This is a genomic window from Pseudomonas sp. MIS38 (genome assembly GCF_019891575.1).
GTDB classification, from domain to species: domain Bacteria; phylum Pseudomonadota; class Gammaproteobacteria; order Pseudomonadales; family Pseudomonadaceae; genus Aquipseudomonas; species Aquipseudomonas putida_A.
The window spans coordinates 56,186-111,910 of the sequence record NZ_JAFLXF010000019.1; the positions used below are offsets into that span (position 1 = coordinate 56,186).

The window sequence follows — 55,725 nt, forward strand, 5'->3', positions numbered from 1 at the left end:
CTCCCGCGCCCGCCGCACCTGCACCAACAACGCCGGCGCAAAGTGCAGCAAGACCATCCGCGCCAGGTGGTGAGTCAGGATGAACACCACATTCAGACCACCGGCGAAGGCGACAATCGCAATCGTCTCGATCGCCCCCGGCATGTACGCCAGCCACAGCGACAGCGGATCACTGCCCAGCCAGCGCGCCGCCACTTCGGCAAATGCCGCCGCCACCACGATCATCATCCCCACCGACACCAACGCCGTCCGCCCGTGCCGCCCCAGCTCCGCAAGGCCGAGTCCCTGAAAGCGCGAGCCGATCCGCACGCCGAGAATCAGCGCCGCCAGGTTCAGGCTCCAGTCCGGCATGTGAAAGCCGTGCAGCCATCCCGATTTCACAAACACGGCAGTGAGCAGAATCGCCGTCAACATGAATGGCGCAGGCACGCCGATCACCAAAAGCAGTCGCCCGATGACGATGCTCAAGCCGATCAGCGCCAGCACGGTCAACGCCATACCCGTGCTCAACGGAGCGCTTTCAACCACCGCCACCGATGCCTGCCCGGGAATCAAAAAGCTCACCAGCACCGTGATCAACAGCAAGCGCATCAGGTGCACGATGATGACTTTGCTCGAAGCCTTTTCCGACTCCAGCAAATCGAACACCGCCGCCAATGCACCGGGGTACACCGCCAACAGCGCATCGGTACGGTTCCAGCCAGCGCCGCGGGTCAGCCACCATCCGGCGAGGGCGATCTGTACCGTCAGGCATAGAAGCAGAACGCCGAGGCTTGGCAACATCGCCGAAGCCGTCGCACTGTCCCACGCTTCGAACATCAGCCCGGTGGCGATGCCCAGCGTGACCTGGATGTAGCCCAGGCCATACGGGGTTGCGGGGGCAAAACCGCTGCGCGTGGTGACCAATGCGGTGACGAGGATCGCCCCCAGCAAGAGGCCATGAGGAACACCGCTGACCTGCAATGCAGCGCCAATGGCGGCAGCGATCAACAAACACAGAATCGATTTCATATTCTTCGCCTTCCTGGCTATTCAACTGACCAGACATCAATCCCCTGTAGGAGCTGCCGAAGGCTCGGGCCGCGATCGGACGATCTTTTGATCTTGCCTTTAGAAAATCAAAGTCAACAGATCGCAGCCTTCGGCAGCTCCTACAGGGGGGATTCGTTCTTACGTGCGCAACCGCCCAATCGCCCGCCGATACTTCTCGACCCGTTCCAGATCCTCCCAACTCGGCGAGGCAATGCGCGACAGGTCGCTGTTCTCTTCCAGATCCGCCAGTTTCACCACCCGGCCAATCGGGTTCTGCGCCGCGCGCTCGACGAAATCCTCGTAGGACTCGCCCGGCACTTTGGTCACGGATTCAATCGCGCTCAGCACCTCTTCACTGAAACCTTCCTTGCGCAAATCATCGAGGCTGATGGCGCAATCCTCGACCACATCGTGCAGCACGGCGACGATGCTTTCTTCCAGCGTGCTCATGCGCAACATGACTTTCAGCGGATGCAGAATGTACGGCGCACCGCCCTTGTCGACCTGCCCGGCATGGGCGGTGGCAGCGATGGCGATAGCGCGTTCGAGGGTCTGGGTCATGGGAGTCTCTGTGGGTTAAACGCCGTATCGGCCGCCGACGTGGATGTTGCGTTTGAGCCAGTTGCGGATCGCTTCAAGCCGTCCGGTTGGCTTCGCAGGCCCGGAATGACGTTGAAGAATCAGCGAGACCACGGTGGACTGATCGGCATTTGGATGGGCATCGATCAACTCGGCAACCCACGCGCAGTCAGCCTTCCTCAGGTGTTCACGCCACTCGCCCGGCCAAGCATCCAGCTCATCCAGCGCCAACCACCGCGCACCGCCATGCTCCATATGCCCGCCAGACATCGACTGCTCGAAACAGAAAGGCGAGTCTGGCTTTGCAGGGTCAATGTGAAACAGATAGATGTCGTGAAAGGGATGCTGCGAGGGGAGCGCGTTATTGCGGCTGCCGATTTCGATCATGGGCAATGTTCCAATCCTTGGGCGCTTAATGTTTCCGATTGTTTCGCAGTGTACGCCACACGAGCAAATCAAAAACCCGATGGAACCTCCCTCCTCCACGCCATCTCGAAACTATAAAGCGCCAAAAGCTTCGATCAGACCCGGCGCCCCTGAAGAGGAAACCCCGATGAACATTCGCTTCCTGCTTCTAATCGCCACGTTCGCCGTCATCCCCACCTGCGTCATGGCCGAAGGCTGCGACGTTCAGACCCAATCCTCCAGCGCTTCGGTGCCAGCGGTGGAAACCCACAGCTGCTACGAATACGAAGGCATGCCCGTCAGCTCCATCGACTGGTCGTGCAGCAATGAAAGCAAAGACATGCTCAACAGTAAGAAAACCAAGGTCGACCACTGTGCCGACCACTATCAGGCCACCTGTATCGCCACGATCACCCAGGAATCCCTGGCCAACCCGCACTCCACCAGCAAAGACAAAAACGCCAAGGCGCTGAACATCCCCGATAACGCCCAAGTGACCACGTATTACTACGACGTGGATCATCTGGCCCAGGCGCGAATTGATTGTGAGAATGGTGGGGGCCAATGGAAGGCAAAGTAAGCGTTTGATATCTGTGTTTGCGACAGGCAAAGAAAAGCCCGGCTCAAAAGACCGGGCTTTTTAATGCGCAATCTCCGTTAACCACCGCCGTTACCCCCACTGCTGCTATCGGACGATTGACCCGCGGAGCTGGGCTTGGAGGCAGAAGGCACCGGCCCATTGTCGGTCTTGCCACCATCCCCACCTTCAGGCAGCGAATTGGCATCCGGATCGGCATGGGTGGCAGGGGACGCCGGGTCGCGAGTCTGGCTGTTGCCGTCGTTTGCCGTTGGGGTGGGCATATCGCCGGCCGCGATCGCATACAGCGAGCTGCCGGACAGCAACGCCGCGAGGGTAAACACCGCGATTTTATGGTTCAGCATGGTGGCTCTTCCTCTGCGTGGGGAGTTACAGCATTGGAAGAAGGTGTGTGGCGAAGGTGCGGAGTGTCGGACGAATGGTTATCGACCGGTAGATTCGCCCAATTTCGATATCTGAAAACTTCATAGGAAAGCACCTCATGTGGCGAGGGAGCTTGCTCCCGCTGGGCTGCGAAGCGGCCCCAAAACCGAATAGTCCGTTTCTCCCGGATGTGCCGCAGGCCGCGAATTACGCCGACTGCGTCGCCGAGCGGGAGCAAGCTCCCTCGCCACGGGTTCGCTTATCACGTCCTACAGGTCGGTTGTCGCGGTTGGAATTGCTGCCTAGAGTGGGGTTGTCGCTGAGCAAATTCAGCACCAGGGTTTCGCAGCCCTGACGATACGTGTAGTAACCTAACGCCCCCTAAAAACGGTGGCGGTCGCACTAGCGCCCGAAATCCGCTCAATGGTGGCTGTGTGTGGGAGACCTCCGGGTCTGCCGGGTTCCTCGTATCCTCGGTCTGCGAACCTGCACACGGCTACCACCCTTCGACTCGCAGCGAACGGCAGTAGCTTCTCTCCCAGATACGAGGAAGTTTCACTTATGCCGATGGATAAACCGCTCCGCCAGTACTCGAATATGTCCCATCCCGCAACCGATCAGCCCGTCCTCTTCATTGACGCCAATGCTCCGCTGCGCGATCTACACGCCTGCGTCGGCGAACGTTTGAACGCCGTGCATAAATACCTCGACCTCATGACCAGCATCCACCTTCCCGATCACGCCGAACACGACATCAACACAGTTACCACCATCGCCAGAATTTTAATTCAGGACGTGAGTGATATGTTTAGAGTTATAGAGCACCGAGGATTTGATATCGCAGGCTAGAAAACTTGAAGGTGACAGACGCATACAAATCGACCTGTCACCTTTTCTACAGTCACATTTTCAGTCGTCCAACCTGAACTTTATGGCTTTTCTTTCTTCTGCAATATCAACTCCACAATTTTTACCAATTCAGGCGACGTACCATCAACCGAGAAATCTGCCGGCCCAGACTGAAGAAGCGATTTATGAAATCCGTTGACCGTCTCCTCACTCAGTTTAGACTTACTAAGCACCACATATGTTTTAATCGCGGTCAACTTCGAGAGAGCTTCACTCTCCAGAGTCAGATTCGTCATCATCAGTTTAATAAGAACTCGTAGAATCCAAACACCCACCGACCCTAACAAAATAGCAAGCGTAACAAGGTAGTGATCAGGCATCGTCAAATCAAACAACTCGGTCTTTTGAGTGCCTGAAGAGTAAGCCACATATAACAACTTCCCCAAGAGATAGATCACCCCCGCAATCAACAGAAGCGAACCAGCCGAAAACATCACAGCCCTTAATCTATGATGCTTTCTCTTATCATTCCAAAATTTCACCGGCTCGCTGGAAACAATACTACCAGTAGCTATGCTTTCGAAATCTTTAATACTTTCGATCGCTGCACTCCTTACCTTTTCCGCCTCATCGCGAATAAACTTTAATTTTGCATTCCCATCGTCATCAATCGCCTTAAGGTACTCATCCGAACGATCATTAATAGCTTTTTGATGCTTATTCAACTCAACAAATGTAGATTGTTTACTCGACTTAATTTCGTCAGCAATTCCTGTCTGCCAATGATCAACAAAATTTTCCAAAGTAACAGCCGATGAGATCAAAGATGCCCTATAAACAAAAAGAGCCATCTTTAGAGTTTCGTCGCTAACTACGGAGGATCTGAAGTCAGTTGATAGCTCCTCATCAAAACAAGGAAGTTTTCGACTTACATTTACTTCTTTGATCCGGACACCAAACATTTTAAGACTGCCATTTGCTTTATTTACGCCAGCCTTAATTTCTTCCAAATCATGGAGATACTCCACAACCTCCGAATTTTCAACTCCCGCTACAACACCTTTTGGGTAACAGCGAGACAATATATCTTTCCAAAAGTCAATTTCTTTGACAAGCCAACCCTCAACTTCACCCTTTTCTTCCGAATAAACAAGCATATCCAGATAAACAAATTTTTTTAGAAATTTTTCTCTCATACGATTCTCAAAAATCATCCATAACCTTAGTTAAAATTCGTAGCGGTAGCTATTCTCCACACTTGAATCTCTACGAAAAATGACATCCTATTTTCACAACCCTATTGCTCACTTTCTTAGATTCTTGGATCCGGATAATGGCACAAGGACATACTACTACTTCTATTTAAAACTAACTAGCGTGATACAGAGGGACAAAAAAACCGCATTTCTGCGGTTTCTTGGATGAGCGCACCGAAAATTGAATAGGTTCTATTCAAAAATTCGCCGGCGTATTCGCACTAATTATCTCTGCCTCATCCGCCCCGATATTCCGAAACTTATGCGGCAACGTCGTAGGAAAATAATACCCATCCCCGGCATTCAACACGCTCACCTGCCCATCCACGGTCAACTCCACCGTGCCACGCGTCACCAACCCACACTCCTCGCCTTCCGAGTGAACAATCGGCTCTTCCCCCGAACTCGCGCCCGGAGCGTACTGTTCACGCAGCAAGCGCATCTGGCGGCTCGGCACCGAGGCGCCGATCAGCAGCAGGCGCAGGCCGTGGCGACCCAGATCGGGTTGTTCGTTGGCGCGGAAGACGTATTGGTGTTCGCGCGGGGGCTGGTCGAAGGTGAAGAAGTCGGCCAGGGACATCGGGATGCCTTCGAGCAGCTTTTTCAGCGAGCTGACGGAGGGGCTGACGCGATTCTGTTCGATCAGGGAGATGGTGGCATTGGTCACGCCGCTACGCCGGGCCAGCTCGCGCTGGGAGAGTTTGTAGCTTTCGCGTACTAGTTTGAGTCGAGAACCCGTATCCATGACAGCCTTATGTGAGTAGTACTTAAGGGCAATGGGGGTGGGTGGCGGGTGCCGCGCAAGGCGCGGATCACGTTGCTCCCGTGTCCCGGAACCGTGAAAGGCGGCTATTAAATCACGTTTGCCGGTGTTGCTCAGCAGGTTCGATGGACGGTGCGGTAAAAGTCCTTCTGGCCTTGGTAATACGGCAACTGTGGGAGCGGGCTTGCTCGCGAAAGCGCTGTGTCAGACAACATGTGCGTTGGCTGAACTGGCCCCTTCGCGAGCAAGCCCGCTCCCACAGTTGGATCTGTTTTGTGTCATTTAGCTTGGTAGCGGTTGTCAGGCCGCCATCGGCGGTGTTGCTACAGTATTAAAAACCGGCGGGGTCTTGGGGACCGCCGCCGGGGAGGTAACTTAGATGCCGAAGCGGTCGCGCAGCGAGTAGTAGACGGCGCCGAGGGCGGTCAACGGGGCGGAGAAGGTGCGGCCGCCGATCATTGGCATGTGCGGCAGTGAGGCGAAGGCGTCGAAGCGTTCGGCGTCGCCACGGATCATTTCCGAAATCAGTTTGCCGGCCAGGTGCGAACAGGTGACGCCGTGACCGCTGTAGCCCTGCATGTAGTAGGCGTTTTTCTCGATGCGGCCGAATTGCGGCATGCGTGACATGGTCAGCAGGAAGTTGCCGGTCCAGCGGTAGTCGATTTTCACGTCCTTGAGCTGCGGGAAGGTCTTGAGGATCTTCGGGCGGATCAGCTGTTCGATGTCGTCCGGTTCCCGGGCGCCGTAGACCACGCCGCCGCCGTACAGCAGACGGTTATCGGCCGTCAGGCGGTAGTAATCCAGCAGGTAGTTGCAGTCTTCGACGCAATAGTTGTTGGTGATCAGGCTGCGCGCCTGCTTCTCGGTCAGCGGTTCGGTGACGACGATCTGCGAGCCGCACGGCATGCTTTTCGCGGTCACGCGGTTGTCCAGACCTTGCGGCAGATAGGCGTTGCCGGCGATCAGCAGGTACTTGGCGCGCACCTGGCCTTTGGCAGTACGCACGACGTTCGGCTCGCCGTACTTGATCTCCACGGCTGCCGACTGCTCGTAGATTTTGCCGCCCAGACGCACGATGGCCGCGGCTTCACCGAGGGCCAGGTTCAGCGGATGCACGTGGCCGCCCTGCAGATCCAGCAGGCCGCCAACGTAGGCGTCAGAGCCGATTTCGCGACGGATGTCGGCAGCGTCGAGCATCTTCAGGTTCTTGTTGCCGTAACGTTCCCAGCTGCGCTTCTGCTCGGCCAGGCCGTTGAGTTGTTTCTTGTTCATCGCCGCGAAGATCCCGCCCGGGCGGTAGTCGCATTTGATGTCGTATTCCTTGATCCGCGAACGGATGATATCGGCGCCTTCGAAGATCATGCTGCCGAGGATTTCCGCCGTCTTGTCGCCGTAGCGTTCTTCGATCACATCGACGTCGCGACTGTAGGAGTTGACCAGTTGCCCGCCATTGCGACCGCTGGCGCCGTAGCCGACTTTCGCCGCTTCCAGCACCGTGACTTTATAACCGGCCTCGCTCAGAAACAGCGCCGAGGACAGGCCGGTGTAGCCGGCGCCGATGATGCAGACATCGCACTCGACCGACTCTTCAAGAATCGGGAAGTCGATGACTTCGTTGCGGGTGGCGGCGTAGTAGCTGTTGACGTGTTGTTGCTTCATTTTATTGTTCTCCGAGGGTCGCCCTTAGGAGCGACCACCGTTGTAAAAGAGTTAGAGCTTGATCCAGGTCGCTTTCAGCTCGGTGTACTTGTCGAACGCGTGCAGCGATTTGTCGCGACCGTTGCCCGACTGTTTGAAGCCACCGAACGGCGCGGTCATGTCGCCGCCGTCGTACTGATTGACCCAGACGCTGCCGGCGCGCAGGCCACGGGCGAAGGTGTGCGCCTTGCTCAGGTTGCTGGTCCAGACGCCGGCGGCGAGACCGAAGATGCTGTCGTTGGCGATCTGCAGCGCTTCTTCAACGGTGTCGAAGGTGATCAGTGACAGCACCGGGCCGAAGATTTCTTCGCGGGCGATGGTCATGGCGTTGGTCACGCCGTCGAAGATCGCCGGTTGCACGTAGAGGCCACCGGTTTCTTCGAGGGCGCGCTGGCCGCCGGCGATCAACTCGGCGCCCTGCTCGCGACCGATGCTGATGTAGCGCAGCACGTTGTCCAGTTGACGCTGATCAACCACCGCGCCGACGGTGGTCGCAGGATCCAGTGCGTGCCCCGGTTTCCACGCTTGCAGCGCTTCCACCAGCAGCGGGATGAATTGCTCGCGGATCGAACGCTCGACCAACAGGCGCGAACCGGCAGTGCACACTTCGCCCTGGTTGAAGGCGATCGCACCGGCCGCAGCCTGGGCGGCCGCGCGCAAGTCCGGAGCGTCGGCAAACACCACGTTCGGGCTCTTGCCACCGGCTTCGAGCCAGACGCGTTTCATGTTGCTCTGGCCGGCATAAATCATCAGTTGTTTGGCAATCGCCGTGGAGCCGGTGAAGGCCAGCACGTCGACGTCCATGTGCAGCGCCAGCGCCTTGCCGACGGTGTGGCCGAAGCCCGGCAACACGTTAAACACGCCTTTCGGGATGCCCGCGTCCAGTGCCAGTTGCGCGATGCGGATCGCGGTCAGTGGCGACTTTTCCGAAGGCTTGAGAATGAACGAGTTGCCCGCGGCCAGGGCCGGGGCGAATTTCCAGCTGGCCATGATCAGCGGGAAGTTCCACGGCACGATCGCGGCGACTACGCCGGATGGCTCGCGGGTCACCAGACCCAGTTGATCGTGCGGGGTGGCGGCGACTTCGTCGTAGATCTTGTCGATGGCTTCGGCGCTCCAGCGGATCGCGTTGGCGGTCGCCGGGATGTCGATGCTCATCGAGTCGCTGATCGGTTTACCCATGTCGAGGGTTTCCAGCAGCGCCAGTTCTTCCTGGTGTTGCAGGATCAGATCGGCGAAGCGGATCAGGATGCGTTTGCGCTCGGCCGGGGCTTTGTTGGCCCACACGCCGGAGTTGAACGATTGGCGCGCGACTTCGACGGCGAGGTTGGCGTCGGCTTCATCGGTGCTGGCCACGGAGGCGAGAAAACGGCCGTCGACGGGGCTCAGGCATTCGAAGGTGGCGCCGCTGATCGCCGGGCGATATTCACCGTTGATGAACGCGCGGGATTCGATGGTCAGGGACTGGAAGCGTTGTTCCCAGTCGTTGCGTGTGGTTGTCATTGTTGTGGCTCGACAAGGGGGAATTGGGGGTGTCGTGTCTGGCTTGAGATAGCTGCCCTCACCCTAGCCCTCTCCCAGAGGTAGAGGGGACCGACCGAGTTGTCTCGGGAGTTGCGCCGACCTGAATGACCGAGTCGATTATGGATTCGGTAAAGCAGGTTCAGGTCGCAGGATTTCCCAAGCATCCCCGGTCTGTCCCCTCTCCCTCCGGGAGAGGGTTAGGGTGAGGGGCTCTTGGCTTTTGAGGGCCGAAACCATCACACCGTATGCAGATACCAGTTGTACTCAAGGTCGGAAATCGAGTTCTCGAACTCGGCCAGCTCGCTTTCCTTGCACGCGACGAACACGTCGATGTACATCGGGTCGATGTACTTGGCCATGACTTCGCTGTCGTCCAGCTCGCGCAGTGCGTCGCGCAGGTTGTTCGGCAGGCTCTGTTCGTTCTGCTCGTAGCTGTTGCCTTCAACCGGCGCGCCCGGCTCGATCTGGTTGGTCAGGCCGTGGTGAATGCCGGCCAGTACCGAAGCCATCAGCAGGTACGGGTTGGCGTCGGCACCGGCCACGCGATGTTCGATGCGCACGGCGTCAGCCGAACCGGTCGGTACACGTACCGCAACGGTGCGGTTGTCGATGCCCCAGCTCGGCGAGTTCGGCACGTAGAACTGCGCGCCGAAGCGGCGGTACGAGTTGACGTTCGGGCACAGGAACGCCATTTGCGCAGGCAGGGTCTCCAGCACACCGCCGATCGCGTGTCGCAGCGCGGCGTTCTGCTCGGGATCCTCGCTGGCGAAGATGTTGTTGCCTTCTTTGTCCAGGATCGAAATGTGCACGTGCAGACCGTTGCCCGCCTGGCCCGGATACGGCTTGGCCATGAAGGTGGTGTCCATCTCGTGGTCATAGGCGATGTTCTTCACCAGACGCTTGAGCAACACCGCGTAGTCGCAGGCCTTGATCGGGTCGGAGACGTGATGCAGGTTGACTTCGAATTGCGCCGGGGCGCTTTCCTTGACGATGGCGTCAGCCGGAATGCCCTGCTCTTTCGCGCCTTCCAGAATGTCCTGGAGGCAGTCGACGTATTCGTCGAGGTCGTCGATCAGATACACCTGAGTCGACACCGGGCGCTTGCCGGAGACCGGCGAACGTGGCGACTGCGGACGGCCGTTCACGTTGTCCTGGTCGATCAGGTAGAACTCCAGTTCGAACGCGGCGCAGATGGTCAGGCCCAGTTCATCGAACTTGCGCACCACGTTGGCCAGCACTTCACGCGGGTCGGCGAAGAACGGCTCGCCCTCGATCTCGTGCATGGTCATCAGCAACTGTGCGGTTGGGCGCTTCTGCCACGGCTCGATGCTCAGGGTGCCCGGGATCGGGTAGCAGATGCGGTCGGCGTCGCCGATGTCCAGGCCCAGGCCGGTGCTTTCCACGGTGGAGCCATTGATGTCGAGGGCGAAGAGCGAGGCCGGCAGGTTGATGCCTTTCTCGTAAACCTTGTGAAGACTGGTGCGCTCGATGCGCTTGCCGCGCACCACACCGTTCATGTCTGCAATCAGAAGGTCGACGTACAAAACCTCAGGATGTTTCTTAAGGAATGCGTTTGCTTCGTTGAGTTGAACGGCACGCAGAGGGACCGACATGATGCACCTATTTAGCTGTTAATTATTATGTTCACCGCTGTTTCGCCGAGCCAGTCAATCCGAAAGGCAAAGTGAAGTCAATAGCGAACACCTAGCCGCTCAGCGTTTATTTTTCGGGCTTTTTTTAACACTCACGTGCCAATGCAGGCGCCGCAAGGCCTGGAATCATGAAGATTGGATGAACGGCGTTTAGAATTTTTTACATGGCAGTTGTTAATTAAAATCAACGAGGCTAAGCTCCGGAAAAGCTCGTTCAAGTGTCAAACTTCGAGGTGAATAAAAATGGCATTCAAGCCATTGATCGGCGTTACTGCGTGCGTCAAACAGATTGGCCTGCACCCCTATCACATCAGCGGCGACAAGTACGTACGTGCTGTCAGCGTTGGCGCTCAGGGTCTTCCAGTGGTCATTCCTTCCCTTGGCAAACTGACTGAAATCGAAGACCTGCTCGGTCAGCTCGACGGTCTGTTGCTGACCGGCTCACCCTCGAACGTGGAGCCCTTCCACTATCAAGGCCCGGCCAGCGAACCCGGTACGGATCACGATCCGGCGCGGGACGCCACTACCCTTCCTTTATTGCGTGCAGCCATTGCGGCGGGCGTTCCGGTGCTCGGCATTTGCCGTGGCTTCCAGGAAATGAACGTGGCCTTCGGTGGCAGCCTGCACCAAAAGGTGCACGAGCTGCCGGGCATGCTCGATCACCGTGAAGCCGACAGCCCGGACGTGGCCGTGCAATACGCACCGGCGCATGCCGTGAGCGTGTTGGCGGGCGGCGTGTTCGAAGCGCTGGCGTTGCCGGGCGAGTTCCAGGTCAACTCGATTCACAGTCAGGGCATCGACCGCCTCGCGCCCGGCCTGCGTGCCGAAGCGGTGGCGCCGGATGGCCTGATCGAGGCGATCTCGGTCGAGCACAGCCCGACCTTCGCCCTCGGCGTGCAATGGCACCCGGAATGGCAGGTGCTGGACAACCCGAACTACCTGAAGATTTTCCAGGCATTCGGCGCGGCCTGCCGGCAACGGGCAGCGCGACGCAACCAGCGCTGACTCAACCCAGGATTTCAAAACTGTTTACTGCCCCCACGGGGTCGGCGGTTGCGCGTGTGCGCATCCGTCATCCGTGAAAACAACAAACCGTAATAACAACAAGTACGACCCAGGCAGCCAGGACGGCGGCGCCGAACAAGCCGGATCGTAGGAGCAGTGCCCGTCAGGACAACGCAAAACCCTGTGGGAGCGAGCTTGCTCGCGAAAGCGGTGTGTCAGGTAACAACGATGTCGGCTGACACGACGTCTTCGCGAGCAAGCTCGCTCCCACAGGGGGATGTGATCCAACCGGAAATGCACCTGCAGGCTTGCAATCCACTTAAGCCCGGCCACGTTGGCCGAGCGAACGAAACCTGTTGGGAGTTTCACATGGCAAACGCCTCCAGCACTTACCGGAAGGCACTTGAAGGCCACCAGCAACCGAAAAAGGTTCTGGTGAAAGTCGATCGTGTCACCAAGAAGTTCGACGAAACCACGGCAGTGGACGATGTGTCCCTGGAGATCCATCAGGGCGAAATCTTCGCCCTGCTCGGTGGCTCCGGCTCGGGCAAATCGACCCTGCTGCGCATGCTCGCCGGTTTCGAGCGGCCGACCGAAGGGCGGATTCTGCTCGACGGTGTGGACATCACCGACATGCCGCCGTACGAGCGGCCGATCAACATGATGTTCCAGTCCTACGCGCTGTTCCCGCACATGACTGTGGCGCAGAACATCGCCTTCGGCCTCAAGCAGGACCGTTTGCCAGCCAGCGAAATCGACGCCCGCGTCGAAGAGATGCTGCGCCTGGTGCACATGACCCAATACGCCAAACGCAAACCCCATCAGTTGTCCGGTGGTCAGCGCCAGCGCGTGGCCCTCGCCCGCTCCCTGGCGAAACGTCCGAAGCTGTTGCTGCTCGACGAACCGATGGGCGCCCTGGATAAAAAACTGCGTTCGCAGATGCAACTGGAACTGGTCGAGATCATCGAGCGCGTCGGCGTGACCTGCGTGATGGTGACCCACGACCAGGAAGAGGCCATGACCATGGCCGAGCGCATCGCGATCATGCACCTGGGCTGGATCGCCCAGATCGGCAGCCCGGTCGACATCTATGAAGCACCGGTCAGCCGCATGGTCTGCGAATTCATCGGCAACGTGAACGCCTTCGACGGCACCGTGGTGGAAGACCTTGAAGGTCACGCGATCATCCACAGCCCGGACCTGCAGCAGAAGATCTACGTCGGCCACGGCGTCAGCACTTCGGTGCAAGACAAGTCGATCACCTACGCGATCCGCCCGGAAAAAATGCTCGTCAGCACGCTCAAGCCAGAGACCCGCTACAACTGGTCCGAAGGCAAGGTGCATGACATCGCCTACCTCGGCGGCCACTCGGTGTTCTACGTCGAACTGCCCGGCGGCAAGATCGTCCAGTTGTTCATGGCCAACGCCGAACGCCGTGGCGCGCGTCCGACCTGGGACGACAAGGTCTACGTGTGGTGGGAAGACGACAGCGGCGTGGTACTGCGCTCATGAGAACCTTCAATCAGCAATTCCTGCGCCTGGTGCCCAGCGGGCGAAAGTTCGTCATCGGCATCCCGTTCATCTGGCTGTTCCTGTTCTTCATGCTGCCGTTCTTCCTGGTGATGAAGATCAGCTTCTCGGAGGCTGCGCTGTCGATCCCGCCGTACTCGGAGATCTACACCTACGCCGAACAGAAATTCCAGCTGATGCTCAACATCGGCAACTACACCATGCTCGGCGAAGACGAGCTGTACCTGTCGGCCTACCTCGGTTCGCTGAAGGTCGCGGCGCTGAGCACGATGATGTGCCTGGTGATCGGTTTCCCGATGGCCTACGCAATCACCAAGGCGAGCAAGGAAGCGCAAAACGTCCTGCTGCTGTTGATCATGATGCCGACCTGGACCGCGATCCTGATCCGCGTGTATGCGTGGATGGGCATCCTCAGCAACAACGGTCTGCTCAATGCATTTCTGATGTGGACCGGGCTCACCGATCACCCGATCGAGATCCTCAACACCAACACCGCGGTGTATATCGGCGTGGTCTATGCGTACCTGCCATTCATGGTGTTGCCGCTGTACGCCAACCTGGTGAAACACGACGGCAGCCTGCTGGAAGCCGCGTCGGATCTAGGTTCGAGCAACTTCAACAACTTCTGGAAAATCACCGTGCCGCTGGCCAAGAACGGCATCATCGCCGGTTGCATGCTGGTGTTCATTCCAGTGGTCGGCGAGTTCGTGATTCCGGAACTGCTGGGTGGCCCGGAGACGCTGATGATCGGTCGCGTGCTGTGGCAAGAGTTCTTCAATAACCGCGACTGGCCGGTGGCGTCTGCGCTGGCGGTGGTGATGCTGTTGATCCTGATTGTGCCGATTCTGCTGTTCAACCGCAGCCAGGCCAAAGAGATGGAGGCACGGGGATGAAACGCTTCGGTTTTTCCAAGTTCATGTTGATCTTCGGCCTGATGTTCATTTATCTGCCGATGCTGATTCTGGTGATCTACTCGTTCAACGCCTCGAAACTGGTGACGGTATGGGGAGGCTGGTCAGTGAAGTGGTACGTCGGCCTGCTCGACAACACGCAACTGATGGGCTCGGTGGTGCGCTCGCTGGAAATCGCCTGCTACACCGCGATTGCCGCCGTCGCACTGGGCACCCTCGCCGCCTTCGTCCTGACGCGAGTGACGCGCTTCAAGGGTCGCACGCTGTTTGGCGGTCTGGTGACGGCGCCACTGGTAATGCCTGAGGTGATCACCGGTCTGTCGCTGTTGCTGCTGTTCGTGGCGATGGCGCAACTGATCGGCTGGCCACAGGAGCGTGGCATCGTCACGATCTGGATCGCCCACACCACGTTTTGTGCCGCCTATGTGGCGGTGGTAGTCTCCGCCCGCTTGCGTGAGCTGGATCTGTCGATCGAAGAAGCTGCGATGGATCTGGGGGCCAAGCCGTTCAAGGTGTTTTTCCTGATCACCATTCCAATGATCGCGCCGTCGCTGGCAGCGGGCGGAATGATGTCGTTCGCCCTGTCGCTGGATGACCTGGTGCTGGCGAGCTTCGTCTCCGGCCCGGGTTCGACCACGCTGCCGATGGAAGTGTTCTCGGCGGTGCGTTTGGGCGTGAAGCCTGAGATCAACGCCGTGGCCAGCCTGATTCTGCTCGCGGTGTCGCTGGTGACCTTCCTGGTCTGGTACTTCGGCCGCAAGGCAGAAGCCAACCGCAAGAAGGCGATTCAGGAAGCGATGGATCAGACGGCGAATGAGGCGTGGCAGCCTCAGCGCGCAGCCACCGCCTAAGCAACACCGATGAACACTGTGGTGAGGGGATTCATCCCCGATCGGCTGCGAAGCAGTCGCCAAACCATTGCATGCGGTGTCCCTGTTACACCGCAAGTGCCTGGCTTGGGGCCGCTTCGCGACCCATCGGGGATAAATCCCCTCACCACAGCAAGCTCCCTCGCCACAGGTTTTACGTACACCCGGTTTGTGTTTTTGAATAAAAAGAATGGAGTTTCACCGATGAAAATGTTTGGCAGGACTCTGCTGACACTGTCCTTAATGGGCGCAATCGCCACGGGCGTCCAGGCCAACGACAAGGTGCTGCGTGTTTACAACTGGTCCGATTACATCGCGCCGGACACCGTCAAGAAGTTCGAAGACGAGACCGGCATCCAGGTGACCTACGACGTGTTCGACAGCAACGAGACCCTCGAGGCGCGTTTGCTGGCGGGCAAATCCGGTTACGACATCGTCGTGCCGTCCAACAGTTTCCTGGCCAAGCAGATCAAGGCCGGGGTCTATCAGCCACTGGACAAATCGAAGCTGTCGAACTGGAAAAATCTCAACCCGGTGCTGCTGAAAAACGCCTCCGCCAGTGATCCGGACAACGCTCACGCGTTCCCGTACATGTGGGGCTCGATCGGCATCGGCTACAACCCGGACAAGGTCAAGGAAGTGCTCGGCGCCAAGGCCCCGACCAACTCCTGGGACTTGCTGTTCAAGCCGGAAAACGCCGAGAAGCTGAAAGCCTGCGGCATCAGCTTCCTCGATTCGCCGACCGAAATGATCCCGGCCGCCCTGCACTATCTGGGCTACCCGGTGAACGACAAGGACAAGGCGCACATCCTCGAAGCCGAAGCACTGTTCATGAAGATCCGCCCGTACGTGGCGTACTTCCATTCCTCGAAGTACATCTCGGACCTGGCCAACGGCAATATCTGCGTGGCGGTCGGTTACTCCGGTGACGTGCTGCAGGCCAAGGCCCGTGCGGTGGAAGCCGGCAACAAAGTGCAGATCGATTACAGCATTCCGAAGGAAGGCGCCGGCAGTTTCTACGACATGGTCGCGATCCCGCGCGATGCGGCGAACGTCGAGAACGCCTACCTGTTCATGAACTTCCTGATGCGCCCGGATATCATCGCCGAGATCACCAACAGCAACGGCTACAGCAACGCCAACTCGGCGGCGACGCCACTGGTGGACGAAGCGATCCGCAACGATCCGGGTTCGTATCCATCGCAGGCGGTAATGGCGACGTTGTATGCGGTGCCGGATCAGCCGATTGCCACCCAGCGGATCATGACCCGCGGCTGGACCCGGGTGAAGCTCGGTAAATAACCGAATAACCCTGTGGGAGCGGGCTTGCTCGCGAAAGCGCAGTGTCAGGCACAGATGAATTGACTGACCTGACGCCTTCGTGAGCAAGCCCACTCCCACAGGAGATAGGTGTCAGCTTGAAAGTTTACGGTTTCCCGTTCACGCAGCGCCTTACCACCGCTGCACCCTGCAATGAACGGCCTCACCTGGCTCCCTCGGCTCAGGTGAATTTCAGGCGCCCTCGGGCGCCTTTTTTTCTGCGCTCAATTCAATGGCCAATCCTGCAGGATTCGATAGCGACCCTTGTGCGATTCGAACAAGGCAAAGCGCTCGGCGCGCAGGAAAAACTCCGGCGGCGTAGTGGCCTCCGGCGCCTCTGTTCGATAGTCACGGGCCAGGGTCAGGTGCGGGCGAAACTCGCGTGGTGATTCTTCAAAGCCGAACGGCAGCATCGCCTGCTCCAGCGCATACACCAGGCGCAACAAACCCGGCGGGGCCTGCTCCGGCGCCAAAGACAGAATCCCGGCGCGATGCCAAACCTGCAGACGATCCAGCGCAATCCGTAACGGCTCACCCGGCGTGCGCACCTTGCCAGCGGCTTCGCACACTTCATTGATCTGCGCCAGCGGTACGGCACCGAGGAACAGCAGCGTCAGGTGAAAGTTATCCGCCGGCACCGCTTTGCCGGTGCGCAACCCCAGCTCGCCGCGCCACTGGGCAATGGCCTTGCGTTGCGGTGGCGGGCAGTCGAGGGCAAAAAACAGTCGCTTGAACGGTTCATCCCTGCGCGCATCATCGGTCATGGCCCTGCTCCTTCGCTCGTCGATCAGCCGATTCTACACAGGCTCCTCTGACGACTGGCGACACCCGGCTATAGTTCAAGGATTGCCATCGAACCGGAGGTCGCCATGCGCGAGATCCTCAGCAAAGAACCGTGGTGGGCCCAGCCACCCAGCCCAGGGCAGGATGAAACCGAGCTGGAATGGGGCTGGCTAGTGCATTACAGCGAAGGTGAACCGCGTTTCGAATTCGTCCGCGAACGGCCAACGGAAGAGCAAATCCGCAACCGCAAAAGCTGCCGGATAACCCCCTCCCCAGAGTGACCACAGGCCATTGTGGGAGCGGGCTTGCTCGCGAAAGCGGTGGGTCAGCCATGAAGATAGTGGCAGTGCCGACCCCTTCGCGAGCAAGCCCGCTCCCACAATGGATTTGCGCTGGTCTTCAGGATTCAAGAAGGTTCTTGAAGCCCCCAAAGATCATCCGCTGCCCATCAAACCCCATCGGGTTGACGTCCGGTTGCATGCGCGGGTCGTCCATCATCTTTGCCATGCCGGCATCGCGGGTGGCTTTGTCGGGCCAGATCAGCCAGCCGGACGACACCGTCTCGCCGTCCTTGAGTTTTACCGCCATCGGGAATGACGTGACTTTGCCGTCCGGCACGTCATCGCCCCAGCACTGAACCACCTCCTTCGCTCCGTATTCCTTGAACAGTTTCGCGGCGATCTCACAGTGTTTTTTGTACTGTTCGCGATTGGCATTCGGCACGGGTGCTACAAAAATATCGATGTAAGCCATGATCACTCTCCTTGCACGTTGGGTTCGATCTGCCGGGTAGTCGATTGCGGCGGCTGCCATTCGAGACGATTCACGCCCTGCCCGACCGACGGTTGTTCGCCCCCGCCAAGGTTGCCCTCGACCTGCCCGGCGATATGCAGGGTTCCGGCCATGACCCCGGTGGTCGGGTTCTGCAGCAGTTTCGCCCAGGCCTTGTCGAACGTGCTGCCCAGGCTGCTGCGAATCAGCGCTTCGCTGTCGGGCCGATCACTGGCCTGGATGATCGCGCGGATGCCCGCTACACCGATCGAGATCACCCCGCCTACCAACTTGCCCGCCGCAGCCGCCACCGCACTGGCCGCCCCGCGCGGAGCCATTTCCGCCTCCATCCGCTGGCTGGCGCGTTTGGCCACGGGGGCCATGCCGGCGTCGGTCGAAGCGATGCCTTTGCTGCCGCCTTCGGTGTGGATCTTGTCGATCAACGCGGCATACGCCGGCAAGGTGTTCAGCGGCTCGGTGCTGATGATTTGATACAGCGACGCATCCCGCGCCGGCGGCGGGCCGAGGGCAATCGCCGGGACTTTCTGCAGACGCCCGTTGAGCTGGGCCACCGGCACACCGTAACGCTGGGCGATGAGCGGCATCTGCTGGGCCATCAGTTGCGCGTAGAACGCCGTGGCCTGCCCGAGGATCGCATCCGGATCGATCTCCACCGCCACCGGTTCCAGCACTCTTTCCTGATATTGTTCAAGCAGATAGCTCGCCAGGCGCTTGGCCGACGCATCCTGCTCGCCGCCGGCACTGATGGTGTACCAACTGACCTTCATCGACAGCCATTCCTGGGTCCAGTAGCTGCTGAACCACGGAATGAAATTTTCTTCAGTTTGCTGATAGACGCGAGTGCGCCAATGTTCCATCGAGCCACGGGCAAATACTTTGACTTGCTCGGTGGATTGCTGCGAGGCGCTGACGATGTCGCGATCGATCTCCTGCCAGGTCGCCGGGGACACCACCACTGCTCGCGGCGCCACCGGAGCCCGTGCCGAGGAGGCACAGCCAGCCAGCAGACACAGTGCGGCGAGGCTCAGCGCACGCAGGTTCACGGTGGTGGAGTCCTTGAATGGAGGAAAACAGATTTGAGTATAGGTGCGGGTATTGGGCCATTTGTCGGTTGTGGCCGGACGGGCGCTCTCACTTTGAAATGCGTTCCCCCTGTGGGAGCGGGCTTGCTCGCGAAAGCGGTGGGTCAGCCATGAAGATGTTGGCTGTGCCGGCCCCTTCGCGAGCAAGCCCGCTCCCACAGGGGGAAGCATCAACCATCAACGCCGTCGATATTCACCATCGCCACGATTGCCTTCCGCCCGCCGCCCGGCGAAGGCACGATTCACCCATCCGAGACGCAACGAGGAGTACCCATCATGATTCGCACCATCACCCTCTCCGTGAGCTTCCCGGTGTTCGGCAGCAACTACTACGACCAGCAAGTCGTCTCGCGCAAGTCCCAGGCGCTGCTGTTCAACGAAGATTTCGACGATGTGCTGATGCCCGCCGCGAGCAATCATTTCAGCAATGAAGTGGTGGGCATCAACGATCAGTTCCGCTTTCTGAGCGACATACTCGCCACCCATTTGCTGGATCTCGAGGCCACCGCGCCTGCGCATTCCAGCGTCCGGGCGAGCGCTCATTTTTAATCGACGAGGGCGTTCCCGTTGCGGGAACGCCCTTTTGATTTCTACTCAGTCATCGTCGCGATCACGATAGTAACGACGCCCGTCGCGACGACCATCGTCGCGGTCATCCCAACGCCGGTCATGGTCGTAGTAGCGACCGTGATCACGGTCGTAATGTCGTCCGTGGCGATGATCATCATCAAAGTCCGCCACACAGCCAGCCAGCAAAACAGCGGCGGATATCGTCAACAGCAAGGTTGTTGCACGCTTCATTCAAACTTCCCTAACACCAAGGTCTTGACCACGGAACGGCTGTCACTGCCCGCGCCTTCAGGACGCAGTGCGCGCAGCCGCTGATACGACCGGACAAAAGGACTTTGATTCACTGCCCGACCACGACCGTTGATCGGCCCGCCGCCAGCATCCGGGCAGCGGCGAAATGCCACCTATACTGCTGCTTAGCGACTCCCACGCAACGGATCTGCGCCTCGATAACAACAAGCAGAGGTGGACCATGGTCTGGCAGCAAATCTACGACCCGTTCGGTAACCCGCTGATCTCCACGCTCATGGCCGCGGTGCCGGTGGTGGTGATGCTCGCGGCGCTGGCGTTCTTTCACGTCAAGGCGCATCTGGCCGCTCTGTTGGCGTTGGCGTCGGCCCTGCTCATCTCGATCTTCGCCTTCGGCATGCCGGCGAGCATGGCCGGCTCTGCAGCGCTTTTCGGTGCGGCCAACGGCTTGCTGCCGATCGGCTGGATCGTGCTCAACATCATCTTTCTGCATCGCCTGACCACCGAGAACGGCTCATTCAAAGTGCTGCAGGACTCCCTCGCGCGGATCACCGATGACCGGCGTTTGCAGTTGCTGCTGATCGCGTTCTGCTTCGGCGCGTTTTTCGAAGGCGCGGCCGGGTTCGGCACGCCGGTGGCGGTGACCGGGGCGATTCTGATCGGCCTCGGTTTTTCGCCGTTGGCCGCCTCGGGGCTGGCGTTGATTGCCAACACCGCCCCGGTGGCGTTCGGCGCCCTCGGCACGCCGATCATCACCCTGGCCAAGGTCACCGGGCTGGATGAGATGGAGCTGTCGATGATGGTCGGTCGACAGTTGCCGTTTTTCTCGGTGCTGGTGCCGTTCTGGCTGATCTGGGCGTTTGCCGGGTGGCGCAAGATGCTGGAGATCTGGCCGGCGATTCTGGTGGCCGGGGTCAGCTTCGCGGTGCCGCAATTCCTCGTGTCGAACTTCCACGGGCCGATGCTGGTGGACGTGATCGCCGCGCTGATTTCCATGGCCTGCCTGACGTTGTTTCTGCGGGTCTGGAAACCGGCGACGGTGTACACCTCAGCCGCCCTGTCCGGGCGGGTCGATAACTCCAGGGTCGAGGAAGAAACAGTCACCGCCAGCGCCGCATTCCGCGATCAGGCGCGCCCGGCGGTGATGCGTGCGTGGATGCCGTGGATCATCCTCACGGTGTTCGTGTTTGCCTGGGGCACCCAGGGCTTCAAGAACGTCTTCGACGTGCGCCCGGCGCTGGACCCGATAACCCATTCGGTGAAACTTGATGCGCAAGGCAAACCGCTGAATGAGGCCAACCCGATTTTCTCGCCGGCGCTGACCTTCACCACCCTGCACCTGCAAGTGCAGAAAGTCCCGCCGGTGGTGCCGGCGCCGAAAGCCGAAGAGGCGATCTACAAGTTCACCTGGTTCACTGCCACCGGCAGCGGCATCCTGCTGGCGGCGATTGTCGGCGGGCTGCTAATGGGCTATTCGATCCCGCAACTGATCAAGCAATACCTGCGCACGTTGTGGGTGGTGCGCTTTTCGCTGATCACCATTGCCGCGATGCTGGCGCTAGGATTTCTCACGCGTTATTCCGGACTGGACGCCACCATGGGTCTGGCGTTTGCCGCGACGGGGGTGTTCTACCCGATGTTCGGCACCCTGCTCGGCTGGCTCGGCGTGGCATTGACTGGCTCGGACACAGCGTCGAACGTGCTGTTCGGCGGACTCCAACGGGTGACCTCGGAACAGCTGGGCATCAGCCCGGTGCTGATGGCAGCGGCCAACAGTTCCGGCGGGGTGATGGGCAAGATGGTCGATGCGCAATCGATCGTGGTCGCCTCCACCGCGACCCGCTGGTATGGGCATGAGGGCGAGATTCTGCGCTACGTGTTCTTTCACTCGATCGTGCTGGCCATCCTGGTGGGCGGGCTGGTGACGTTGCAGGCGTATGTGGCGCCGTTTACGCACATGGTGGTTGGCGGGCATTGATGTCGCTTGTAGGGGCCTCTTCGCGAGCAAGCCCGCTCCAACATTTGGACTGCATTGCCCTTTGGGAACAAGCTATTTCCCCACCAGGATTGCATTCTCCGTGGGAACAACCCCGTTCCCACATTTGGAATGCATTCCACTGTGGGAGCGGGCTTGCTCGCGAAAGCGGTGTGTCATTCAACTCATAGACGAACTGTTCCGACGCCTTCGGGAGCAAGCCCCCTCCCACATTGATAGGCATGCCCCTCCAAAATTGACTATGTCGATCAGAAGATTGATGAGCCATGCGCATAACTCTATAGCGCAAATCCGCAAAAACCTTTTCCCCTCCGCGCAGGTCATTCCAAGAACGAGACCGGTAAACATGCCGGCGCGCCCGTTTGGGCCCTTCAATCCCTGCCGTCCTGATTAAGCCAGAGAGGAATCGAAGCATGACGATTTCCCGACGAAGATTCCTGATCCTCGGCGCGGTGACCGCCACCGCGTTTGCAATGCCCCCCTTCATTAGCCTCAAGGCCTACGCGGCCAGTCTGGAGCAGCCCGCCATGGCCAAACTGACGATCAACGTCAACGGTAAACCCCAAGCCCTTGAGGTGGACAACCGCACCACCCTGCTCGATGCCCTGCGCGAACACCTGCACCTGACCGGCAGCAAAAAAGGCTGCGACCACGGCCAGTGCGGTGCCTGCACCGTCATCGCCGACGGCCGCCGGATCAACTCCTGCCTGACGCTTGCGGTGATGCATGAAGGCAGCGAGATCACCACCATCGAAGGCCTGGGCATGCCCAACAACCTGCACCCGATGCAGGCCGCGTTCATCAAGCATGACGGCTACCAGTGCGGCTATTGCACGCCGGGGCAGATCTGTTCGGCGGTGGCGGTGCTCAAGGAAATCCGCGAGGGCATTCCCAGCCACGTCAGCCCGAGCCTGACCGAAGCCCCGCAACTGATCGCCAGCGAATTCCAGGAACGCATGAGCGGCAACATCTGCCGCTGCGGCGCCTACTCGAACATCATCGAAGCCATCACTGAAGTCGCGCAGGTGCCAGCATGAGAGCGTTCAATTACAGCCGCGCCGATTCCCCCGCCGCAGCCGCAACGCTGGCGGCGCAGGTCGAAGGCGCGAAGTTCATCGCCGGTGGCACCAACCTGCTGGACCTGATGAAACTCGACATCGAAACCCCGTTGCACCTGATCGACGTCAACCACCTGGGCCTCGATCAAATCGAAGCCACGCCTGAAGGCGGATTGCGCATCGGCGCGCTGGTGCGCAACACCGATCTGGCCGCTGACAGCCGCGTGCGCAAGGATTACGCGTTGCTCTCCCGCGCTCTGCTCGCCGGGGCCTCGGGCCAGTTGCGCAACATGGCGAGCACCGCCGGCAACCTGCTGCAACGCACCCGCTGCCCGTACTTCTACGACGTCAATCAGGCCTGCAACAAACGCCAGCCCGGCAGTGGCTGCGCGGCGATTGTCGGGGTCAGTCGTCAATTGGGGCTGATCGGCGTCAGCGACGCCTGCATCGCCACCCACCCGAGTGACATGGCGATTGCCATGCGCGCCCTCGACGCGCAGGTTGAAACGGTGAAGCCGGACGGCAGCACACGCAGCATCGCCATCGCCGATTTTCATCAACTGCCGGGCAACACGCCGAACATCGAAACCAGCCTCACGCCCGGCGAGTTGATCACTTCGGTAACCCTGCCGCCCCCGGTTGGCGGCACGCACATTTATCACAAGGTGCGCGATCGCTCGTCGTACGCTTTCGCGCTGGTGTCGGTCGGTCTGATCCTGCAAAAGGACGGCAGCGGCCGTGTGGCGATCGGCGGTATTGCGCCGAAACCGTGGCGGGTGGAAGCCGCCGACGCGTTGCTGCCCAAAGGCGCAAAAGCCGTCAGCGAACGCTTGCTCGACGGTGCCACGCCAACCCACGACAACCAATTCAAACTGACCCTGGTCGAGCGCACGCTCGGCTCGGTGTTGGCGCAAGCGAGGGATGAAGCATGAAGTTCGACACGCCCGCCACCACCAACCCGATTGACCAGCTCAAGGTCGTCGGCAAACCCACCGACCGCATCGAAGGCCCGCTGAAAACCAGCGGTCAGGCGCCATATGCCTACGAGCAGCACGAGGCCGTGGCGAATCAGGCTTACGGTTTCATGGTCGGCTCGGCCATCGCCAAGGGCCGCATCAGCCACATCGATCTCGACGCTGCACAAGCGGCGCCCGGCGTGCTGGCCATCGTCACCGCCGCCAATGCCGGCAAGCTTGGCAAAGGCCAATACAACTCGGCGCCGCTGCTCGCTGGGCCCGAGGTGCAGCACTATCACCAGGCCGTGGCGCTGGTGGTTGCCGAGACCTTCGAACAGGCTCGCGCTGCGGCGCAATTGGTCAAGGTCGATTACGTCGCGGCCAAAGGCGAGTTCGAACTGGCCAACGTGCTTGACCAAGGCGTCGAAGACGACGAGTTGCCCGACGTCACCCACGGCGATTTCGACAAAGCCTTCGCCGCTGCGCCGGTGCAATTCGACCAGACCTACACCACTCCCGATCAGTCCCACGCGATGATGGAGCCGCACGCGACCCTGGCCGCGTGGAAAGGTGATCATCTGACCTTGTGGACCTCCAATCAGATGATCGCCTGGAGCGTCGGCGACGTCGCCACGACCCTTGGCCTGCCCAAGGAAAACGTGCGCCTGATCTCGCCGTATATTGGCGGCGGCTTCGGCGGCAAACTGTTCATTCGTGCGGACGCAATCCTCGCCGCCCTCGGTGCGCGCCTGGCCAACCGCCCGGTGAAAGTCGCCCTCGCCCGCCCGCAAATGGCCAACAACACCACCCATCGCCCGGCCACGATCCAGCGCATTCGGATGGGCGCCACGGCGGACGGCAAGCTCAGCGCCATCGCCCACGAAGGCTGGTCGGGCAACCTCAAGGACGGCAAAGTCGAAGTCGCCGCGCAGCCGAGTCAGTTGCTCTATGCCGGAGAAAATCGCCGGGTGACCATGCGCCGGGCGCCGCTGGATCTGCCCGAAGGCAACTCCATGCGCGCGCCGGGTGAAGCGCCGGGGCTGATGGCGCTGGAGATCGCCATGGACGAAATGGCCGAGCAGCTCAAGCTCGACCCGGTGCAGTTCCGCATCCTCAATGACACCCAGGTCGACCCGGTGAAAACCGAGCGTCCGTTTTCCCAGCGACACCTGATCGAATGCTTGCAGACCGGTGCCGAGAAATTCGGCTGGAACCAGCGCAATGCTACTCCCGGCAGCCGTCGCGAAGGTCGCTGGCTGATCGGCATGGGCGTCGCCGCCGCGTTTCGCAACAACCTGCTGCTGAAGTCCGGCGCCCGGGTGCGGCTGGAGCGCGACGGCAAGGTCACGGTGGAAACCGACATGACCGATATCGGCACCGGCAGCTACACGATCATTGCGCAGACCGCGGCCGAGATGATGGGCGTGGACCTGGCGGACGTCAGCGTGCATCTGGGGGATTCGACCTTCCCGGTATCGTCCGGCTCCGGTGGCCAGTTCGGCGGCAACTGCTCGACTGCCGGGGTGTATGCCGCGTGCATGAAACTGCGTGAAGCGGTGGCGACGAAGCTGGGCATGAGCGGTAGTGATGTCGAGTTCGCCGACGGTCAGGTGCGCGCCGGCGGCAAGACCCTGCCGCTGCGTGATGCGGCAAAAGATGGCGTGGTCGAGGCCGAGGACAGCATCGAGTTCGCCGACCTCGCCAAGCAGTATCAGCAATCGACTTTCGGCGCGCATTTCGTGGAGGTTGCGGTGGATGCAGCGACCGGCGAAGTCCGCGTGCGGCGCATGCTCGCGGTGTGCGCGGCGGGACGGATTCTCAACCCGAAAGCCGCACGCAGCCAGGTGATCGGCGCGATGACCATGGGCGTCGGCGCGGCGTTGATGGAAGAGCTGGCGGTGGACAAGCGGCTGGGCTTTTTCGTCAATCACGATCTGGCCGGATACGAGGTGCCGGTGCATGCCGACATCCCGCATCAGGAGGTGATTTTCCTCGATGAGACCGATCCGATTTCATCGCCGATGAAAGCCAAGGGTGTGGGGGAACTGGGGATTTGCGGCGTGAGCGCGGCGGTAGCGAATGCGATCTACAACGCCACCGGGGCGCGGGTGCGTGAGTATCCGATTACGCTGGACAAGATCCTCGATTCGTTGCCGGAGATGACCTGAGCAACCTGGAAAAGCCCCTCACCCTAACCCTCTCCCAAAGGGAGAGGGGACTGACCGAGTTGTCTTATGGGATGCGCCGACATGAGAGGTCGTGTCAATTATGGACTCAGCGTAGTGCTCACAGACATCCCCCAATCGGCCCCCTCTCCCTCCGGGAGAGGGCTGGGGTGAGGGAACCGCGTCACTCGGATCGCAAATACTGCTCAGCACTCACCTGCTCCATCCACTCCACCACTTCACCGTCCAGCACTTCGGCAATCGCAATGTGCGTCATCGCCGTGGTCGGTGCGGCGCCATGCCAGTGCTTCACCTGCGGCGCGATCCACACCGTATCGCCGGGACGGATCTGTCGAACCGGCTGACCCCACTCTTGAACAAAACCTGAACCGGCGGTGACGATCAACGTCTGACCCAACGGATGGGTATGCCACGCCGTGCGTGCGCCGGGTTCGAAGGTCACCGTGGCGCCGCTGACACGCGCGGCATCGCTGCCCTTGAACGGCGCGTCAACACGCACAGTGCCGGTGAACCAGTCTGCCGGGCCTTGGGCCGAGGGTTGCGAGCCGTTGGGAGTAACAATGACGCGCGGGGATTCGTTGGCCTGGGCCTCACCCGCCAGTAAGGACAGGGTCAGTGCAGAAGCGGCAATCGGGTTCATGGCGATGGTCTCCGGTGATCAATAGCCGCACTTTACCGAGCCGTACTCTTCAGATAATCGACTAAAATTCGAAAAAACTTATGCAGGACACTCATCAATGCTTCGAGAAAACGCCAGTGACCTGCTCGCCTTCCTCGCTGTGGCCCGCGAGCGCAGCTTCACCAAAGCCGCAGCCAAACTCGGCGTATCGCAATCGGCGCTCAGCCATACCATCCGCGCCCTTGAGGCGCGCCTGGGCCTGCGCCTGCTGACCCGCACCACGCGCAGCGTCTCACCCACCGAGGCTGGCGAACATTTACTGCAGACCATCGGCCCACGCTTCGAAGAGATCGAACAGGAACTGGCGGCCCTGAGCAACCTGCGCGAAACCCCGGCCGGCCGGATCCGCATCAGCGCCACCGACCATTCGCTGAACTGGCTGCTGCGCCCGGTGCTCAAGGAATTCCTGCCCCAGTACCCGGACATCGCCGTCGAGGTGATCTGCGATTACGGTTTCGTCGACATCGCCGGACAAGGCTTCGACGCCGGCATTCGGCTGGGCGAAGACGTGGCCCAAGGCATGATCGCCACCCGCATCGGCCCGGACATGCGCATGGCGGTGGTCGGCTCGCCGGCCTATTTCGCCAACCGTACACACCCGCAAACGCCAAGAGATTTGACTGACCACGCCTGCAACAACTTGCGCCTGCCCACCAACGGCGGGCTGTACACCTGGGAATTCGAGAAGGGTGACGAAAGCCTCAAGGTGCGGGTGTCCGGGCAAGTCACACTGAACGGTGTCTACCCGCTACTCGACGCCGCAGTCGACGGTTTCGGCCTCAGCTACATTCCGGAAAATATCGTCGCGCCGTATCTGGCCGACGGGCGTCTGGTGCAAGTGCTGGCAGACTGGTGCCCGACGTTTGCCGGTTACCACCTGTACTACCCGAGCCGACGGCAGGCGGCGCCGGCGTTCGCGTTGTTGGTGGAGGCGTTGCGGTATCGCGGTTGACCGCCTACCCCAGCAGCGCAATCAACTGGTGGCGCTGCGCATCGGTGAGCATCGGCCCGAAGCCGGCGCCAGCGTTGTCGGCCATGTAGCGCGGATTGCCGGTGCCGGGAATCACGCAAGTCACCGCCGGGTGCGACAGCAAAAACTTCAGCGCCAGTTGCGGCCAGCTGTTGACCTGCACGTCCGAGACCCAGGCCGGCAACGGCTTGACCTTGAGACGGGCGAGCAACCCGCCGCCGCCAAAAGGCCGATTGCAGATCACCGCCACCCCGCGTTCACGGCACAGCGGCAGAATGCGTTTCTCCACGCCACGGTCATCGAGGGCGTAGTTGATTTGCAAAAAATCCAGTTGTTCGGCCTTGAGCACTGCTTCGACTTCATCGTAGGCCGACGGCGTGTAATGGGTGATGCCGATGTAGCGAATGCGCCCCTGTTCTTTCCATTCGCGCAGGATTGGCAGATGGCTCTGCCAGTCCAGCAGATTGTGGATCTGCATCAGGTCGATGCGTCCGGTGCGCAGCAGACGGAAGGATTCCTCCATCTGCGCGATACCTTCCTTGCGCCCTCGGGTCCAGACCTTTGTCGCCAGAAACGCGGGTGAACGCGGTTCGTGAATCGATAGCAGCTCGCCAGTAGTTTGCTCGGCGCGGCCATACATCGGCGAGCTGTCGATCAACGTGCCACCCTTTTTGAACAGCTCGTCGAGCACTGCTGGCAATAGCTTATAAGCCGGATCACCGGGGGCAACGTCAAAGCCGCGATAAGTGCCCACGCCCACCATGGGCAACAGCTCGGAGCTGGAAGGGATGGCGCGGGTCTGCATGGTCTGGTCTCCTGCCTGGCTCGGCGAAGTGGCAGTCGGCGTGATGGCAGTGGCCAACGCCCGGTCAAAGGTCAGGACCGCCGAAACCCCGGCAGCCAGCGTGAGCAAGCGGCGACGGGAGCAACCCTCAGTGTGGCTCATGCGGGTTCCCCTGCTGCGTGAATCTGTTGCACGTTATGTGCGACGGCTGCCGGCCCGATTCGCTGGACTACACTGCGACTGCGAACACCCGCGCCCCGTTAAAGTTAGTCGAATGTCCAGAAAACTGATGTCACTCGTCGCCTTGCTCATCGCCCTCTACCTGTTGCTGTGCGGGGCGCTGTTCATTTTTCAGCGCTCGCTGATCTATTTCCCCCAGCCTGACAACGCCGTGACTACGGAAGATTCGCGGCTGAAACTGGCGATGCCGGAGGCCGATGTGTGGGTGACCACGCGCGCGCATGCCGGGCCAAAAGCGCTGATCTACTTTGGCGGCAATGCCGAGGATGTGTCGCGCAATCTGCCGTCGTTCAGTGAGGCTTTTCCCGACTACGCGGTGTTTTTGCTGAACTACCGGGGCTTCGGTGGCAGCGGCGGCTCACCTTCGGAAGAAGCGATTGCCGAAGATGCGCTGGCGCTGTTTGATCAGGTGTACGCCAGCCATCCGCAGATTGCCGTGATCGGCCGCAGCCTGGGATCGGGGGTGGCGGTGCGGCTGGCGAGTCAGCGTCCGGCGACCAGATTGATTCTGGTGACGCCGTACAACAGCCTCGAAGAAATTGCCGTCCGCCAATACCCGTGGTTTCCGGTCAAATGGTTGCTGAAGGATCGCTTCGAGTCGGGCCGCTATGCCGCGCACATTCGCGTGCCGACGTTGCTGTTGGCGGCCAGCGATGACGAAGTGATTCCACGAGACAGTACGCAACGGCTGCTGACGCATTTCCCCAAAGGCGTGGCGACGCTGCGGGTGGTGCCGGATTCGGGGCACAACTCGATTTCCGAGCGGGTGCAGTATCTGCAGTGGATGCAGGAAGTGCTTGATCGCTGATAGCCGATTATTGCGTTGGCTGAACTGGCCCCTTCGCGAGCAGGCTCGCTCCCACAGAGGTACGCATTGCCAAGGTGGGAGCGAGCTTGCTCGCGAAGACGCCAGTGCAGACAGCACAAAGTCCGGCTCGCCCCCCCCCTGAATCACCCCACAAAAAAGCCAGGTGGCCAGCATGAACCAAGTGCAAAAAGCCCAGTCCTAGTGGCGCCGTATTCCGCGGCTGCCCACTTCAGCACTGTCCTTTTCCCTGAGTCTGCCGTCCCATGCGCCATGTCGTTCGCTCATCACGCTTCGTTTCGCTGTGCCTGCTGATCCTTGCCCCACTGTTCACCGAGACCTCCCACGCCAGCGAGGAGCGGCAACTCGTGGCCGCGATCAACGACTATCGCGCCCATCCGCAACGCTGCGACCGCCGCCCGGCCCAGCGCCTGGCGCCACTGTCGCTGAAATCGAATCTGGCGCTACCGATCGGCTATGGCTACGGCGGTGGCTTGCGCGAAAGATTGAAGTCTTCGGGGTATTCGGCGGTGGCGGTACGCAGTATCCGCATCATTGGGGCCGGGGATGCCGAGGAAGCCTTTGAGCAGTTACAAGACAGCCACTGCAGCGCGCTGCTTGACGCCCAGTACGCCGACATCGGCGTCAGCCGCTCCCGTGGTGAATGGCAAGTGGTGCTGGCGCAACCGGTGCTCGACAGTCGCGTCGGCGACAACCGCAGCGTCGGCAAGGCCCTGCTCGCCGAAGTCAACGCCGCCCGGGCACGCCCCCGGATGTGCGGGCGCCAACGCTTTGCCGCCGCCCGCCCCCTGAGCTGGAACCCGGCGCTGGGCGCCGCCGCACAAGGCCACAGCAAAGCCATGGCCTACGGCAACTACTTCGCCCATCGCGACCCGGACGGCGACCTGCCGGCGGATCGCGCCCGGGCGGCGGGTTATCGGGGACGGCAGATCGGCGAAAACATCGCAGCCGGGCAGAGCTCACCGGGCAAGGCGATGGCCGGATGGCTGGCCAGCCCCGGGCACTGTGCCAACCTGATGAACCCGATGTTCACTCAGGTCGGTGCCGGGTTCGCCAGTGAGGCGCGCAGTGATGAGGGGGTTTACTGGACGATGGTGTTTGGTGCGCCTTGATTCGCTTGAGAGCTTTTCAGTGACGCTACTGGCCCCTTCGCGAGCAAGCCCGCTCCCACACTGGATCTGTGTTGTTCACAAATCCATGTGGGAGCGAGCTTGCTCGCGAAGAGGCCGGTACAGACACCCTCAATCGCTTGCGCCGCCTCCCGGTTCAGTCCAGTTCGGTGTGATGCGAGAAGTTACAGCGAAGTAGAAACAGCCGCGCCCTTCGATAAAAAAGGGCGCTGGAGTCTGGTGGAGTGCTGCCGGGGTCAGACCGGGGAAATCGTCGCAAGCATTCCGATCAGAATGGTCAACGTCAGAAACCCACCGAGGAAAATCGCCATCTTGTTCATGCTGCTCTCCTTAATGTTGAGCTTGCGGTGCACCGGGCGCTTCGGGATGAAGGGCTGCCGCGGGTGACCGAATTGCCGGGCTATTCTGAGCGCCTGACTGAGCCGGTTACAGAGGCAGATCCAACAGAAAAATACGGATCAGATGCCAATCTGATCCGCTCCGCCCATGCTCTGGTATTCAGATCGGCACACAACGGTTCGAGATCCACCGCTTTGAACTAGAGTGATTGCCGTCGCGCGAAGAACAACAACAATTCCAGGAGTGGTCAATGTCCGAACTGAACCTGCACCCCAACGCCGCTGAATCCCTGAAACGCTGGCACGAGATGATCCGCACCGGCAACCTCAAGGCCTTGCCCGAACTGCTCGATGCCAATGCCGTGTTCCGCTCGCCCATGGCCCACTCGCCTTACCCCGGCGCGCCAGTGGTGACGATGATCCTCAACACCGTGTTCGACGTGTTTGAAGATTTCAAATACCACCGCGAACTGGTGACTGCCGATGGTTTGAATGTGGTGCTGGAGTTCAGTGCCAAGGTTGGGGCGAAAGAGCTGAAGGGGATCGACATGATTCGCTTCGATGAGAGCGGGAAAATTGTAGAGTTCGAGGTGATGGTGCGGCCGTTGAGCGGGTTGCAGGCCCTCGGCGAAGAGATGGGGCGGCGGCTTGGTGCGTATCTGGCAAGCGCGAAACCAAAGTAGGATCAGGCGCCACAAAAAAAGCCCACTGACCGTTACCGGTTCAGTGGGCTTTTGTGCATCAGGCGTCTAGTTACAACGCCATGTCACGTGCAGCATTTTCCTTCGGTGCTTCAGCTTTTTCAGCTGCAGGTGCAGCAGCAGCCTGACCGATCACCGGTGGAGTTGGCAGTTCGAGGATCTTGGCGGTGTACGCCCACTCTTGTGCCACTTTGGCCGGATCGTTGTTCAGCTGGGTGCCGTAGCTTGGAACGATCTGGTGCAGCTTGGCTTGCCATTCAGGGGTGGCGACTTTGTCTTTGAAAACTTTCTGCAGCACGCTCAGCATGATCGGCGCAGCGGTCGACGCGCCTGGCGATGCGCCCAGCAGGCCGGCGATGGAGCCGTCTTGTGCAGCAACGATTTCGGTGCCCAGTTTCAGCACGCCGCCAGCGGCTTCATCACGCTTGATGATTTGCACGCGCTGGCCGGCTTGCCACAGGCGCCAGTCTTCGGCTTTGGCGTTCGGGAAGTATTCCTTCAGCGCGTTCAGACGGTCTTCATCCGACAGCATCAGTTGACCGGCCAGGTACTCGACCAGCGGGTATTCCTTGATGCCGACCTTGGTCATTGGCCAGATGTTGTGGGTGGTGGTGCTGGTCAGCAGGTCCAGGTACGAGCCTTCTTTGAGGAACTTGGTGCTGAAGGTCGCGAATGGGCCAAACAGGATGACGCGCTTGCCGTCCAGAACACGGGTGTCCAGGTGCGGAACCGACATCGGCGGTGCACCAACCGAAGCTTTACCGTAGGCCTTGGCCAGGTGCTGCTCGGCGATGGCCGGGTTATCGGTCACCAGGAACGAGCCGCCGACCGGGAAGCCAGCGTATTCCTTGGCTTCAGGAATGCCCGACTTCTGCAGCAGGTGCAGAGCGCCGCCACCAGCGCCGATGAACACGAACTTGGCGTCGGTTTCGGTCTTGGTGCCGTCTTTCAGGTTTTTGTAGCTGACGCGCCAGGTGCCATCGGCGTTCTTGGTGATGTCTTCGACTTCACTCGACAGCTTCAGGTCGAAGTTAGGCTTGGTCTGCAGGTAACCGGCGAACTGGCGGGTGATTTCGCCGAAGTTCATGTCGGTACCCAGCGGGCTCCAGGTGGCCGCGATTTTCTGGTTCGGGTCACGCCCTTCCATCATCAGCGGGACCCACTTCTTGATCACAGCCGGGTCTTCGGAGTACTGCATGCCGGCGAACAGCGGGCTCGCTTGCAGGGCTTCGTAGCGCTTTTTCAGGAACTTGATGTTGTCATCGCCCCACACGAAGCTCATGTGCGGCGTGGTGTTGATGAACGAGCGAGGGTTCTTCAGAACGCCTTGCTGAACCTGCCAGGCCCAGAACTGACGGGACACCTGGAACGCTTCGTTGATCTCGACCGCTTTCGGGATCGTCACGTTGCCTTTGTCGTCTTCCGGGGTGTAGTTCAGCTCAGCCAGGGCGGAGTGACCGGTACCGGCGTTGTTCCAGCCGTTGGAGCTTTCCAGGGCGACGCCATCGAGGCGCTCGACCATTTCCATCGACCAGCTTGGCTCCAGCTCATTGATCCACACACCCAGGGTGGTGCTCATGATGCCGCCGCCGATCAGCAGAACGTCGACTTTCTTTGCTTCTGCAGCATTGGCGGACGACATCCCCATCGCCAAAGCCAGCCCGAGCAAGGCTGTGTTCACTTTCTTAAACATCCGTTGCACCTATGATAAAACGCCTTCCGCCCGCCGCTGTTATCTGTATGCGATCCGCTTTGATGACGCTCAGGCTCGCGTCGCAGATTCCGGCACACTTCAATTTTGACGGGTGGGCACACAAGGCCGACGTACCGCATCGACCTCAGTTAATGTCCCTTCTGAACTGACTTCTTATCATTATTGGCTTCAGCTACTTGAGCGACAGGGATTCCGTCAGCCCGCCCCAAAGGCAGGCAAACCGAATAAGGTCAAACCAAGTTGGCGCGAAGAATATCACGTCAGGGCAAACCCGCGCGTCTGTTCCCGACTTGAGAGTCTTTTTCCGCTCTGAGCGTTATCGGCCGGTTTGGGCTGAACATGATCCCATGGAGCTGTGACTGAGGCCTGCAAACCTTTCCATGACCGCGCAACCCAGCGGCTGACCGTCTACGATCATTGTTCGGTCAATCTGAAACCTGCTAAGTTGTACGATGACTGACGAACGTAATTACCGCGATCAGTTAAACCCATAAAAACAAGGAAACAGTCCCATGACCAAAACACGACTCCTGATCGGATTTCTCGGTGCATTCAACAGTTACACCATGGCCGCCCCTGCTCCGGCAGAACAAGACGTAGCCCAGGCAGTCGATCATCTTACCCAGGCGATGCTGCACAAAAATATCCCTGCGTTGAGCGCCCTGACGGCAGACAACCTGACCTACGGCCACTCCAGCGGCAAGATCCAGGACAAGTAAGCGTTCATCGCCGACATCGAAACCGGCAAAAGTGCATTCAAGACACTCGAAATGCAGAACCAGACCATCACCCTTTCCGGTGACACGGCACTGGTGCGTCATCACTTTTCGGCGCAGGCATTGAAAGGCACGGAGGTGGTACCGACGGAGATCGAAAACTTCCAGATCTGGCAGAAGCAGAATGGCAAGTGGTTGCTGATCGGGCGACAGGCATACAAGTTCTGATTGATGTGTAGCGTTCCGCCGATCTGACTCGGCGGAGCTTTTGTTCTTAGAGGAAAGCAAGTTCCGCCGACAAGCTTCACGCATTTGCTCCTCCTGTTTGCCTATCGCCCTGATATGCTGCACAGCTGTACCTACCAAGCTATTTCTCATGGAGTGTTCAATGACCCGACTACGCGTCAAGCATTTTGGCCCTATCCGCGATGGAGTTGAGAATGACGGCTGGATAGAGTTCAAGCGCGTGACCGTGTTCGTGGGCAACCAAGGCTCCGGAAAAAGCACGCTGGCCAAGCTGTACTCGACCTTTTCGTGGATAGAAAAGGCTTTGGTACGCGGGGACTACGAAAAAAAATGGTTTGAACGAAAAAACAAATTCATCAAGCCTTTTCTGACTTATCACAGGCTGGAACACTACATCTCTGATTCCTCGGAGATCGAATACGAGGGTGAGGCCTTTTCCATTCGCTATCTGCGCGGCCAACTGCATATTACTGATTCAAAAGGCAGTAATTATCATCTGCCTCAGATTATGTATGTTCCTGCTGAGCGCAACTTCATCTCGTATGTCAGACATCCTCGCGAGCTGAAACTATCCTCTGACTCGCTCAAGGAATTTTTGACCGAGTTCGATGCAGCAAAAGCCAATATGAAGGGCACTCTGTTATTGCCCATCAACCAGGCAGAACTCGAGTACGACAAATTGAACGATCTTCTCAATATTCGTGACTCCGACTACAAACTCAGGCTGGCAGACGCCTCTAGTGGATTTCAATCTGCTGTGCCATTGCATTTAGTAAGCCATTATCTGGCTAATGCTGTTCAAGTACGCAGCGAAGAGCGGCAGGAGAACATGAGCGCCGAGGAACTGGATCGCTTCAGAAAGGAGGTCGTACAAATATTTTCTATCGATTCCCTGACTGAGGAACAGCGACGCATAGCTCTTTCCGCTCTCTCGTCCAGATTCAACAAATCAGCGTTTATCAACATAGTGGAAGAGCCGGAGCAGAATCTTTATCCGCAGTCGCAATGGAGCGTTTTGCAGAGTCTCCTGCAGTTCAATAATCAGGGAGAGAACAACCGCCTGGTGATGACAACCCATAGCCCTTATGTGGTCAACTACTTGACGATTGCCGTACAAGGAAAACATCTACTGGACAAAATTCACAAGCAAAAACGCGACAAGGATCTTCTTCCTAAACTTGACGAGGTTATTCCTTCATACGCCTTGGTGGACATCAACGAGCTGGCGATTTACCAGGCAGATGAAAAAACCGGGTCAATCAAGACGCTGCCGATAGTTGATGGCATTCCTTCCGATGACAATTTCCTGAACAGATCTTTACAAGAAGGCAATGATTTATTTGACGTATTACTCGATATCGAGGAGGAGCTGAAAGGGTGAATTTTCTTGATATTCGTTGCCAGACAGGCCCGTTTACTGACGCCGAATTTGGAATACGTGACGATCAAGAGTTTCCCGTAGCCTATGTCGACGCAGGAAACCCGGAAAAATGGGTAGCTTCGGTAGTAAACCCCCTCCAAAGATCGGTTGTATTTACCGCGATTGACAAATGCGTGATCAAAGACGGGGAGGAAAAAGGACGGGAGCGTTGCGACTGCATGCTGAATACCGATGATGCCCTGTACTTGGTGGAACTCAAGGATCGAGCTGGGAGTGGCTGGCAAAGCCAAGGAATAAAACAACTAGAGTCGACTATAAAATTTTTGATTGCGGCACACGGCGAGCAATTCCTGGATAGCTACCATCCCAAAATAGCGTACGTCTGCAACAAGAAATCCCCCTTCGTCAAGCCAGAATTCAATGCGAAGAATCTTTTCGCGAAATACAATTTCAGGCTGAAAATTGAGGCGGCCATAAATGTCCGGCGAAAGGCGGATCAGTGATCGAGATGCTCAGTCCATCTTGAGCAAACACCCACAGTCGTCTCACAACCGAAACCGATCCACCGACAACGCCAACGCCCCCGCCAGACTCGACAGCTCGTCCGTGGTATTGGCCGTCTGCCCGATCACTTTACTGTTGCCCTCGGACATCCCGGCGATCATTTCCACCTGATGGGCGATTTCGTTGCTGGCATGACTTTGCTCGCCGATGGTGCGAGTGATGTCGTTGACCAGTTGCGTGGTGCTGAGGGTGGCGTCGAGGATTTCGCGAATCGCCCGTTCGACTTCAGCCGTGACCGCCATGCCCTTGTCGACCTGGGCCACGCCGGCCTCCATGCTGCTGACCGCCTCGCGGGTGCTGTTTTGGATCCGTGCAACCATCGCGGCGATTTCCTGGGTTGAGGCGCTGGTGCGTGCCGCCAGGCTGCGCACTTCGTCGGCAACTACCGCGAAGCCACGGCCCTGCTCGCCGGCCCGCGCTGCCTCGATGGCGGCGTTGAGTGCCAGCAGGTTGGTCTGGTCGGCGATGCTCTTGATCACCTGAATGATGTTGAAGATGCCTTCGGATTCCTGATCCAGCGTACGGATCACCTGCGCCGACTGTTGCGCCGAGCGGGCGATGTCGTCCATGTCGCTGACCACCTGATGGATCACCTGTCCGCCGCTCTTGGCCAGCGACTCGGCCTGATTGGCCATGCCCAGCGCGCGTTCGGCATGACGGGTGATTTCCTCGATGCTGGCGGTCATCTGGCTCGCGGCGGCGGCCATGGTGCCGGCCGCGGCGCTTTGCTGCTGACTGCTGTCAGCGACCTGATGGCAGCCGTGGCTCAGTTGCTCGCTCATGCCGCTGACCCCATGGGCGTTGCGCCGAACGACATCGATCATGTTGCGCAGGTCACGCTGCATGGTCGCCAGACTGCGGATCAGCGTACTGGCCTCGTCCTTGCCGGTCGGCTCGCTGATCGGTTCGCTGAGGTTGCCGTGGGCAATGCTTTGCGCGATCTGGTTGGCGGATTTCAGCGGCCCCATGATGCTGCGGGTCACCCAACGCCCTTGCGCCAATAACAGCAGCAGACTGGCGAGCAATACTGCGCCGAGGGCGATGTTGGCGTTGCGAATGGCGCTTTCGGTGGCCTGGCTGGTGTCACGGGTGTTGCTTTCGATCAGTTCGCTGAGGGCCGCCATCTGCTCTTCGAGCTGACTGAAGGCCGCATTGAACGTGCCCAGCTCCCGTTGCGCGCTGTCCGGGTTGTCCAGTGCCAGGCCGACGATCCGCTCGGCCGCCGCAATGTAGGTATCCAGGCTGGGCTTGACGTGTTCCAGAGCGGCCCTGATCGTGGGATTGACCGGCAATTTGAGGTTTTCATCCAGCACTTCGCGAAAATGCGTGGCGTGCTCGTTGATCGAGTCCTGCACCTCTGCGGCCGTGCCGGTACTTTTGCCCAGGCCCACCAGCATTGCCGAATACACGTCGGCTCGCAGTGCATCGTGCATCATGTCGGCTTCCATGTGATTGCGCAGCGCGGTCATGCTCACCGCGTTGTCGTTCACCGCTGCGGACATGCGCGTATTCCCCACATAGCTGACCAGACTCACGATCAGCGCCGTCAACAGACTGGTGGCAATCAGCAGCAGCAAACGCAATTTGATCGACACGGTGGGTTCCTCCCCTGAGGCGCGCCGGAATGCGCCTTTCAGGATTTCAGTTAAGCTTATTTGTGCAGATGTGCCGCTTCAGAGCGTTTCAGCAAGTATCCGCGTGTTCGAACGGAACTCCGGCAAAGGTCGCACCTCTGAGATTATGTAGTCCTTCCTTTTTGCTTCGCGCTTGTGGAGGAACATCGTCATGCGCAAGTTAGTGCTCATTTCTTCTCTCCTGCTCTGCCTCCCTGTCGGCTCGGCGCTGGCCCGTGTCGACGCCGGCGATGTCGCCACCTCGGCGGGCGTTTCCGCGTCGCTGTACTCGACCTTCAAGGATCACAAAATGGTGATCCCGGCGCGCGACGACCTGTCAGCGTTCGTCGCCAGCGGCGGGGCCATCCGTGGGGTTTATCTTGAGTCGGTACTGCAACAGGTGCGGCACGACAACCCCGGCCTCAATGCCAGCGATGAAGACCTCGCCAACGCGATTCTGGTGCATTACGAAGGCCTGAATCAGTAGTTGCCAGGGACGCAGCGGCCGATGGACGGCAGCTGAGGGCGCATAGGCAAAACCGTCTGACGGCCTCTATGATGGAGGCCATGACGACTCTTGCGCCTCCTGCGCCTTTGCGCTCACCCTGCCCGCCCGGCGCCTGCGATTGCGGGCGCGACGCGTTGCTGGAAACGCCGGGCACGGATCTGCGCATTCTGCGCCTGACCCGCGAGCAGGAAAAAATCCTCCTCGCCCGACTGGAACAACTCAAAGACCTCGCGGATTTGCGGCATCTGCAACAGCGCATGCACGAGCAGTTGGGCCTGCGTGTGGAGGTCGCTCCGGGGTTTCATGAGGTACGCAGCATGCTCGGCATCGAGATTCAGATCGAGGCGCTGCCGGGACTGTGCCGCAAGACCCGCAAGTCAATCCCGGCCGCGATTCGTCGGGGCTTGAACAACCACCCCGAAATCGCCTTCGAGCTGCTCAACGCCCACGACTTGCTGCGCGACACCTGATCATTTTTTCAAGCCAACCCGCTTGCGCATCTCGGCGGTGATGCTCTGGCGGGTTTTCTTCAGGTCGGCCCACGGCTCATCGCCGACTTCGTTCAGACGCTCATGGACATTGCTGATGTTCCACTGATTGCCACCCTTGATCTCCCCCACTTCTTCGCGAAACAGCGGTACCGACACCGGCAGTCCCTCACGGGTGCGCGCCGCGTAGGCACAAATGGTGGTGGCGCCCAGGCCGTTACGCAGGTAGTCGATGAAGATCCGACCGACACGATTTTTCGGCCCGGACACCGCGGAAAAGCGTTCCGGCAACAGCTTGGCCATGTGACTGACGATCGCATGGCTGAAATCCTTGACCTCGTCCCAGCCATGCTTGCGGGTCAACGGCACCACCAGGTGAATGCCTTTGCCGCCGCTGGTCTTGAGAAAGGCCTTGAGCCCCAGTTCATCCAGCACGGTGAGGGTCAGCGCAGTGGCTTCGACCATGCTTTTCCACGGCAGCGCGGGATCCGGGTCGAGATCGAGGACGAAACGGTCAGGCTTGTCCAGATCGACGGTGGTGGCGTTCCAGGTGTGCAGCTCGACCGTGCTCATCTGCACCGCGCCGATCAGTGCTTCGGCATTGTTGATCAGCATCACCGGTTGCCCGGTGACGTCCTTGTCCAGGGTGGTAATGCCGGGGATCGCCAGGCGCTCGGCGTTTTTCTGAAAGAACAGTTCGCCGGCAATGCCGTCCGGCGCCCGCACCAGCGCAACCGGGCGATCCTTGAGCTGCGGCAGGATCCACTCGGCGACGCTGGCGTAATACTCGGCCAGTTGCATCTTGGTGGTGCCGCTGACCGCATCGATCACCCGATCGGGGTGAGTGATGCGCACTTTGCCGCTGGCGAGTCCGAGCTGTGATGGCGCCGCTTCGGCTTTCTTCGGCTCCGTAGCTTTCTTTGATTCTGCAGCTTTCTTCGACGAGGCAGCTTTTTTCGACGGGGTGGCTTTCGCTGAAGTCTTCACGAGTTTCGCGCGCTCCTCGGTAATCGCCTTGGCCGGTTTGTCATTGCGCAGACCATGGAACACGGCGTGACGTACCGAACCGTCCTTGGTCATTTCGGCGAACGCCACTTCTGCCAACAGTTTCGGTTTGAGCCAGTGCACGCCTTTGGCCTCGAAGCCGCTCGGTGGATTGACCACCGCAGCCTTCTTCACTTGCAACGGCTTGAGCTGGGCGAGGATGCTTTTCAGTGTGGTTTCGTTGAAACCGGTGCCGACCTTGCCGGCATAGCGCAACTCGCCACTGTCGCGATCGTGCAGGCCCAACAACAGCGCGCCGAAGGCACTGCGCGCGCCTTTCGGATCGGTGTAGCCGACGACCACGAATTCCTGCCGATGCTTGCACTTGAGCTTGATCCAGTCACTGCTGCGCCGCGACACGTAGGGCGAGCCGAGGCGTTTGCCGATCAGCCCCTCCATCTGCATCTGACAGGCGCTGTTGAGCAGTGCGTCCGCCGTTTCATCGAAAGCTTCGGAGAAGCGCAGCAACGGCTGCTCATGCCCGCCGAGTACCGTGGACAACGCCGCGCGGCGCTCCTCGACCGGCACTTCGCGCAGGTCAACGCCGTTGAGGTAGGGCATGTCGAACAGGTAGTACATGATGCTGGCGCTGCGCCCGGCTTCGAAGGCGTTTTGCAGCGCCTGAAAGTCCGGCACACCGTGTTCATTGGTGACCACCACTTCGCCGTCCAGCCACGCCGATTCCAGCCCCAACTCGGCCAGGGCTTGCGCCTGTTGCGGCAGTTTGTGCGTCCAGTCGTGGCCGTTACGGGTGAACAGTTGCACCTGATCGTGATCGATGCGCGCCATGATCCGGTAGCCGTCGAACTTGATCTCGTAGCTCCACTGCCCTTCGGGTGCGCTGTCGACCAGGGTCGCCAATTCCGGCTTGAGTTGCGCCGGCAGTTTGGCCTTGCGCGCTCCGGTGAGCGTCCCGGATGCCGCTTTGCGCGGTTTCGCCGGGGCCTTTTTCACGGGCCTGGCTTGCTCGGCGGCGAGCTTGGGTTTGCTGATCAGGGTGCGTTCGCTGAGCACGCTGTCCGGCTCGGCGCTGAGCACATCGTAGTCGTCCTGCGGGCGCGCGGCGCTGTCCTGATGTTTGATCAGAAACCAGTTTTCCTTCTTGCCCGGCATGTGCGTGCGCACCAGATTCCAGATCCCGGAGAGCTTTTCGCCTTGCAGTTCGAACTTGAGTTTGCCCTTGGCGTAGGCCTTGGCTGGATCCTCCTGCGGAATCCACACACCACGATCCCAGACAATTACATCGCCTGCACCGTAATGCCCCTCGGGAATGCTGCCCTCGAACGTCGCATAATCCAGCGGATGGTCTTCGACGTGTACCGCCAGACGCTTGACCTTGGGATCGAGCGACGGGCCCTTGGGCACCGCCCAGCTCTTCAGTGCGCCATCGAGTTCGAGGCGAAAGTCGTAATGCAGGTGCGAAGCGTCGTGCTTCTGGATGCAGAACTGCAGCGCATGCTCAGTGGCCTTGCTGCGGCCACGACGCTTGACGGCAGCGGGCTCCGAGGTCGCCGAGAAATCGCGCTTGCGGTTGTAGTCGTCGAGGTTCCTGGTCATGGCGCACCTGCCTTGTGTCAGCCAATGCGGGTCACGGTCAGCGCGACCACGGCGATCCGGTCTACGCGCTGGTAACCGGGGTTCAACAACTCTTCACCGAACACGTCGGGATCCAGCTCGCGATAGGTCCAGCCGAATCGCGTCGAGTCCAGGCGTGGCACCACGGTGTCGAAAAACGGATCGCGGCCATCGACCATCGCTACCCCTGTGTACAACAGCAACGAGCCACCGGGCGCCAGTCGATTGAGCGCCTGCTCGACGATGCGCAGCGACAACCCCGCACCGAGCGAGCCACCGCCATGCCGATAAGCACGCCCCGCCGGGTCAGCCATGTACGGCGGGTTGGCGACAATCAGGTCGAAGTTGCCTTCGGTGCCCTGCAGTACATCACTGGCCAGCACCTCGACATTCGCGACCTCGGCCAATGCCGCGTTGATCGCAGTCAGGCGCAGCGCGGCAGGATTGATGTCCACCGCCAGCACCTGCGCTTCACGCCGTGCGCGGGCAATCAGAATCGCGCCGACGCCGGCACCGCAGCCGATGTCCACCGCGCGCTGAATCGGCGCGAAGCTCTGTTGCAGATGCGCGTGAATCAGCTGTGCAAACCGGTAAGTGTCCGGGCCGAAAAATACCGAGTCGGCGGCATCGGTTGGGAAGCCAGAATGCACGAACAGCAGGTCATCCAGGCTCGACCAGCGCACCCGGCTTTTCAAGCGGCCGTCGTAGACGTCAATCACTTGTGCCTCCTGCAATTGCCGCTGTTCGTCAGCGGACAACAGCCCCGGTTCGAACGGCCGCGACCAGCCGAAGACGTCGCGCAGGGTATCGGCGACTTGCCCTTCGTCACGCTGGTTGACCCGCTGATGGGTCAATGGAGTTGGCGTGATGAAACGGTAGCCGTCGGCCTGCAAGCGCCGGCCGAGTTGCAGCAGCGTCAGGTCGTTGGCGGACAGTTGTTCTTCCTGATTCATGAGATTTCCTTAACGCAGACTGGATTTGAGTTCGATGAAGCGGCGTGTCGCCAGCAGCCCCGCCGGGTGGGCATGGCGGGCCGGTGACAACCATGGGATCAGCGTCACCATTTGTGCGTGTCCGTCCTGACCTTGCAGGGCAGAAGTCAGGCGTTGTACGTCGGGATCGTGTTCGGGCACGGCGGCGTCCGGGGTGGCGACCTGACGGCTGCGCCGTGGTGCTTTGCGTTGGTCGGATGGGGTCCAGTCGCCGGCAATCCAGTCGTGCAGCAGTTGCTTTTCATACGGACTGAACACGCCGAACATCGCCGCACCGTCGCCATCGATCAGTTGCCAGAAACGGCTGGCTTGCGGATCTTCGTTGCGTTTGATCCAGCCCTTGTCCTGCATCGCCTGAAGAAATCCGGGCAGTTGCTCGGGCGTGGCCAGCCATTGATTGACGGTTTTGCCTTCGAAACGGCAGTAGTCGGAGTGCATGTGCTGACCGAACGGGCGCTTGCGCTCGAGCATCGCCAGCACTTCCTGCTCCAGGTCAAAACCCTCGATGATCGCGCGACTGCCCTGCCCCAGGTCATTGAGTCGATAGCCCAGCGATACCCGGCGCAGGAATTCGTCGCGATCGGCTTCCAGCGGCAACAAGTCGAGCACCGACTGCACGGCTTTTTGCGCATGACCGGTGCTGGCGTTATCGATGGTCACATGCAGGGTGAAGTAGTACGGATCAATGCCCAACTCGCTGAGTTCATAGGCACTGATCAGCAAGTGCAGCGGCAGTTGCTCATAGCCGAGGTTGTAGCCGATCACCTCCGGCAACATGCTTTCGCCACAGGCACCGAGTGCCAGTTGCAGCGCACCTTGCAGGTAGCGCTCATCGGCAATCGCGCTGGCGTCCTGCAAACCGTGCTCAGCGAGCAGTTTGCGGTAGATCACTACGTGGTTTTGCGCCGGATTGCCGTCGCCCAGTTCTTCCAGATAGGTACACAGCAACCCGTCGAAACGCGGGTCGCGCCACTGCGCCAACAAACCGTACAGCCACGCGCCATCCACCAGTTTGGTCGGCGCCACGGCTTGCAGAAAGTACAACGCGTGAGCCTTGTTGCGGAAGAACTGGCGCGGTCCGCCGGCCTGGCGCTGTTGCAGGTAATCGGCGTACTGCCGGGCAACTTCTGTGCAATGTTCGGCGACCCAGCCTTGCCACGCCGACGGATCCTGCGGAAGTTCTTCGGGCAACAGCGCGGCACGCTGCAACTGCTCGGCGAGAAAATCCTGCGCGAGGGTTTCAGGCGCATCCTCAAGCAGCAGTGCCTCATAAATACGCCGCAGGTCACCGTCGGCAGTGATGGGCTGTTGCTGCGCACTCGGCGCCTGCAGAGGGGTCAGGGCAGTCATGTCAATGTTCTCGTTCGGTTGGCCGGTCAGGGCGTTGTTTCACGCCTCTACATCAGCAGAGCAACCGCTACGGAGAAAAATTCAATCAACATGAAAATTGCCCTGACGGACGGAGCATCGCGGTCCCGGCAAGGGCTGCCCGAGACCGCGATTTTTGACGGTGCTTCAGGCCTGACCTTTGGCCTGAGCCTCCAGGTGCACCTGCAATTGCGGGTCGATCTGCAGCGCGGCAGCCAGTTCATCCAGGTAGTTGCGTTCGGCGTCTTGCTGATCGTCCACCAGGATCACGCTGACCAGGTACATTTCGGCGGCCACAGCCTGGTCGCCGTTTGCAGCCGTGGCGACTTCGTTGGCGTCCAGCGGTTTCGCAACTTCAGTGTCAAACCACTGCTGTAATTGCGGATCGTCGGTGTGTTTGCTGATTTCACCATTGATCATCTGCCGTTCCCGGTCATCGATCTCACCATCAGCCTTGGCCGCCGCGATCAGCGCCCGCAGCACAGCATGACTGTGTTCCTCGACCTCGGGCCCGGCCAGCAGATTGGCCGTTTGCGGGATCTGTTGTGGCGCCGCCGACGCCTGACTGCGCTGCCAGGCCTGATATGCCTGGAACGCCATCATTCCCAATGAGGCCAGCGCCGCATAATTGGTGCCGCCGGAACGACTTTGTGTTCCGCCGCCACCGAGTGCCCCACCCAGCGCGCCGCCCAAGCCACCACCGCTACCGCCGCCGAGCAGGCCACCGAGCAAACCGCCCAGCCCTCCGGACTGCACCGCACTGCCGCCGGGGCCTGCACCGCCACCCAACAGACCGCCAAGCAAACCGCCCAATCCACCCAGCCCAGCGCCGGCCGAACCAGCACCTTGTTGTCCTGCCGAGGCCTGGCCCCGCAGCAGTTGTTCGAGCAAATCGCTGGTGTTCATGATCTCGTCCTCAGACATTGGCAATAAATGCGTCAGGCAACGATAGACCGCCGACGCCGGCGCGCCAGCACCGTTTGGCTGACGCCGGCTGCCACCTGCAGATTTCGCCGAGGTATTTTTTGTGCGGACAGCTAAGATTCAAAGGTGGTGAACCTTAACCCGGCCAAACCGGTCGATAACTGCAACCCCGACCCGGTTTGCCGGCGCCCTTTGCCCGAGGGTGATACCCGGCATGCTTCATTTTTCTGGAGAACGCCCCTGTGATATCCACCGTACACATCGCCAGGCTCAAAGCATGGGGCGCCCATGGTTTTACCGCGACCGGCGTGGTCACAGCCTTTCTGGCGACCCTCGCCCTGCTGGAGAACCAACCGACCCATTGCCTGATGTGGCTGGGCGTGGCATTGATCGTCGACGGTCTCGACGGGGCATTGGCGCGCAAGGTCAATGTGCAGTCGGTGCTGCCGAGCTTCGACGGCTCGATCCTCGATCTGGTGATCGACTACCTGACCTACGTGTTCATTCCGGCGCTGTTCATCTATCGCTACATTCCCCTGCCCGACTACACCCTGCTGCTGAGCGTATCGCTGATTCTGGTGTCGTCGCTGTTCTGTTTCTGCAACGTCAACATGAAGAGCAAGGACAACTATTTCGTCGGTTTCCCCGCCGCGTGGAACGTGGTTGCCCTGTGCCTGTACATCATCGACCCGGGGCCGTGGATCACCTTTCTGACCATCATCGGTCTGGCGCTGCTGACCGTGACCCGCATGAAGTTCCTGCATCCGTTCCGGGTACGCCGGTTCATGCCGATCAACATCGCGGTGACGGCCATCTGGCTGCTGTGCAGCCTGTCGCTGGTGCTCAATCACCCGGTGATCAATCCGCTGGTGATGGGTTTGTGGCTGCTGGCGTCGGCGTACTTCCTGGGGATCTGCATCTGGCGTACGGCGCTGGAATGGTTTGATCGGCCGCACCTGAAATAGGCCTGATCGCCACACCTAAAACCTGTGGGAGCGGGCTTGCTCGCGAATGCGTCTGTCCAGTCAATAATTCTGTCTACTGATCCACCGCATTCGCGAGCAAGCCCGCTCCCACAGGGGTTTTGCATGGTTCTGAACATTCAGCGCTTGGTAATGACCACCTCCAGATACTCGCTCGGCACCACCAGCGACTTCTCTCCCACCCGGTTCGAGCGGTTCAGCAGATCCGCCAGGTCACTCTCCAGCGCCTGCCCGCTTTCCGGCGGCAATGCCGCGAATGCCTTGTGCACTGGCCCGTACCAGTGACGGAAAATGTCGATGAAATGCGCCGCCGAGCGATAGCGGAAATTGAAGGTGCGGCGGGTGACCTGCAGCAGAAATTCGCGCTCATTGAAGTGGCTGTGCAACCACGCTTCAGTGCCCCAGTTCGACGGCGGTTGGGCCACGGCGGGGGGTGGCACGTGGCGACCGAGAACCTTGAACATCTGGCCGACGAAACCTTCCGGCGTCCAGTTCGCCAGACCGATGCGCCCGCCCCTTCGGCAGACCCGCGCCAGTTCCGCTGCGGCAGTCGCCTGATCCGGGGCAAACATCACGCCAAAGGTCGACAGCACCGCGTCGTAACTCTCGTCGGCGAACGGCAACGATTCGGCATCGGCGACCTGAAAAATCACATCAAGATGCTCGGCCCGCGCCCGATCCTGTCCACGCTCCAGCAGCGCCGCCACATAGTCGGTCGAGGTCACCTGACAACCACGTCGCGCCGCCGCCAGAGTCGCATTACCGTTACCGGCGGCGACATCCAGCACTTCCTCATCGCAGTGCAGGTCGCAGGCCTCGGCAAGGTTTTCGCCGACGATCTGCAAGGTGGTGCCGATCACCGCGTAATCACCGCTGGCCCAGGCGACTTTCTGGCGCTCTTTCAGACCCGTCAGATCAATGGGAGTACTCATCAATCGTGCTCCGCAGCAGGTAGAAGGACTTCATTCGGCCGTGGTCGGGTCGATGACCGTCATCACCCGCGCCACGCTGTCGGCCGGGAATCCACCCAGCCTGGCGTGCTCGCGCACCTGTTCTTCGTCAGGGGCGATGTAGACGCAATAGATTTTGTCGGCGGTGACGTAACTCTGCAGCCACTGCACCTGTGGCCCGAGTTCACGCAACACCTGGCAGGAGGTTTGCGACACGGCTTGGAGTTCTTGCGGCGACAGCTTTCCGGCCCCTGGAATCTCGCGTTCAATCACGAATTTCGGCATGGCAACCTCGCGTTCTTTTTATCAGTGACAGGGTCGGCAGTGGCCCTGCTCATCCACTATCGCGCCGAGGGTCGATGGCGTCCCTGCCAATCGTCCGAAGAGCCGGCAAAACAACGGCCGGGCCGATGAGTGGCGGTTTTTTGTAAAGGCCTCGAGACACTCCGAGATTGCCATTGCGTGGGGCAATCGGCTTTTATGCCTTCCCGTCTTCCGTGAATGGATTCCATCATGTCCCTGCGTCTTGAATGGCTCGTCGATCACCCGCAGCACAGCGACACTTACGCCGCGTGGATTCACCGCCAGTTCGCCTACGAATATGCCGAGCAACCCTTGGCCGATTGGCAACGCGAGTTCGCTGCCGGCCAAGACAATGGCGACTGGTCATGCCTGATTGCGCTGGACGGCGAGCGCCTGCTCGGCGGTGCGGCACTGGCCCGGGCGGACCTGGCCCTGCGTCCGGATCTCGGCCCGTGGCTGGCGTGCGTGTTTGTCAGCCCGCAAGCTCGTGGCCAGGGGCTGGCAGAGCGGTTGATCGATGGCATCAGCCAGGCGGCGAAACAGCGCGGCTTCGCACGTTTCTATCTGCACACACAGAACAAGCAGGACTACTACGCCAAACGCGGCTGGACAGTGCTGGAGCGCTTTCGCGCGTGGGACAACGAGCAATGGCTCATGGTGCGCGACCTGTGAGCCATTGATATGCGCGGCGGTAACTGTCGATGCATCTGAGCACTCAGTTCTGGTTGTTACAGCCATCGGCAAATTTGCGGTAATCCAGCACCTGGGTTTTTCCGGCCGAATCCAGGTACGTCATGCGCGCATCGATAATGCCGCAGTTCACCGCGTTGTCCTCGGTCATCGACAGCACTTTCTGGATGTCCAGGTGCGTGCCGTAGGTGTAGGTGTGCGGGCTGACATCGGCTTCGGCCCGGGCCGCCAGGGTGCAGATGTTCAGGGCGGCGAACAGGCAGGCGGCGACAACGGTTTTGTGCGTCATGGTGGTTTCCTCAAGGCTTGTATGGGTTGAGCCGAGGCAAGTGGTGTGGGCCTCGATGGAGCCTATTTGAGGCGCGTGAGGTATCGCGTCTGTGTCAGGAAACGGCCGCTATCAATCACTGTGTATCCCCACCGCCCGGAGATACACAGCGATACAAAACCCTGAAAAAATCGCGTTTTTGCATGTGTATGTATCCGCCATTACGCCAGATACACTGCAATACAAACCCGGGCAGGCAAGCCGTCGCAGGCTCGATAGACTGCACGGCATTGCCCTTTGATAGAGGTTCTGCACCGATGGAACATGTCGATCACATCCTCATCGTCGACGACGACCGCGAGATCCGCGAGCTGGTAGGCAATTACCTGAAAAAGAACGGCCTGCGCACCACCGTGGTCGCCGATGGTCGACAGATGCGCAGTTTTCTCCAAGCCAACACCGTTGACCTGATTGTGCTCGACATCATGATGCCCGGCGATGATGGCCTACAGCTGTGCCGCGAACTACGCGTGGGCAAACACAAGGCCACGCCGGTGCTGATGCTCACGGCGCGCAACGATGAAACCGACCGCATCATCGGCCTGGAAATGGGCGCCGACGATTACCTGACCAAGCCGTTCGCCGCCCGCGAACTGCTGGCGCGGATCAACGCGGTGCTGCGGCGCACACGCATGCTGCCGCCGAATCTGGTGGTCACCGAAAGCGGTCGCCTGCTGGCCTTCGGCCGTTGGCAACTGGACACCTCGGCCCGGCATCTGCTGGACAATGACGGCACACTGGTAGCCCTCAGTGGTGCCGAATATCGCTTGCTGCGGGTGTTCCTCGATCATCCACAACGGGTGCTCAGCCGTGATCAGTTACTCAACCTGACCCAGGGCCGCGAAGCCGATCTGTTTGATCGCTCGATTGATCTGCTGGTCAGCCGTTTGCGCCAGCGCCTGCTTGATGATGCGCGTGAGCCGGCCTACATCAAAACCGTGCGCAGCGAGGGTTATGTTTTTTCGCTACCGGTGGAAATCCTCGGGGCCTCGGCATGAGCCTCAAGCTGCATTGGCCACGCACCCTGGCTTCGCGGTTGTCGCTGATCTTTCTGGTCGGGCTGATCCTGGCCCAGGCCCTGTCGTTTGGCGCGCAGTATTACGAGCGTTTCCAAAGCGCCAGAAGCACCATGCTCAGCAATATGCAAAACGACGTTTCGACGTCGGTTGCAATCCTCGACCGCTTGCCCGCGCAGGAACGCCCTGCCTGGCTGCCACGACTGGCTCGCACCAACTACGATTATCGGTTGAACGACGGCGATCCCGGCGCCCCGCTCGACGCCGAGGAGGTACCGGTGGCCGCGACATCGATCAGCAGTGCGATCGGCGGCGCCCGTCCGCTGTCCTTCAGCCGTTTTCCCGCGGAGAAAAAACACTTCCAGGCCCATTTGCGCCTCAGCGACGGCAGCCCGTTGACCATCGATGTGCGTCCGGCCATGCCGCCGCTGTCGCCGTGGCTGCCGGGGGTATTGCTCGGGCAACTGGCGCTGCTGATCGCCTGCACCTGGCTGGCGGTGCGCATTGCCATACGCCCCCTCGCCCGCCTCGCCAATGCCGTGGAATCCCTCGACCCCAACGCGCACCCGGTGATGCTCGACGAACACGGCCCGACCGAAGTGGCCTACGCCGCACGGGCCTTCAACGCGATGCAGGCGCGGATCGCTGCGTATCTGAAGGAGCGCATGCAACTGCTGGCAGCGATTTCCCATGACCTGCAAACCCCGATCACCCGCATGAAATTGCGCGCAGAGTTCATGGACGACTCGGTCGAGAAAGACAAACTGTGGAACGACCTCGGCGAGATGGAGCATCTGGTGCGCGAAGGCGTGGCGTACGCTCGCAGCATCCACGGCTCGACCGAGGAAAGCCGGCGCACCGATCTCGACTCGTTCCTCGACAGCCTGGTGTTCGACTATCAGGACATGGGCAAGGACGTGCAGCTGAGCGGCAAGAGCGCGGCGGTGATCGATACCCGTCCCCAGGCCCTGCGCCGGGTGCTGGTGAACCTGACCGACAACGCACTGAAATTTGCCGGTGCCGCGCAGTTGCAGGTCGATATCGACGACGGTCTTTGCATCAAAATCCTCGATCGCGGGCCAGGCATTGCCGAAGCCGAGTTGCAACAGGTCATGCAGCCGTTCTACCGGGTGGAAAACTCGCGCAACCGCAGCACCGGCGGCACCGGCCTGGGCCTGGCCATCGCCCAGCAACTGGCCATGGCCCTCGGCGGATCACTGACCCTGAGCAACCGCGAGGGCGGAGGCCTGTGCGCGGAGTTGAAATTGCCCCTGCGCTGATCCCCACACCAATCACCTGTGGGAGCGGGCTTGCTCGCGAAAGCGGCGTATCAGCCCCTGATGCATTGACTGACACACCGCGTTCGCGAGCAAGTCGAATCTTCGTACCGCCGCTCCCACATTGGAATTTGCATGGAGCACAAACGCTGCATCTTGCCCCAGCCCGACTAGACTGATTCATGCCCCAGTCGAGGGGGATTGCAGGACGACGTCAGCTGTGCCCTGCCCACTTCTGTGACCACCGCCCTGCGGCCCATGCCTCGACAACGTTCTGCCACCGGACGGTGATCCTGTATCAGGAGCACTCGTGATGGACGAAACACGACTCAACGCCTTCATGGGCAAACTGGTCAACGACATGGGCGGCGCCGCGATGCTGGCGAACGTCATCGTTGGCGAAGAACTCGGGCTGTACCGGGCGATGGCCGACAGTCAGCCGGTCACCCCGCAAGCCCTCGCCGAAAAAACCACCTGCAACCCGCGTCTGGTACGCGAATGGCTCAGCGCGCATGTCGCGTCCGGCTATATGGAGCATCACGATGGCCAGTTTCGGTTGCCGGAAGAGCAGGCGCTGGCACTGGCCGTGGAAGACTCGCCGGTGTACGTCGCCGGCGGACTCGGTGTGGTGGCCTCGTTTTTCCACGACAAGGACAAACTGGTCAAGGCTATGCGCGGCAACGGCGCCCTGCCCTGGGGCGATCACCATCCGTGCATGTTCAGCGGCACCGAACGCTTCTTTCGCCCCGGCTACAAAGGTCACTTGATCGCTGAATGGCTGCCGGCGCTGGACGGCGTGGTCGCCAAACTCGAAGCAGGCGCCAAAGTCGCCGACATCGGCTGCGGCCACGGCGCCTCGACGGTGATCATGGCCCAGGCGTTTCCCAACTCGCGCTTCGTCGGTTTCGATTATCACGCGCCGTCGATCACGGTTGCCACGCAGCGCGCCGAAGAAGGCGGCGTCAGCAGCCGGGCAAAATTCTTCCAGAACACCGCCAAAAGCTACCCCGGCGACGACTACGACCTGATCTGCTATTTCGACTGTCTGCACGACATGGGCGACCCGGTCGGCGCCGCACGGCATGCGTTCGAATCATTGAAGAAGGACGGCACGGTGCTGCTGGTCGAGCCGTTTGCCAACGACGCGCTGGACGACAACATCAACCCGGTCGGACGCCTGTTTTACGCGGCCTCGACCTTTATCTGCACGCCGAATTCGCTGTCCCAGGAAGTTGGCCTGGGGCTGGGTGCGCAGGCCGGTGAAATGCGCTTGCGCAAGGTGTTTACCGAGGCCGGGTTCAAGCATTTTCGCCGGGCGACGCAGACGCCGTTCAATCTGATTCTGGAGGCGCGCAAATAAATCACCGCTATCACCTGTGGCTAGGGAGCTTGCTCCCGTCGGATTGCAAAGCAAGCCCAAAACAGGCCTGCTGCGCAGTCCAGCGGGAGCAAGCTCCCTCGCCACACGGTTAATGCTAACCTGCGGGCATCGTCCTCCCCGGAGTGCTGACCATGCTCGACAGCCCGACCCGCGAACACCTCGACACCCTGCACCAGGCCATGGCCGATGGCGGCTTTGTGGTGCTGACCGGCGCGGGCATCAGCACGCCGTCGGGCATCCCGGATTACCGCGACAGTGAGGGTGTACGCCGGGGCCGGCAGCCGATGATGTATCAGGAATTTCTCGCCGCTCCGGAATCCCGTCGCCGCTACTGGGCGCGGGCCATGCTTGGCTGGCCGCGGGTGCGTCAGGCGCGGCCCAATGCCGCGCATCAGGCGCTGGCCGATTTGCAGCGCCGGGGTCTGATCAGCGCCTTGATCACGCAGAACGTCGACACCCTGCACGATCAGGCTGGCAGTCAGGACGTGATCGAACTGCATGGCAGCCTGCACCGGGTGTTGTGCCTGGATTGCGGCCAGCGCAGCGCGCGTGACGACATTCAGCAGCGGATGGTCGAGCAGAATCCGTATCTGGCCGGGGTCGACGCGATGCAGGCGCCGGACGGCGATACCCTGCTCGATCCGGCCTTCGAAGCACGTTTTCAGACGCCACAATGCCCGTATTGCGCCGGTGAACGGATGAAGCCGGACGTGGTGTTTTTCGGTGAGAACGTGGCGCAGCCGACGGCGGCGCGGGCCATGGCGGCGGCAGAAAATGCCGCGGGATTGTTGGTGGTGGGCTCGTCGCTGATGGCCTATTCGGCGTTTCGTCTGTGCCGGGTGATCGCCGATCGGGGCAAGCCGTTGCTGGCGATCAATCTGGGCAAGACTCGCGCCGATGATCTGCTGGATCTGAAGATCGAGGCGTCATGCGAACAGCTGCTGCCGTTGCTGGTGCAACGCTTGACTTCCTGACTCGCGAAATCCCCTGTAGGAGCGAGCCTGCTCGCGATAGCGTCCTTTCAGCCAAGACTTTCCTCGACTGATACCCCGCCTTCGCGAGCAAGCCCGCTCCCACAGGATCAATGTTCGGCTTTGAGAATATCGAACAGTGCCTGCGCCGCTGCCGACAGCTCATTGCCCGGCTCCGTGAGCACACCAATCGCCCGCTCCACTGAATCATTCAAGGTCAGGCAATGCGCGCCCAGCTCCAGCATCTGGTCGGCGCACAACGCTGGCACCGCACTCACCCCCAGGCCACTGGCGACCATGCGCCCGACGGTCGCCAGTTGATGACTCTCGAATTCCACCGGCAGTTTCATGCCCCGGGCCTGCAAGTGCTCTTCGAGCATCACCCGCACTGTCGACGGCCGTTGCAGGGTGATGAACGGTTCCTGCAGCAAGGTCTGCCAGTCGATTTCGCCAAGCCTGGCCAGCGCTGAATCTTGCGGCACCACCGCGACAAAGCGGTCCATGTACAACGGGGTGAACGTCAGCGAGGTGTTCTGCATCGGTTCGAACGCGACACCCAGTTCCACATGGCGGTCGCGAACCATTTCCAGCACTTGCTCGTTGATCACGTCGTTGACCGTGACGTTGACGTTCGGATAGCGCGCGCGAAAGGTCTTGAGGATCGGCGGCAGCAGGTTGCCGGCAAACGATGGCATCGCCGCCAGCGTCACCCGCCCGCGTTGCAGGCTGAAGCGCTGACGCATTTCGTCTTCAGCGTTATCCCAGTCGGCGATCAGGCGCCGGGCCAGCGGCAGCAGCGATTCGCCCTCGGCGGTCAGCGCCACATTGCGCGTGTTGCGACTGAACAACCGCCCGCCCAGCCCCTCCTCCAGCGCCTTGATGGTCAGGCTCAGTGCCGATTGCGACAGGTGCAGGCGCTCACAGGCCACAGCGAAGCTCAGGCTCTGGGCCACGGCGAGGAAGGCGCGGATCTGTTTGATGGTCATGAGCGCTATGCTTCCGTATCTGCAATCAGTCAATTGTTGAGCTTTATCAATCAATCAACCTTAAAAATCAACTTAACAAATATATCCTGCAGCGAGACACTCCAGTCATTCGGCTAGCCAGCCGCCCGACAAACAATAAAAGAGGTGCATATGGCAGGTTTCGACAAGCGCGTGAGTTCCTACGAGGAAGCTCTGGCCGGTCTTGAAGACGGCATGACCGTGATCGCCGGCGGCTTCGGCCTGTGCGGCATTCCGGAAAACCTGATCGCCGAGATCAAGCGCAAGGGCACCCGCGACCTCACCGTGGTTTCCAACAACTGCGGCGTCGACGGTTTCGGCCTCGGTGTGCTGCTGACCGACCGCCAGATCAGCAAAGTCATCGCCTCCTACGTCGGCGAAAACAAACTGTTCGAAGAGCAACTGCTCAAGGGCGACATCGAAGTCATCCTGACCCCGCAAGGCACCCTCGCCGAGAAAATGCGCGCAGGCGGCGCCGGCATCCCGGCCTTCTTCACCGCCACCGGCGTCGGCACCCCGGTCGCCGAAGGCAAGGAAGTGCGTGAATTCAACGGGCGCAAGTACCTGATGGAAGAGTCCATCACCGGCGACTTCGCCATCGTCAAAGGCTGGAAAGCCGACCATTTCGGTAACGTCGTCTACCGTCACACCGCGCAGAACTTCAACCCGCTGGCGGCCACCGCCGGCAAGATCACCGTGGTCGAAGTCGAAGAAATCGTCGAGCCCGGCGAGCTGGATCCGTCGCAGATCCACACCCCCGGCATCTACGTCGACCGGGTCATTTGCGGCACGTTCGAAAAGCGCATCGAACAGCGCACCATCCGCAAATAATCCAGGCTGACGGAGAATAAAAACATGGCACTTACCCGCGAACAAATGGCTCAGCGCGTCGCCCGCGAAATGCAGGACGGCTACTACGTGAACCTCGGCATCGGCATTCCGACCCTGGTCGCCAACTACATTCCCGACGGCATGGAAGTCATGCTGCAATCGGAAAACGGCCTGCTCGGCATGGGCCCGTTTCCGACGGAAGACACCATTGATGCCGACATGATCAACGCCGGCAAACAGACCGTGACCGCGCGCATCGGCGCATCGATTTTCAACTCCGCCGAATCCTTCGCGATGATCCGCGGCGGGCATGTCGACCTGACCGTACTCGGCGCGTTCGAAGTCGACGTCGAAGGCAACATCGCCTCGTGGATGATTCCCGGCAAACTGGTCAAGGGCATGGGCGGCGCGATGGATCTGGTGGCCGGTGCCGACAACATCATCGTGATCATGACCCACGCCTCCAAGGACGGTGAGTCCAAACTGTTGGCCAGGTGCAGCCTGCCGCTGACCGGCGCCGGCTGCATCAAGCGCGTGCTGACCGACCTCGCCTATCTGGAAATCGAAAATGGCGCTTTTGTCCTCAAGGAACGCGCACCTGGCGTCAGCGTCGAGGAAATCGTCGCCAAAACCGCTGGTAAACTGATCGTCCCGGATCACGTACCGGAAATGCAGTTCGCTGCCCAGTGAGGAATTCGAAAATGCAAGACGTCGTAATTGTTGCCGCCACCCGCACCGCGATCGGCAGTTTCCAGGGTTCGCTGGCCAGCGTGTCCGCCGTGGATCTGGGCGCTGCGGTGATTCGCCAGCTGCTCGAACAGACCGGTCTGGACGGTGCGCAGGTCGATGAAGTGATCATGGGCCAGGTGCTGACCGCTGGCGCCGGCCAGAACCCGGCGCGTCAGGCCGCGATCAAGGCCGGCCTGCCCCACGCCGTGCCGGCCATGACCCTGAACAAGGTCTGCGGCTCGGGCCTGAAAGCCCTGCACCTGGGCGCACAAGCGATCCGTTGCGGCGACGCCGAGGTGATCATCGCCGGCGGTCAGGAGAACATGAGCCTGTCCAACTATGTGATGCCGGGCGCACGCACCGGCCTGCGCATGGGTCACGCGCAAATCGTCGACACCATGATCAGCGATGGCCTGTGGGATGCGTTCAACGATT

55 protein-coding genes and 2 pseudogenes (2 of these 57 only partly in view) are annotated in these 55,725 nt (G+C 60.2%); 31 read left to right on the top strand and 26 right to left on the bottom strand.

Going from position 1 to position 55,725, the window contains the following annotated elements:
- From J1G18_RS20405 to J1G18_RS20415, 3 genes are all read right to left on the bottom strand, one after another.
- Window positions 1-1,011, bottom strand: the 5' portion of a protein-coding gene (locus J1G18_RS20405) for an AbrB family transcriptional regulator (RefSeq protein WP_223008346.1). The gene continues 9 nt to the left of window position 1, outside the view; 1,011 of the gene's 1,020 nt are visible here — the first part of the coding sequence; the start codon lies at window positions 1,009-1,011; the stop codon falls past the left edge of the window.
- 159 nt (window positions 1,012-1,170) lie between these two features.
- On the bottom strand, window positions 1,171-1,593 hold the full coding sequence (locus J1G18_RS20410; protein ID WP_223008347.1) for an HD domain-containing protein: 423 nt from the start codon (window positions 1,591-1,593) through the stop codon (window positions 1,171-1,173).
- Window positions 1,594-1,608: 15 nt separating this feature from the next.
- Complete coding sequence (locus tag J1G18_RS20415) at window positions 1,609-1,998, bottom strand: hypothetical protein (RefSeq protein ID WP_098964469.1); 390 nt, start codon at window positions 1,996-1,998, stop codon at window positions 1,609-1,611.
- 166 nt (window positions 1,999-2,164) lie between these two features.
- Between J1G18_RS20415 and J1G18_RS20420 the strand changes: the two genes are divergently transcribed.
- Complete coding sequence (locus J1G18_RS20420; protein ID WP_098964471.1) at window positions 2,165-2,596, top strand: hypothetical protein; 432 nt, start codon at window positions 2,165-2,167, stop codon at window positions 2,594-2,596.
- Window positions 2,597-2,673: 77 nt separating this feature from the next.
- Here the strand turns inward: J1G18_RS20420 and J1G18_RS20425 are convergent, their stop codons facing one another.
- Entirely contained in the window at window positions 2,674-2,958 is a 285-nt protein-coding gene (locus J1G18_RS20425) for a hypothetical protein (protein WP_096796462.1), read from the bottom strand.
- Window positions 2,959-3,538: 580 nt separating this feature from the next.
- On the opposite strand from J1G18_RS20425, the gene J1G18_RS20430 reads away from it, so the two are divergent.
- Window positions 3,539-3,826: a fructose-bisphosphate aldolase gene (locus J1G18_RS20430; protein ID WP_134786727.1), complete on the top strand. Its 288-nt coding sequence runs from the start codon at window positions 3,539-3,541 to the stop codon at window positions 3,824-3,826.
- 80 nt (window positions 3,827-3,906) lie between these two features.
- On the opposite strand, the gene J1G18_RS20435 is transcribed toward J1G18_RS20430, so the two are convergent.
- From J1G18_RS20435 to J1G18_RS20455, 5 genes are all read right to left on the bottom strand, one after another.
- On the bottom strand, window positions 3,907-5,040 hold the full coding sequence (locus tag J1G18_RS20435) for a hypothetical protein (protein ID WP_134786728.1): 1,134 nt from the start codon (window positions 5,038-5,040) through the stop codon (window positions 3,907-3,909).
- Between the two features lie 238 nt (window positions 5,041-5,278).
- The gene (locus tag J1G18_RS20440; protein ID WP_095136571.1) at window positions 5,279-5,827 is read right to left on the bottom strand and encodes a cupin domain-containing protein; all 549 of its coding nucleotides are present in this window, start codon (window positions 5,825-5,827) and stop codon (window positions 5,279-5,281) included.
- A 393-nt stretch (window positions 5,828-6,220) separates the two neighbouring features.
- A complete protein-coding gene (locus J1G18_RS20445; RefSeq protein WP_134786729.1) occupies window positions 6,221-7,504 on the bottom strand; it encodes an NAD(P)/FAD-dependent oxidoreductase in 1,284 nt (427 codons plus the stop codon).
- Window positions 7,505-7,555: 51 nt separating this feature from the next.
- Window positions 7,556-9,046: an aldehyde dehydrogenase gene (locus tag J1G18_RS20450; RefSeq protein WP_223008348.1), complete on the bottom strand. Its 1,491-nt coding sequence runs from the start codon at window positions 9,044-9,046 to the stop codon at window positions 7,556-7,558.
- A gap of 257 nt (window positions 9,047-9,303) precedes the next feature.
- Window positions 9,304-10,680 (bottom strand): glutamine synthetase family protein, encoded by a 1,377-nt coding sequence (locus tag J1G18_RS20455; protein WP_027611689.1) that lies wholly within the window; start codon window positions 10,678-10,680, stop codon window positions 9,304-9,306.
- 282 nt (window positions 10,681-10,962) lie between these two features.
- Here J1G18_RS20455 and J1G18_RS20460 point away from each other — a divergent pair, with 282 nt between their 5' ends.
- The 5 genes from J1G18_RS20460 to J1G18_RS20480 all read left to right on the top strand — a co-directional run bounded on the left by J1G18_RS20460 (window position 10,963) and on the right by J1G18_RS20480 (window position 16,336).
- A complete protein-coding gene (locus J1G18_RS20460) occupies window positions 10,963-11,724 on the top strand; it encodes a gamma-glutamyl-gamma-aminobutyrate hydrolase family protein (protein ID WP_097088867.1) in 762 nt (253 codons plus the stop codon).
- Window positions 11,725-12,093: 369 nt separating this feature from the next.
- On the top strand, window positions 12,094-13,236 hold the full coding sequence (locus J1G18_RS20465) for an ABC transporter ATP-binding protein (protein WP_223008349.1): 1,143 nt from the start codon (window positions 12,094-12,096) through the stop codon (window positions 13,234-13,236).
- 29 nt (window positions 13,237-13,265) lie between these two features.
- Window positions 13,266-14,147 carry an ABC transporter permease subunit gene (locus tag J1G18_RS20470; RefSeq protein ID WP_371260449.1) on the top strand — a complete coding sequence of 294 codons (882 nt, stop codon included), beginning with the start codon at window positions 13,266-13,268 and terminating at the stop codon, window positions 14,145-14,147.
- Window positions 14,144-15,016, top strand: a complete 873-nt coding sequence (locus J1G18_RS20475; protein ID WP_103367711.1) for an ABC transporter permease subunit — start codon at window positions 14,144-14,146, stop codon at window positions 15,014-15,016. The genes J1G18_RS20470 and J1G18_RS20475 overlap by 4 nt, the downstream gene beginning before the upstream one ends.
- 222 nt (window positions 15,017-15,238) lie before the next feature.
- Window positions 15,239-16,336, top strand: a complete 1,098-nt coding sequence (locus J1G18_RS20480) for a polyamine ABC transporter substrate-binding protein (RefSeq protein ID WP_027611685.1) — start codon at window positions 15,239-15,241, stop codon at window positions 16,334-16,336.
- Between the two features lie 242 nt (window positions 16,337-16,578).
- Here J1G18_RS20480 and thpR read toward each other — a convergent pair whose 3' ends face one another.
- Window positions 16,579-17,118 (bottom strand): RNA 2',3'-cyclic phosphodiesterase, encoded by a 540-nt coding sequence (thpR, locus tag J1G18_RS20485; protein WP_223008350.1) that lies wholly within the window; start codon window positions 17,116-17,118, stop codon window positions 16,579-16,581.
- Between the two features lie 105 nt (window positions 17,119-17,223).
- Between thpR and J1G18_RS20490 the strand changes: the two genes are divergently transcribed.
- Window positions 17,224-17,418, top strand: a complete 195-nt coding sequence (locus tag J1G18_RS20490) for a hypothetical protein (RefSeq protein WP_135296115.1) — start codon at window positions 17,224-17,226, stop codon at window positions 17,416-17,418.
- A gap of 118 nt (window positions 17,419-17,536) precedes the next feature.
- Here the strand turns inward: J1G18_RS20490 and J1G18_RS20495 are convergent, their stop codons facing one another.
- Both J1G18_RS20495 and J1G18_RS20500 read right to left on the bottom strand, forming a co-directional pair.
- Window positions 17,537-17,890, bottom strand: coding sequence for a DUF1428 domain-containing protein (locus J1G18_RS20495; protein WP_134786733.1), 354 nt, complete (start codon window positions 17,888-17,890; stop codon window positions 17,537-17,539).
- 2 nt (window positions 17,891-17,892) lie between these two features.
- A complete protein-coding gene (locus tag J1G18_RS20500; RefSeq protein WP_223008351.1) occupies window positions 17,893-18,972 on the bottom strand; it encodes a hypothetical protein in 1,080 nt (359 codons plus the stop codon).
- Window positions 18,973-19,287: 315 nt separating this feature from the next.
- On the opposite strand from J1G18_RS20500, the gene J1G18_RS20505 reads away from it, so the two are divergent.
- Window positions 19,288-19,560: a hypothetical protein gene (locus J1G18_RS20505; RefSeq protein ID WP_096796472.1), complete on the top strand. Its 273-nt coding sequence runs from the start codon at window positions 19,288-19,290 to the stop codon at window positions 19,558-19,560.
- Window positions 19,561-19,605: 45 nt separating this feature from the next.
- Here J1G18_RS20505 and J1G18_RS20510 read toward each other — a convergent pair whose 3' ends face one another.
- A complete protein-coding gene (locus J1G18_RS20510) occupies window positions 19,606-19,812 on the bottom strand; it encodes a hypothetical protein (protein ID WP_096796473.1) in 207 nt (68 codons plus the stop codon).
- A gap of 241 nt (window positions 19,813-20,053) precedes the next feature.
- Here J1G18_RS20510 and J1G18_RS20515 point away from each other — a divergent pair, with 241 nt between their 5' ends.
- The 4 genes from J1G18_RS20515 (at window position 20,054) to paoC (ending at window position 26,008) form a co-directional block, all read left to right on the top strand.
- On the top strand, window positions 20,054-21,808 hold the full coding sequence (locus J1G18_RS20515; RefSeq protein WP_223008376.1) for an L-lactate permease: 1,755 nt from the start codon (window positions 20,054-20,056) through the stop codon (window positions 21,806-21,808).
- 431 nt (window positions 21,809-22,239) lie between these two features.
- On the top strand, window positions 22,240-22,863 hold the full coding sequence (paoA, locus tag J1G18_RS20520; protein ID WP_210558685.1) for an aldehyde dehydrogenase iron-sulfur subunit PaoA: 624 nt from the start codon (window positions 22,240-22,242) through the stop codon (window positions 22,861-22,863).
- On the top strand, window positions 22,860-23,816 hold the full coding sequence (locus J1G18_RS20525) for an FAD binding domain-containing protein (RefSeq protein WP_223008352.1): 957 nt from the start codon (window positions 22,860-22,862) through the stop codon (window positions 23,814-23,816). The genes paoA and J1G18_RS20525 overlap by 4 nt, the downstream gene beginning before the upstream one ends.
- Window positions 23,813-26,008, top strand: a complete 2,196-nt coding sequence (paoC, locus tag J1G18_RS20530) for an aldehyde oxidoreductase molybdenum-binding subunit PaoC (RefSeq protein WP_223008353.1) — start codon at window positions 23,813-23,815, stop codon at window positions 26,006-26,008. Before J1G18_RS20525 ends, paoC begins: the two co-directional genes overlap by 4 nt.
- 181 nt (window positions 26,009-26,189) lie before the next feature.
- On the opposite strand, the gene J1G18_RS20535 is transcribed toward paoC, so the two are convergent.
- Window positions 26,190-26,666: a cupin domain-containing protein gene (locus J1G18_RS20535; protein WP_115985080.1), complete on the bottom strand. Its 477-nt coding sequence runs from the start codon at window positions 26,664-26,666 to the stop codon at window positions 26,190-26,192.
- Between the two features lie 97 nt (window positions 26,667-26,763).
- Between J1G18_RS20535 and J1G18_RS20540 the strand changes: the two genes are divergently transcribed.
- Entirely contained in the window at window positions 26,764-27,657 is an 894-nt protein-coding gene (locus J1G18_RS20540; protein ID WP_027611674.1) for a LysR family transcriptional regulator, read from the top strand.
- 4 nt (window positions 27,658-27,661) lie between these two features.
- On the opposite strand, the gene J1G18_RS20545 is transcribed toward J1G18_RS20540, so the two are convergent.
- Complete coding sequence (locus J1G18_RS20545) at window positions 27,662-28,621, bottom strand: aldo/keto reductase (protein WP_223008354.1); 960 nt, start codon at window positions 28,619-28,621, stop codon at window positions 27,662-27,664.
- Between the two features lie 112 nt (window positions 28,622-28,733).
- Here J1G18_RS20545 and J1G18_RS20550 point away from each other — a divergent pair, with 112 nt between their 5' ends.
- The 3 genes from J1G18_RS20550 to J1G18_RS20560 all read left to right on the top strand — a co-directional run bounded on the left by J1G18_RS20550 (window position 28,734) and on the right by J1G18_RS20560 (window position 31,676).
- The gene (locus tag J1G18_RS20550) at window positions 28,734-29,507 is read left to right on the top strand and encodes an alpha/beta hydrolase (RefSeq protein WP_103367699.1); all 774 of its coding nucleotides are present in this window, start codon (window positions 28,734-28,736) and stop codon (window positions 29,505-29,507) included.
- Between the two features lie 263 nt (window positions 29,508-29,770).
- A complete protein-coding gene (locus J1G18_RS20555) occupies window positions 29,771-30,637 on the top strand; it encodes a CAP domain-containing protein (protein ID WP_098964501.1) in 867 nt (288 codons plus the stop codon).
- Window positions 30,638-31,244: 607 nt separating this feature from the next.
- Window positions 31,245-31,676 carry a nuclear transport factor 2 family protein gene (locus J1G18_RS20560; RefSeq protein WP_098964502.1) on the top strand — a complete coding sequence of 144 codons (432 nt, stop codon included), beginning with the start codon at window positions 31,245-31,247 and terminating at the stop codon, window positions 31,674-31,676.
- 70 nt (window positions 31,677-31,746) lie between these two features.
- Here J1G18_RS20560 and mqo read toward each other — a convergent pair whose 3' ends face one another.
- A complete protein-coding gene (gene mqo / locus J1G18_RS20565) occupies window positions 31,747-33,387 on the bottom strand; it encodes a malate dehydrogenase (quinone) (RefSeq protein ID WP_098964504.1) in 1,641 nt (546 codons plus the stop codon).
- Between the two features lie 533 nt (window positions 33,388-33,920).
- Here mqo and J1G18_RS20570 point away from each other — a divergent pair.
- The 3 genes and pseudogenes from J1G18_RS20570 to J1G18_RS20580 all read left to right on the top strand — a co-directional run bounded on the left by J1G18_RS20570 (window position 33,921) and on the right by J1G18_RS20580 (window position 36,254).
- Window positions 33,921-34,352: pseudogene (locus J1G18_RS20570) on the top strand (nuclear transport factor 2 family protein).
- A 160-nt stretch (window positions 34,353-34,512) separates the two neighbouring features.
- Window positions 34,513-35,751, top strand: coding sequence for an AAA family ATPase (locus J1G18_RS20575; protein ID WP_210558675.1), 1,239 nt, complete (start codon window positions 34,513-34,515; stop codon window positions 35,749-35,751).
- The gene (locus J1G18_RS20580; protein WP_210558674.1) at window positions 35,748-36,254 is read left to right on the top strand and encodes a hypothetical protein; all 507 of its coding nucleotides are present in this window, start codon (window positions 35,748-35,750) and stop codon (window positions 36,252-36,254) included. The genes J1G18_RS20575 and J1G18_RS20580 overlap by 4 nt, the downstream gene beginning before the upstream one ends.
- 42 nt (window positions 36,255-36,296) lie before the next feature.
- Here J1G18_RS20580 and J1G18_RS28510 read toward each other — a convergent pair whose 3' ends face one another.
- Both J1G18_RS28510 and J1G18_RS28515 read right to left on the bottom strand, forming a co-directional pair.
- A complete protein-coding gene (locus J1G18_RS28510; protein WP_410477718.1) occupies window positions 36,297-37,160 on the bottom strand; it encodes a methyl-accepting chemotaxis protein in 864 nt (287 codons plus the stop codon).
- Window positions 37,155-37,910 (bottom strand): annotated as a pseudogene (locus J1G18_RS28515) (MCP four helix bundle domain-containing protein); the annotation flags it as partial. The gene J1G18_RS28510 and the pseudogene J1G18_RS28515, both read right to left, overlap by 6 nt.
- A 190-nt stretch (window positions 37,911-38,100) precedes the next feature.
- On the opposite strand from J1G18_RS28515, the gene J1G18_RS20590 reads away from it, so the two are divergent.
- Both J1G18_RS20590 and J1G18_RS20595 read left to right on the top strand, forming a co-directional pair.
- Entirely contained in the window at window positions 38,101-38,415 is a 315-nt protein-coding gene (locus J1G18_RS20590; protein ID WP_007962425.1) for a DUF2388 domain-containing protein, read from the top strand.
- Between the two features lie 68 nt (window positions 38,416-38,483).
- Complete coding sequence (locus J1G18_RS20595) at window positions 38,484-38,906, top strand: hypothetical protein (protein WP_047601787.1); 423 nt, start codon at window positions 38,484-38,486, stop codon at window positions 38,904-38,906.
- Here the strand turns inward: J1G18_RS20595 and ligD are convergent, their stop codons facing one another.
- From ligD to J1G18_RS20615, 4 genes are all read right to left on the bottom strand, one after another.
- Window positions 38,907-41,525 (bottom strand): DNA ligase D, encoded by a 2,619-nt coding sequence (gene ligD / locus J1G18_RS20600; protein ID WP_223008356.1) that lies wholly within the window; start codon window positions 41,523-41,525, stop codon window positions 38,907-38,909.
- Between the two features lie 17 nt (window positions 41,526-41,542).
- On the bottom strand, window positions 41,543-42,496 hold the full coding sequence (locus tag J1G18_RS20605) for a methyltransferase (RefSeq protein WP_166497830.1): 954 nt from the start codon (window positions 42,494-42,496) through the stop codon (window positions 41,543-41,545).
- A 9-nt stretch (window positions 42,497-42,505) separates the two neighbouring features.
- Complete coding sequence (locus J1G18_RS20610) at window positions 42,506-43,885, bottom strand: iron-containing redox enzyme family protein (RefSeq protein WP_223008357.1); 1,380 nt, start codon at window positions 43,883-43,885, stop codon at window positions 42,506-42,508.
- 165 nt (window positions 43,886-44,050) lie between these two features.
- Complete coding sequence (locus tag J1G18_RS20615) at window positions 44,051-44,809, bottom strand: tellurite resistance TerB family protein (protein WP_223008358.1); 759 nt, start codon at window positions 44,807-44,809, stop codon at window positions 44,051-44,053.
- A 260-nt stretch (window positions 44,810-45,069) separates the two neighbouring features.
- Here J1G18_RS20615 and pcsA point away from each other — a divergent pair, with 260 nt between their 5' ends.
- On the top strand, window positions 45,070-45,792 hold the full coding sequence (gene pcsA, locus J1G18_RS20620; protein ID WP_027611662.1) for a phosphatidylcholine synthase: 723 nt from the start codon (window positions 45,070-45,072) through the stop codon (window positions 45,790-45,792).
- A gap of 137 nt (window positions 45,793-45,929) precedes the next feature.
- On the opposite strand, the gene J1G18_RS20625 is transcribed toward pcsA, so the two are convergent.
- Together J1G18_RS20625 and J1G18_RS20630 are read right to left on the bottom strand one after the other, a co-directional pair.
- Window positions 45,930-46,742 (bottom strand): class I SAM-dependent methyltransferase, encoded by an 813-nt coding sequence (locus J1G18_RS20625; RefSeq protein WP_098964516.1) that lies wholly within the window; start codon window positions 46,740-46,742, stop codon window positions 45,930-45,932.
- 30 nt (window positions 46,743-46,772) lie between these two features.
- Window positions 46,773-47,045 carry a DUF4242 domain-containing protein gene (locus tag J1G18_RS20630; RefSeq protein ID WP_223008359.1) on the bottom strand — a complete coding sequence of 91 codons (273 nt, stop codon included), beginning with the start codon at window positions 47,043-47,045 and terminating at the stop codon, window positions 46,773-46,775.
- A 228-nt stretch (window positions 47,046-47,273) separates the two neighbouring features.
- On the opposite strand from J1G18_RS20630, the gene J1G18_RS20635 reads away from it, so the two are divergent.
- Window positions 47,274-47,735 carry a GNAT family N-acetyltransferase gene (locus J1G18_RS20635; protein WP_223008360.1) on the top strand — a complete coding sequence of 154 codons (462 nt, stop codon included), beginning with the start codon at window positions 47,274-47,276 and terminating at the stop codon, window positions 47,733-47,735.
- 43 nt (window positions 47,736-47,778) lie between these two features.
- Here J1G18_RS20635 and J1G18_RS20640 read toward each other — a convergent pair whose 3' ends face one another.
- On the bottom strand, window positions 47,779-48,042 hold the full coding sequence (locus J1G18_RS20640) for a DUF2790 domain-containing protein (RefSeq protein WP_223008361.1): 264 nt from the start codon (window positions 48,040-48,042) through the stop codon (window positions 47,779-47,781).
- 296 nt (window positions 48,043-48,338) lie between these two features.
- Between J1G18_RS20640 and J1G18_RS20645 the strand changes: the two genes are divergently transcribed.
- The 4 genes from J1G18_RS20645 to J1G18_RS20660 all read left to right on the top strand — a co-directional run bounded on the left by J1G18_RS20645 (window position 48,339) and on the right by J1G18_RS20660 (window position 52,729).
- Entirely contained in the window at window positions 48,339-49,079 is a 741-nt protein-coding gene (locus J1G18_RS20645; protein ID WP_223008362.1) for a response regulator, read from the top strand.
- Window positions 49,076-50,377 (top strand): ATP-binding protein, encoded by a 1,302-nt coding sequence (locus J1G18_RS20650; protein ID WP_098964522.1) that lies wholly within the window; start codon window positions 49,076-49,078, stop codon window positions 50,375-50,377. Before J1G18_RS20645 ends, J1G18_RS20650 begins: the two co-directional genes overlap by 4 nt.
- A 310-nt stretch (window positions 50,378-50,687) precedes the next feature.
- Window positions 50,688-51,734: a class I SAM-dependent methyltransferase gene (locus tag J1G18_RS20655; protein ID WP_098964523.1), complete on the top strand. Its 1,047-nt coding sequence runs from the start codon at window positions 50,688-50,690 to the stop codon at window positions 51,732-51,734.
- Between the two features lie 152 nt (window positions 51,735-51,886).
- On the top strand, window positions 51,887-52,729 hold the full coding sequence (locus J1G18_RS20660) for an NAD-dependent protein deacetylase (RefSeq protein WP_223008363.1): 843 nt from the start codon (window positions 51,887-51,889) through the stop codon (window positions 52,727-52,729).
- 107 nt (window positions 52,730-52,836) lie between these two features.
- Here the strand turns inward: J1G18_RS20660 and J1G18_RS20665 are convergent, their stop codons facing one another.
- Window positions 52,837-53,712 (bottom strand): LysR family transcriptional regulator, encoded by an 876-nt coding sequence (locus J1G18_RS20665; RefSeq protein ID WP_223008364.1) that lies wholly within the window; start codon window positions 53,710-53,712, stop codon window positions 52,837-52,839.
- Window positions 53,713-53,862: 150 nt separating this feature from the next.
- Here J1G18_RS20665 and J1G18_RS20670 point away from each other — a divergent pair, with 150 nt between their 5' ends.
- The 3 genes in view from J1G18_RS20670 to J1G18_RS20680 are tightly spaced (at most 24 nt apart) and all read left to right on the top strand, a layout consistent with a single transcriptional unit that may run on beyond the window.
- On the top strand, window positions 53,863-54,561 hold the full coding sequence (locus J1G18_RS20670) for a CoA transferase subunit A (protein ID WP_098964529.1): 699 nt from the start codon (window positions 53,863-53,865) through the stop codon (window positions 54,559-54,561).
- A 24-nt stretch (window positions 54,562-54,585) separates the two neighbouring features.
- Window positions 54,586-55,251 carry a CoA transferase subunit B gene (locus J1G18_RS20675; RefSeq protein WP_027611653.1) on the top strand — a complete coding sequence of 222 codons (666 nt, stop codon included), beginning with the start codon at window positions 54,586-54,588 and terminating at the stop codon, window positions 55,249-55,251.
- A gap of 11 nt (window positions 55,252-55,262) precedes the next feature.
- On the top strand, window positions 55,263-55,725 hold the 5' portion of the coding sequence (locus tag J1G18_RS20680) for an acetyl-CoA C-acetyltransferase (protein ID WP_027611652.1). Its footprint extends 719 nt past the window's final position; 463 of the gene's 1,182 nt are visible here — the first part of the coding sequence; its start codon is at window positions 55,263-55,265; its stop codon lies off the right edge, out of view.

Bases quoted from the DNA above. Each gene is read 5' to 3' on its own strand.
- J1G18_RS20410 (WP_223008347.1), bottom strand. From the start codon at position 1,593: ATGACCCAGACCCTCGAACGCGCTATCGCCATCGCTGCCACCGCCCAT.
- J1G18_RS20415 (WP_098964469.1), bottom strand. From the start codon at position 1,998: ATGATCGAAATCGGCAGCCGCAATAACGCGCTCCCCTCGCAGCATCCC.
- J1G18_RS20420 (WP_098964471.1), top strand. From the start codon at position 2,165: ATGAACATTCGCTTCCTGCTTCTAATCGCCACGTTCGCCGTCATCCCC.
- J1G18_RS20425 (WP_096796462.1), bottom strand. From the start codon at position 2,958: ATGCTGAACCATAAAATCGCGGTGTTTACCCTCGCGGCGTTGCTGTCC.
- J1G18_RS20430 (WP_134786727.1), top strand. From the start codon at position 3,539: ATGCCGATGGATAAACCGCTCCGCCAGTACTCGAATATGTCCCATCCC.
- J1G18_RS20435 (WP_134786728.1), bottom strand. From the start codon at position 5,040: ATGATTTTTGAGAATCGTATGAGAGAAAAATTTCTAAAAAAATTTGTT.
- J1G18_RS20440 (WP_095136571.1), bottom strand. From the start codon at position 5,827: ATGGATACGGGTTCTCGACTCAAACTAGTACGCGAAAGCTACAAACTC.
- J1G18_RS20445 (WP_134786729.1), bottom strand. From the start codon at position 7,504: ATGAAGCAACAACACGTCAACAGCTACTACGCCGCCACCCGCAACGAA.
- J1G18_RS20450 (WP_223008348.1), bottom strand. From the start codon at position 9,046: ATGACAACCACACGCAACGACTGGGAACAACGCTTCCAGTCCCTGACC.
- J1G18_RS20455 (WP_027611689.1), bottom strand. From the start codon at position 10,680: ATGTCGGTCCCTCTGCGTGCCGTTCAACTCAACGAAGCAAACGCATTC.
- J1G18_RS20460 (WP_097088867.1), top strand. From the start codon at position 10,963: ATGGCATTCAAGCCATTGATCGGCGTTACTGCGTGCGTCAAACAGATT.
- J1G18_RS20465 (WP_223008349.1), top strand. From the start codon at position 12,094: ATGGCAAACGCCTCCAGCACTTACCGGAAGGCACTTGAAGGCCACCAG.
- J1G18_RS20475 (WP_103367711.1), top strand. From the start codon at position 14,144: ATGAAACGCTTCGGTTTTTCCAAGTTCATGTTGATCTTCGGCCTGATG.
- J1G18_RS20480 (WP_027611685.1), top strand. From the start codon at position 15,239: ATGAAAATGTTTGGCAGGACTCTGCTGACACTGTCCTTAATGGGCGCA.
- thpR (WP_223008350.1), bottom strand. From the start codon at position 17,118: ATGACCGATGATGCGCGCAGGGATGAACCGTTCAAGCGACTGTTTTTT.
- J1G18_RS20490 (WP_135296115.1), top strand. From the start codon at position 17,224: ATGCGCGAGATCCTCAGCAAAGAACCGTGGTGGGCCCAGCCACCCAGC.
- J1G18_RS20495 (WP_134786733.1), bottom strand. From the start codon at position 17,890: ATGGCTTACATCGATATTTTTGTAGCACCCGTGCCGAATGCCAATCGC.
- J1G18_RS20505 (WP_096796472.1), top strand. From the start codon at position 19,288: ATGATTCGCACCATCACCCTCTCCGTGAGCTTCCCGGTGTTCGGCAGC.
- J1G18_RS20510 (WP_096796473.1), bottom strand. From the start codon at position 19,812: ATGAAGCGTGCAACAACCTTGCTGTTGACGATATCCGCCGCTGTTTTG.
- J1G18_RS20515 (WP_223008376.1), top strand. From the start codon at position 20,054: ATGGTCTGGCAGCAAATCTACGACCCGTTCGGTAACCCGCTGATCTCC.
- paoA (WP_210558685.1), top strand. From the start codon at position 22,240: ATGACGATTTCCCGACGAAGATTCCTGATCCTCGGCGCGGTGACCGCC.
- J1G18_RS20525 (WP_223008352.1), top strand. From the start codon at position 22,860: ATGAGAGCGTTCAATTACAGCCGCGCCGATTCCCCCGCCGCAGCCGCA.
- paoC (WP_223008353.1), top strand. From the start codon at position 23,813: ATGAAGTTCGACACGCCCGCCACCACCAACCCGATTGACCAGCTCAAG.
- J1G18_RS20535 (WP_115985080.1), bottom strand. From the start codon at position 26,666: ATGAACCCGATTGCCGCTTCTGCACTGACCCTGTCCTTACTGGCGGGT.
- J1G18_RS20540 (WP_027611674.1), top strand. From the start codon at position 26,764: ATGCTTCGAGAAAACGCCAGTGACCTGCTCGCCTTCCTCGCTGTGGCC.
- J1G18_RS20545 (WP_223008354.1), bottom strand. From the start codon at position 28,621: ATGAGCCACACTGAGGGTTGCTCCCGTCGCCGCTTGCTCACGCTGGCT.
- J1G18_RS20550 (WP_103367699.1), top strand. From the start codon at position 28,734: ATGTCCAGAAAACTGATGTCACTCGTCGCCTTGCTCATCGCCCTCTAC.
- J1G18_RS20555 (WP_098964501.1), top strand. From the start codon at position 29,771: ATGCGCCATGTCGTTCGCTCATCACGCTTCGTTTCGCTGTGCCTGCTG.
- J1G18_RS20560 (WP_098964502.1), top strand. From the start codon at position 31,245: ATGTCCGAACTGAACCTGCACCCCAACGCCGCTGAATCCCTGAAACGC.
- mqo (WP_098964504.1), bottom strand. From the start codon at position 33,387: ATGTTTAAGAAAGTGAACACAGCCTTGCTCGGGCTGGCTTTGGCGATG.
- J1G18_RS20575 (WP_210558675.1), top strand. From the start codon at position 34,513: ATGACCCGACTACGCGTCAAGCATTTTGGCCCTATCCGCGATGGAGTT.
- J1G18_RS28510 (WP_410477718.1), bottom strand. From the start codon at position 37,160: ATGCAGCGTGACCTGCGCAACATGATCGATGTCGTTCGGCGCAACGCC.
- J1G18_RS20590 (WP_007962425.1), top strand. From the start codon at position 38,101: ATGCGCAAGTTAGTGCTCATTTCTTCTCTCCTGCTCTGCCTCCCTGTC.
- J1G18_RS20595 (WP_047601787.1), top strand. From the start codon at position 38,484: ATGATGGAGGCCATGACGACTCTTGCGCCTCCTGCGCCTTTGCGCTCA.
- ligD (WP_223008356.1), bottom strand. From the start codon at position 41,525: ATGACCAGGAACCTCGACGACTACAACCGCAAGCGCGATTTCTCGGCG.
- J1G18_RS20605 (WP_166497830.1), bottom strand. From the start codon at position 42,496: ATGAATCAGGAAGAACAACTGTCCGCCAACGACCTGACGCTGCTGCAA.
- J1G18_RS20610 (WP_223008357.1), bottom strand. From the start codon at position 43,885: ATGACTGCCCTGACCCCTCTGCAGGCGCCGAGTGCGCAGCAACAGCCC.
- J1G18_RS20615 (WP_223008358.1), bottom strand. From the start codon at position 44,809: ATGAACACCAGCGATTTGCTCGAACAACTGCTGCGGGGCCAGGCCTCG.
- J1G18_RS20625 (WP_098964516.1), bottom strand. From the start codon at position 46,742: ATGAGTACTCCCATTGATCTGACGGGTCTGAAAGAGCGCCAGAAAGTC.
- J1G18_RS20630 (WP_223008359.1), bottom strand. From the start codon at position 47,045: ATGCCGAAATTCGTGATTGAACGCGAGATTCCAGGGGCCGGAAAGCTG.
- J1G18_RS20635 (WP_223008360.1), top strand. From the start codon at position 47,274: ATGTCCCTGCGTCTTGAATGGCTCGTCGATCACCCGCAGCACAGCGAC.
- J1G18_RS20640 (WP_223008361.1), bottom strand. From the start codon at position 48,042: ATGACGCACAAAACCGTTGTCGCCGCCTGCCTGTTCGCCGCCCTGAAC.
- J1G18_RS20645 (WP_223008362.1), top strand. From the start codon at position 48,339: ATGGAACATGTCGATCACATCCTCATCGTCGACGACGACCGCGAGATC.
- J1G18_RS20650 (WP_098964522.1), top strand. From the start codon at position 49,076: ATGAGCCTCAAGCTGCATTGGCCACGCACCCTGGCTTCGCGGTTGTCG.
- J1G18_RS20655 (WP_098964523.1), top strand. From the start codon at position 50,688: ATGGACGAAACACGACTCAACGCCTTCATGGGCAAACTGGTCAACGAC.
- J1G18_RS20660 (WP_223008363.1), top strand. From the start codon at position 51,887: ATGCTCGACAGCCCGACCCGCGAACACCTCGACACCCTGCACCAGGCC.
- J1G18_RS20665 (WP_223008364.1), bottom strand. From the start codon at position 53,712: ATGACCATCAAACAGATCCGCGCCTTCCTCGCCGTGGCCCAGAGCCTG.
- J1G18_RS20670 (WP_098964529.1), top strand. From the start codon at position 53,863: ATGGCAGGTTTCGACAAGCGCGTGAGTTCCTACGAGGAAGCTCTGGCC.
- J1G18_RS20675 (WP_027611653.1), top strand. From the start codon at position 54,586: ATGGCACTTACCCGCGAACAAATGGCTCAGCGCGTCGCCCGCGAAATG.